Here is a 57,671-nt window from a genome sequence, read left to right as displayed (position 1 = left end):
TCTGATGAGAAGAATCCTGCTTTAGCAATGTTCTTAACAACCTTAGTCATCCAAGCATCACGGTCTTCATAATCTGAAAGCATTTGTTCTTTGACTGCAATATATTCTTTCAAATCAATGAGGGTCATGAACCAGTCTTTGTTAATCAACTCGTTGTAAAGACGTTCTAAGCGTTCTGCTTTACCAAGCGCTACCAACTCATCGCTAACGATGAAGTCAACAGCTTCTTTGATAACTTCGTCACCATTATAGTAATCAGCTGAAACATAGCCTGCCTTGTCATAAAGATCAATAATTGTATCTGAATCTTTACCAAATGTGTAGATATTTTCCATACCAGCAAGTTCTGCAATTTCAACATTGGCACCGTCCATTGTACCAAGTGTCAGAGCACCATTAAGCATGAATTTCATGTTACCAGTACCTGAAGCTTCTTTTGAAGCAAGAGAGATTTGTTCAGAGATATCTGTCGCAGGAATAAGGTGTTCAGCAACAGTTACGTTGTAGTTTTCAACAAGGTGAACATTAAGGTATGGTGATACTTCTGGATCGTTGTTGATCAGTTCAGACAAGCTGAGGATAAGGTGAATAATATCTTGTGCAATGGTATAGGCTGGAGCTGCTTTACCACCGAAGATAACAGTTACTTTGCGTTTTGGCAAGTTTCCACGTTTAATTTCCAAGTATTTATGGATAACATACAAAGCGTTCATTTGTTGACGTTTGTACTCGTGGAAACGTTTGATTTGAGTATCAATGATAGAGTTTTCATCAAGCTCAATACCTTTGTTATCTTTGAGGTAACGTTTAAGAGACAATTTATTATTGTATTTGATCTCAGCCAACTTAGCATGAACGTCTTTGTCATCAGCAAAAGCAAGTAGTTTTTCAAGCTTAGTTGCGTCAGTCAGATACTCATCACCAATCAATTCCTTGATGTAGTCAGCCAAATCTTGGTTAGCAAATTCAAGCCAACGACGGAAAGTAATACCGTTTGTCTTGTTATTGAATTTTTCAGGATAAAGGTCGTAGAATGCTTTCAATTCACTGTTTTTAAGGATTTCTGTGTGAAGTGCAGCAACCCCATTAACTGAAGTTGAGAAATGAATATCCATATGTGCCATATGAACACGACCTGATTCATCAATGATTTGAACAGCTGAGTCAGCATATTTCGCACGAACAAGTTCATCTAATTTTTCAATGATTGTTACCAAATGAGGCACTACTTCGTTGAGGTAGTCAAGAGGCCATTTTTCAAGTGCTTCTGCCAAGATTGTGTGGTTTGTGTAACCAACCATCTTGCTAACGATTGAAACAGCTTCATCAAAGTCAATACCATGTTTTTCTGTCAAAAGACGGATAAGTTCAGGAATAACCATTGATGGGTGAGTATCGTTGATTTGAACATAAGCATAGTCAGCTAAGTCGTGCAAGTCTGAACCACGTTCGATAGCTTCGTCAATCAAAAGTTGAGCAGCATTTGACACCATGAAATATTGTTGGTAAATACGAAGTAATTCACCGTTTTTATCAGAATCATCTGGGTAAAGGAAGAGTGTCAAGTTCTTTTTGATTTCAGTCTTATCAAATGAAATTCCGTCTTTAATCAAGCCGTAATCAAGACCATCAATATCGAAAAGATTCAAGTAATTTTTAGTGTCTTTTTTGTATCCAAGAACATCAATACGATCCAAACGAGATTTCAAGGTAAAATCTTTGAATGGCACATCGTATGAAATGTCTGTTGGAACCAACCAAGAATCATTTTCAATCCAGTAGTTAGCTTCAGCTTCTTGTTGGTTGTTTTTGAAAACTTGTTTGAAAAGTCCGCAGTGGTAGTTAAGACCAACACCTTCACCGTTGATCCCAAGGCTAGAGATAGAATCAATGAAACATGATGCCAAACGTCCAAGTCCACCGTTACCAAGAGATGGTTCTGGTTCAACATCTTCAACTTCTGCAATTGATTTACCAGCAGCAGCCAATTCTTCTTTCACATCTTTGTAAATGCCAAGGTTGATCAAGTTATTTGACAAAAGTTTACCGATCAAAAATTCAGCTGAGATATAGTAAACTTTACGTTTGGCAGTATTTTTAGCTTTAGAGGCAGCAGCTTCCTTAACAAAATCCAACAAAAGATAGTAGATTTCTTCATTGCTGAGATTTGCAAGATTTTTGTTTTGTGTTTCAAGATAAGTTGTAAATGTAGTCATGAGTTTTCCTTTTTATAAAATATCTATTTTAGTTTATGATAATAACAATAATGTCTTGATGTTTTCTTAAGCGACAAAATAATATTATTTATCTTGTGCTTTAAATGTATTTTTACGAGCGTAGAGAGAAGTGATTTCCTTCAAGAAAGCTTTCCTATCAGCTGTCAAATCAGTTGACAACATCCGCCATTGCCAGTTTCCACCAACTGTATTTGGCATATTCATCCGTGTTTCTGCAGGCTTATCTAACAAATCTTGCATGCAGACAATCGTCACATCACTAACGCTAGCAAACAGAGTACGGAGCATTGCTTCTGAAATTGGTTCATTTTCTTGACGGCGAATGTAGGCATTAGCAAATGCTTGTTGTTCTTCAGTCAAGTTTTCGTACCAACCATTGATAACTTCGTTATCATGAGTTCCTGCATAAGCCACTGAATCAGCGATATAATTATGTGGGATATCAATACTCTTTCCTTCGGTATCGTAGAAACCAAATTCTAAGATTTTCATTCCAGGAAAAGCTGTGTCAGCTAAAAGTTGTTCTGCTTTTTCATCAATATAGCCGAGATTTTCAGCAATAATTGGTAGTTCACCAAGTTCTGCTTTCACGGCATCAAATAAGGCTTTTCCAGGACCAGGTTGCCACTTACCATTTTTAGCCGTATCATCTCCACCAGGAATTTCCCAGAAATCAGAGAAGCCTTTAAAGTGGTCAATACGAAGCAAATCATAAATCTTAAATCCTTCACGAATACGGTAAACCCACCATGCAAAATTACTTGCTGCATGAGTCTTCCAATCATATATTGGATTTCCCCAAAGTTGACCATCCTCTGAGAAGCCATCTGGTGGACAACCAGCAATAAATTTAGGCTTCTTAGCTGCATCTAATTTGAAAAGTTCTGGCATAGTCCAAACTTCCACACTATCAGCAGAAACATAGATTGGCATATCACCGATTATTTCAATGCCGTGAGCATTAGCATAATCCTTAAGTGCTAACCATTGGTCAAAGAAGAAATATTGCGTTACTTTATGGTAGGCAATGACATCTTTGAGTTCCTTACGGTAGGCTGCAAGAACTTTGCTATCACGATTGATTAAAGCTTTGTCATCCCAGTCTTGTAAGGCTTTATTATCAAAGTGTTCTTTGAATGCCATAAACTCGGCAAAATCAGTCAACCAGTCTGCTTCTTTTTCAAACTTAGCAAGTGCTTTCTTGCCTTCTGCTGACGCTAGGAAATTAGCAGCAGCTTTTTCCAAAATCGGGCGACGGCGCTCATAAATCAACGCATAATCAACAGCTTCTGGGTTATCTCCAAAGGTCAAGTAGTCAAAATCCGATTTCTTAAGGTAACCAGCTTTAACCAGTAAATCAAAGTCTATCAAATGAGTGTTCCCAGCCACAGCTGAAAAAGATTGGTAGGGAGAATCACCATAACTCGTTGTTGTTAACGGTAAGATTTGCCAGTAACTTTGGTCAGTTTCAACTAGGAAATCAACAAAATCATAGGCAGATTTACCAAATGTTCCTACGCCAAATTGCCCTGGAAGGGAAGTGATGTGCATAAGGACACCGCTCGCGCGTTTTTCCATATCCTGCTCCTCTCGTCTTTCTTAGTTTTAGGATAATGCAAGTATAACGCAAACGTTTGCGTTTGTCAAGGATTTTCCTAAAAAAACTTCGATAATCTACTTATCGAAGTCCTATTGAAAGTTCTATAAACGTTGATATCACTTGATTTGACTGAATTTTGTTAAATTACGGACACTTTCTCTTTCTTTAAAAATGAAGGGCACAATAACAGATTCTCGATGAACCTCCGCTGGGGTTTTTATTTTCTCCAAAAGATGTCGAAGACTTGTCTGACCAAGACTAGAAATATTAACATCAAAAGTTGTCAAGTAAGGGTGAATCAATTTTGAATATATGGAGTTATTAAAGGTAATAATAGAAATATCATCTGGTACAGATAGGTTGTAGAATGATAAAAATTGCATTAACCGAATAGCTACGATATCACCAATTACGATAAGAGCCGTCGGCTTTTCTTTATGGATCGTTTCTATCAATTCCTCTAAGACCTGGGGATCATTACGATCAAAAAGTAAAGCTTCGTGACTCCTGATTCCTAGTTTTGTTGTCCCTCGAACATATCCAAAATAACGTTCCATAGCAACTTCTGATGTTTTATCATCTGTGACAAAAAGAATTTTCTTGTGCCCCTTTTCATAGAGATGAGTTACTGCTGTCTTCCCCATGAGCTGATTATCATTATTGACATAGGTGATATCATTTTCAAAGCCTTCAGGAGCCCCCACTACAACAAAAGGTAGATTATTTGCTAGTAAGTATCTCCGAACAGGATCGTTGGCATCTGAATATAAAATAATAAAGCCATCCACTCTTTTCTGACGGTGCATAAGCTTAACTTGTTCTTCAACTTCTCCCATTGATTCGCCCGTTGCAATAGAAACAGTAAAGTCATTTGCTCTTGCTTCATTCGTAATCGTTGTTAAAATCCTCATAAAGAATGGTTCGCTTAAGCGGTCTGGCGTTACCAACGGAGGGAAAACAAGTCCTATATTATAAGTTAGCCCGCTCGCTAACATCTGTGCTGCTGCGTTGGGAACATAGCCAAGTTCCTGCATTGCCTTGCGAACACGTTCTTTTGTCTTTTGTGAAATTGATGTATTGTTTTTTAGAACACGACTAACTGTAGATGGATTAACACCAGCTTTAGCCGCCACGTCTTTTATTGTAACCATCCCAACCTCCTCTTTTTCTAGTATATATAATCTGTATTTTTCAGCTCTCAAAAAAACGATTCACATAACTTTCTTCTATATAAGTGACGAATTATTATGTCCAAAAATAATAGAGCTGTTAACCTAAAAATGGTTCCTTTATTTTAAGAATACACTTTTAAAAGAGATAATGCAATCGTTTTCCGAAAAAACGTGCATTTTTATGCCACAACACTAAAAAATTTCTGTCCTATGGAATTTTTTTTGAAATTTTTTTAAAAAAATACTTGACAAAAACTGCAAACGGTTGCATAATATACTTGTAAATAATAAAACATTCTCTAGGAGGAGAAAAACAATGAAGAAGAACACTTGGAAAAAAGTCGTCACTAGTGGTGTAGCACTTGCATCAATCGCAACTCTCGCTGCCTGCTCATCTAATGGTTCAAAAGAATCAACTTCATCTGATAAAGTATCACTCAAACTTTGGGTGCCTACTGATGCTAAAGAATCATATGAAGCAACAGTAAAAGCTTTCGAAAAAGCTGAAGGCGTATCTGTTAAGATTGTTGAATCTAACGACTCAAAAGCTCAAGAAAACGTGAAGAAAGACCCAGAAAAGGCTGCAGACGTCTTCTCACTTCCACACGATCAACTTGGTCAATTGGTTGAGTCAGGAGTTATCCAAGAAATCCCTGAAAAATACGCTACAGAAGTAGCTGACAACAACGTTGAAAACGCTGTTGCAGGGGCACAATACAAAGGTAAAACTTATGCCTTCCCATTTGGTGTAGAATCTCAAGTTCTTTTCTACAACAAATCTAAACTTTCTGCAGATGATGTAAAATCATACGAAACAATCACATCAAAAGCAACTTTTGGAGCTTCATTGAAAGAAGTTAATGCTTATGCAACTGCTCCATTGATGCTTTCAGTCGGTAATACACTCTTTGGTGAAGATGGTGAAACTGTTGACGGTACAAACTGGGGTAACGATAAAGGTGTTGCAGTAATGCAATGGTTGGCTGACCAAAAAGACAACAAAGGCTTCGTGAACGTTACTGATGCTGAAGCTGTTTCTAAATTTGGTGATGGTACTGTTGCTGCTATCGAAACTGGTCCATGGAACTACTCTGCTGCTGAAGAAGCTGTTGGTAAAGATAACCTTGGAATCGCTGTTTATCCAACAGTAACTATTGGTGGCGACACTGTTCAACAAAAAGCCTTCATGGGTGTTAAACTTTATGCCGTTAACCAAGCACCTGCTAAAGGTGATGCTAAACGTATTGCTGCTTCATACAAACTTGCAGCTTACCTAACTAACGCTGAAAGTCAAGAAAACCAATTCAAGACTCGTAACATCATTCCATCAAACAAGGAAGTTCAATCATCTGACGCCGTTACTTCTAATGAATTGGCTAAGGCTGTATCTAGCATGACTGGTTCTGCAGACTACACAACTGTTATGCCAAAACTTAACCAAATGGCTACTTTCTGGACTGAATCTGCTTCTCTCCTTAGCGGACCTTATTCAGGTAAGATTGCTCCTGCTGACTTCCTAGCTAAGCTTCAACAATTTGACAAAGACTTGGCAGCTACTAAATAAGTTTTTTAAGCAGAATGTTAGTGATCACGTAAAGGGGATCCCCTTTACGTGATTTGTTAATTATTGGTTTCTTGCTGCTATTTTGTTAGCGGTATCTATCTACTACTTGGGAGGTTCATTATGAATAACTCTGTCTATTTTGATAAAGTTTCTGTAAAAGAAGCTCTAAAAAAAGGTGGACTTGACGTTAAACTATCAGCACTCATTATGGGATTTGCAAATCTCGCCAACAAACAATTCATTAAAGGATTTCTCTTCCTCATTAGTGAAATTCTTTTCCTAATATCATTTGTCTTACAGGTTATTCCAGGATTTGGCGGTTTGATTACCTTAGGGACTCAGGCCCAAGGAAAACAAACTGTTGAGATTGACGGAGTTAAGTTCACCAAGGCCGTTGACGGAGATAACTCTATGCTCCTCTTAATCTTCGGTTTGGCATCAGTAATCTTCTGTCTTGTCTTTGCTTATATCTACTGGTGTAACCTAAAAAGCGCACGTAATATCTATGTTTTAAAATCTGAAGGTAAGAAAATACCAACTTTCATGGAAGATTTCCATACTTTGGCTGACGGTCGTTTCCACATGACTCTCATGTCAATTCCAATGATTGGTGTGCTTCTCTTCACTATCTTGCCTTTGGTTTACATGATCTGTCTAGCCTTTACTAGCTACGATCATAACCACCTACCACCAAAATCACTTTTTGATTGGGTTGGTCTTTCAAACTTCGGAAACGTTCTTAGCGGACGTATGGCTGGTACCTTCTTCCCTGTCCTATCTTGGACTTTGATTTGGGCAGTAGCTGCTACAGCAACTAACTTCTTCTTCGGTATCGTTTTGGCCTTGATTATCAATACCAAAGGTCTGAAGTTGAAAAAAATGTGGCGTACTATCTTCGTCATCACAATCGCCGTTCCTCAGTTCATCTCTCTTCTCATCATGAGAAATCTTTTGACTGATGGTGGCCCACTAAATTCACTCTTAATCAACATTGGTTTAGTTTCAGCTAAAAATCCGTTACCATTTTTGACAGATCCAGTTTGGGCAAAATTCTCTATCATCGTTGTTAATATGTGGGTTGGTATTCCATTCACCATGCTTTTGGCAACTTCTATCATTATGAATTTACCTCAGGAACAATTGGAAGCTGCTGAGATTGATGGTGCAAATAAATTCCAAATTTTCCGCAACATCACTTTCCCACAAATCCTTTTGATTATGATGCCAAACTTAATTCAACAGTTTATCGGTAATATTAACAACTTTAACGTTATCTACTTGTTGACAGGTGGTAACCCAACTAATCCTGATTTCTATCAAGCAGGATCTACTGACCTCTTGGTAACTTGGCTCTATAAACTGACCGTTTCTGCCGCTGACTATAACTTGGCTTCAGTTGTCGGTATCTTAATCTTTGCTATCTCAGCAATCTTTAGCTTGCTGGCCTATACAAGAACCAACTCTTATAAGGAAGGAGCTGCTAAATAATGAAAAACAAACGTCGAATTAATTTAACACTGACATATATCCTATTGATTATTTTATCTATCGTCTGGCTCTTTCCAATTGTTTGGGTTGTCCTGACCAGCTTCCGTAGTGAAACTGGAGCTTATGTTCCTTATATCATTCCAAAATCGTTTACTCTGGACAACTATGTTAAACTCTTTAACAATTCTTCATTCCCATTTGCTCAGTGGTTCTGGAATACTCTTATTGTAGCTACAGCGACAACGATTATTTCAACTTTTATCACCGTTGCAATGGCCTACTCACTTAGTCGTATCAAATTCAAACATCGCAATGGTTTCTTGAAATTGGCACTTGTGCTTAACATGTTCCCTGGCTTCATGTCAATGATCGCCGTTTATTATATTTTGAAAGCCTTTAATTTGACACAAGCCCTCTTCGCCTTGGTACTGGTATACTCTGCAGGTGCTGCACTTGGTTTCTACATTGCTAAAGGATTCTTTGACACCATTCCTTACTCACTTGATGAGTCAGCTATGATTGATGGAGCGACACGTAAAGATATCTTCTTCAAGATTACCTTACCACTGTCAAAACCAATCATTGTCTATACTGCTTTAACAGCCTTTATCGGTCCTTGGATTGACTTTATCTTTGCCAAAGTAATCCTTGGCGATGCTACTAGCAAATATACCGTTGCAATCGGACTTTTTGCCATGTTGGAACAAGATACCATCAATGAATGGTTCCGTTCTTTCGCAGCTGCATCAGTTCTCATCGCTATCCCAATCACACTTCTCTTCATCTACATGCAAAAATACTATGTTGAGGGTGTTACTAGCGGTTCTGTTAAATAGTTATCACATTATGATAAGACCTGAAAAGGTAGTGCTTTTGTGGCACTACCTTTTTGGTTACAGCGATACTAATACTCAATGAAAATCAAAAGTAGCCTAGGAAACGAAGCCGACGATAGAACTTGAGTTCATCAAGGCAAGTTGACAACGGATAATTTTGATTTTCGAAGAGTATAAATACTTGAAAGATCTTCTAATGATAGCCTTTCATTTTTTCTTTCATTAATAGGAAGCTTGTTCCCTTGTTTCGACTCTATAATATCCGTGGTGGGTGACAAAGACCCCTTATTCCAACTTCAAATATTTGAACACGCTTTGCCATACACTTGCTATCGCAAGTTTCATCTCCAACTTTCAACATAATCACTGCCCTAACCATTCGACTTGACCTTCGCTCATTTTATTTTCCTCTCCCCAGACTTGTGGAATTATCACTAAAAACAATGACTTATTTCTATCAAAAAAGAGAGAGACTGTCCACTGTTTCTACAAGTCTCTAGAACGAAAGAAATTTAACTTTCTTTTATAGAAAACTATCATCCTCAGCAAAAGTCATTCGAAAGTAAGAACCTGTATTCACAAGCGAAGTGCTTATAGATAAGAAATAGTTTTTCGCTAATCAAGGCAGTTTTTTGAGAGAATACTGACTGTATTTTGAAAAAAACTAACGATGAGTAGCTCAAAAACTAGCCTTAGATAGAAGTGCTGAACTGTGAATACAGGTTCTAATATGAGATCAATAACTGATTTGATAGCTTACAAAAATGGTACAATCATCACTGAGAGCACCACTTTCACAGTTGAACAAACTATCTACTCAACACATAATCGGTTCGCTGTTCCCTGCTATCATCGTCACTACTTTCCTTGGTGAAGTCAATAATAATTTGCTCATCGGTATCATTATAGGATAAACGGTTGATGGTGAAACCATCCTCAGATTGTTCAGTGAGACTTATTAGCTTATCTGCATTATCAGACTCTAATAAATCAGTTAAACTGTATGCTTTAATCTTATCTACTTCCATTTGCAACAGGATCTTTTTGATTAGCTTCTTATTGATTGCTAATTTACCTGAATAGGATGGTCGTTCAATATCAAAATAATCTCCTTCAAAGCTGTCAACTTCAATGTCTGGATAAGTAATAGTTATAGTATCTGGATTTCCTTGGGCACTCCAGCTATCTTCGTCATCAATACTTGTCCATATGCCTGACAGCTTCTCTTCTAACTCGTGACATAGCTGACTTGTCTTTACGCGAGCCGCATCCTCAATGTTATGCTGCCGTGCTGACGACTGTATTCTACTTACAGAAGTAATGCTACAATAGGCAGTAGCAGGAAATAGAGCCAGCAAAGCAATAACGTAAAGAACTTTTGTAATTCCGCTGGAAAGTCCAATCTTTTTTACCAAATATCTAAAAAATATAATAAATAAGATTGAAAAAAAGGCCAAAACAAACAAAATTGACAAAACAAGCAGAAAAACTTTAACACCCGCCACCAGAGAACTAATCAGTTTCAATAGCCACTTAAGAATATATCCAGCTATCCCTAGGACAAACAGAATGAATAATATTCCCCATAAAGGATTTTCTTCATAAAAGTAAAAACTTCCATCTGAACGTACCCGCCCTTTATACATTTTTTTCATAAATGCTCCTAAAATGATATTGATATCCTATTGTTAATAAACTCCCCTAATTAGCTAGCACATCATAGATATGACTAACTTGAATAAGAACAGGGGCATTGAACAAACACAACTTTTAGCTACTTTGGAGTCTATCAATTGCTCAGTTAAGTCTGACATAGTTATAGAAAAATTCTTCAGATACTAGAAGATTTTCGTCAAATAGCTGTAACAAAAATCTTTTCAAGAATCATGATTGATACTTCTACCTGTAGTTTCTAGGATTAGGTTTTAAATTCTAACTAAAAACGTTCAAGCTTTTCTTGGTAAGTAAATTACCAAAATTCACGGATAAAATCATTTTCGAGACGCTTACTATAAAACATCTCTGACAATTTTTCTTCATCGAAAACACGCAGCAAGTTTTTCAGGTCATAAGCAAGTTCAATATTATCCAAATCATTACGTGAGACCCACTTAACCTCACCCTCTTCAGAAGAACGCAGTTCACCAGAAAAGTCATTGGTGCGGTAGAGAAATACCAAATATCGAATGCCGTCCACTGTATGCCAGTGCTTCATTCCAACTAACTTGGGATTACGAATGGTCAGTCCTGTTTCTTCATAAACTTCTCGCACCACCGCTTGATGCAGACTTTCTTTTTCTTCAATATGACCACCAGGTAATGCTGCTCCTGACCAAGTGTACCTTTTGGGATCACGAATTTGCATAACAATATTTCCTTTTTCATCTTCAATCAAGCACATGTTCGTTAAGATGACTTGAGATGTACGAGGCATGGTTTCTCCTTTTACTTTTACCTTCAGTTCAATTAAGGTCTTACCCTTATTATATATAGTATAACAAAATGTTAATTTAAAAGCTTTCTCTATTTATCCAGATACAAGCCTTTAGCGACACTTTGGTCTATCAAATCCAAAACAAGCTCCCAAAGTTCTGCCGATTCTTCCTTGATAAAGGCTTTCTTTGCCAAAACCTGTGACTTGGTCAAGCTATCGAGGTTTTCATTTTCAGGAGCAATAAGCAGGTGATTCATCAGCGGTGCTAGAGCATCCAGACAACGAGCATAACGTGCTTCAGGTGTGTCCTCCTTGGACTCAAATTCAAGCCAGAGTTCTCGGTAGCTGTCAGCCTGCTCAGGAGGGAGAAGAGCCAACGTTTTCTTGACAGACTCCCACTCACGATCAAAGGAAGTCAACTTACCAACCTCATCATAAACCCATGTATCACCTGCACCGATTTCTCCGATTTCATGCAGCAAAAGCATCGTCATAACCTTTTCAAGGTCTACTTCCTCTGGAAAATGCTGGCGCAAGACAGGTGCCATAAGAGCTAGTTGCCAAGAATGCTCAGCAGAATTCTCAAAACACCCATCTAAGGTCTGATTCCGTCGAGTGACCATCTTGAGTTTCTCAAGTTCATTAAAAAAAGCTAATTGTTGGTAAAGTGGTGACATGATGACCTCCTAAAAATTTTAACTCATCAAAGCTTCGACATTTTCTTTTCCTATGTTTGGAACATTAAACACTACAACAGTATTGATGTTATCGTTGCTTCTCTAAATCTAATCCATCGCCTTCAGTTCAATCACCATATCCCTAATTTGGGCAGCCAGTTCAAAATCAAGCAGTTCGGCGGCTTCTTGCATTTGTTTTTGCAACTTCTTGATGGCTTCTTGGCGCTCTTTCTTGGTCATAGCACTGTAATCAACAACACCTTCTGCTACATCGGTATCATTTGACTTAGTAATCGCAATAAGATCTCGGATTTCTTTTTTAATGGTTTGTGGAACAATACCGTGTTTCTCATTGTAAGCCATTTGCAGGCTCCGCCGACGTGCTGTTTCATCCATAGCCTTCTGCATAGACTCGGTAATCTTATCAGCGTACATGATAACATGCCCGTTACTATTTCGCGCTGCCCGCCCAATAGTCTGGATAAGACCACGTTCGTTACGGAGGAAACCTTCCTTATCCGCATCAAGGATAGCCACCAAGCTGACCTCTGGAACGTCAATTCCTTCGCGCAACAAATTAATTCCGATAAGAACATCAAAGACACCCAAACGCAAATCGCGGATAATCTCGGTACGCTCCAAAGTCTTGATATCCGAATGCATATACTTAACCTTAACCCCCATTTCTTTGAGGTAGTCGGTCAAATCTTCTGCCATTTTTTTGGTCAGGGTTGTGATGAAAGTACGTTCTCCCTTATCCACACGTGCATTGATTTCTCCAAGCAGATCGTCCATTTGCCCCATAGTCGGACGGACTTCCACTTCTGGATCCAAGAGACCTGTCGGGCGAATAATCTGCTCGATAACGGTATCAGTCTGCTCCATCTCGTAGTCACCAGGCGTTGCAGAAACATAGACAATCTGATGCACATGACTTTCAAATTCTTCTCGGCGCAAGGGACGGTTATCCAGAGCACTTGGAAGGCGGAAACCATAATTTACTAGCATTTCCTTACGTGAGCGATCTCCATTGTACATGCCCTTAATCTGCCCCATAGTCATATGGCTTTCATCAATCATGATGAGAAAGTCTTCTGGGAAAAAGTCCAAAAGAGTATATGGTGGCTCTCCCTCTGCTCGTCCATCCATATGACGCGAGTAATTTTCGACACCGCTGGTGTAGCCCATCTCGCGCAGCATCTCCACATCATACTCCGTCCTTTGGCGAATGCGCTGCGCCTCTATCAGTTTACCTTCTGCTTCAAAAAGTTTGACCTGCTTTTCCATCTCTTCAAGAATATTAGAAATAGCTTCCTCCATATGCTCCTCGTTGGTCATAAAGTGGGTGGCTGGGAAAATAGCCAAATGATCCACTTCACCGAGAACACGTCCAGTCAAGCTTTCGATTTCTCGAATACGATCAATCTCATCACCGAAAAATTCCACACGAAAGGCGTGCTCGTCACGACTAGCTGGAAAGATTTCCACCACATCACCACGTACACGGAAACGCCCACGCTGGAAATCAATGTCATTACGCTCAAACTGAATGTCTACCAAGTCATTTAAAAGCTGGTCGCGAGAAATTTCCTGACCAGGGCGCAAGCTAACCACACTGTCAGCATACTCTTTGGGAGAACCTAAACCATAAATACAAGAAACAGATGCGACAACAATAACATCGTTACGCTCTAATAATGATGACGTTGCAGAATGGCGAAGTTTATCAATCTCGTCATTGACCGAACTGTCTTTTTCAATATAGGTATCAGATGAGGGCACATAGGCTTCTGGCTGGTAGTAATCATAGTAAGACACAAAATATTCTACAGCATTGTCTGGAAAAAACTCCTTAAATTCACCATAAAGCTGACCAGCAAGCGTCTTATTATGAGCAATGACCAAGGTCGGTTTATTAACTTTCTGAATGACTTGACTCATGGTGTAGGTCTTACCTGTACCTGTTGCTCCTTTGAGAATCTGTGCCTTTTCGCCTCCTTCGATATTGTCCACCAAAGCTTCAATGGCTTGGGGTTGATCTCCTGAAGGTTGGTATTTAGAAACTAATTTGAAATGATTATTATTTTTTCTATCTATCATGGTTTACCTCGTTTCTACTATTTTATCATATCATCAAAAAAGACTGAGTTTTAAGACTCAATCTTTTACAACTTCTTTTTCTTTGTATAATAGCAGAGCTAGAATAATGCTAGCAACAAGTAAGACCAAACTCGTCAGCAAACTACCTTCCGTTCCAAATCGGCCACCCGAAACCCAGTCTGCTGCGCCAGCTTTATTGACAAAATGGAAGAGTGACTTTCCTGCACCTGCCCCACTAACTGCTACACCAAAGACGTTACCTTGCGTGAAATTCCAAGCCCCGTGAAGACCTGCTACACCCCAGAGGTTATCCGTCTTTAGCATATAAAGTGCCATGAAGACACCCGATAAAATAATTCCCATGATTGAAAAGATCGTAACATGAGAATTTGACAAATGCATGAAACCAAATAAACTGCTCGAAATCCCAATCGCTACCGCTAGATTACTCCGCTTGTTGATTATTGGCAAGAGCCAACCGCGGGTTAATAACTCTTCTGTACCGCCTTGAACAAACCAAAACGGGATAATTGATAAAACATAGATAACTGTTGACCACGAAAAATCCACGCTTTGTAACCTTACCCCACCAAATAGATAGGTCAAGGCAAAAGCAAGGGTGAAAATTTCCATACCTACACCCCAACCCTTGAGGATTTCCAAAAACCAACCTTGCTTAAAAAAACCTAAACTGGTAATTGAGCGTTTTTCATACCATTTAACCCAAGCAAATTGACTTAATGCCACAAAGCTAAACAAACCTAGCTGAAAATAAATTGAGCCAAGTAAAGTACTAGCCATCTCAGGTTTGAGAAATACCACCGGCATAAGTAACAAACCAAACGTTGCTCCTCCTACAAATTGCCCCAAAAGGAAGAATAAGACAACCATACTACAGACGATTAAGATGGTAAACCATGCTGGCAAGGACTCGTAACGGTAAGTATGATTTTCTAACATTCGTTTCTTAAACATTTGTACATTCTCCTTGTAACTTCGTAATAATACAATTATACCACAAATATTTTAGTGATTCAATCATCTCACAATTATCATAATGTTACGTTTTCTTACATGAAAATTCTTAATATTTGCTTAATTTGCTGTTTTTTGTTATAATTTTAACTAATTATTTAAAAAGGAGACTTACATGAAGAACAGACTTAAAGCTCTTATGCTAGTAATGTTATCAGTAATCTTTGTATTTGGCGCCAAAGCATCAGCCGATACAATTGATATCGTTTCGGATACTGCATATGCGCCATTTGAATTTAAAGATTCTGACCAAGTATATAAAGGAATTGACGTTGACATCATCAATGAAGTTGCTAAACGCGCAGGTTGGGACATTAATATGACCTTCCCTGGCTTTGATGCCGCAGTTAACGCTGTCCAATCTGGACAAGCGGATGCCCTCATGGCAGGAACGACTATTACAGAAGATCGTAAAAAAGTAATGACTTTTTCCGATCCTTATTTTGATACTACCATCGTTGTTTATACACGTAGTGATGCTAAAATTTCAAAATATAGTCAACTGAAAGGGAAAACTGTAGGGGTCAAAAATGGTACAGCTGCTCAAACGTTCCTTGAAAAAAATAAAGACAAATACGGTTATACCATTAAAACATTTGACACAAGTGACCTGATGAATAACAGCCTTGACAGCGGTGCGATTGATGCCGCCATGGATGACAAACCTGTTGTTCAATACGCCATTAACCAAGGAAAATCCTATGCCATTAATATGGATGGTGAAGCAGTGGGAAGTTTCGGCTTTGCAGTTAAAAAAGGCAGTGACTATGAATACCTAATCCCACAGTTTAACGAGGCCTTTGCTGCCATGAAAAAAGACGGAACTTATGCAGCTATCATGAGCAAGTGGCTTGGCAGTGACACGACAGCTTCTGAATCAACTGGAGACGCTGACGCTAAAGCCACACCTGTCAAATCAAGCTACAAGATTGTCATGGACTCTTCATTTGCACCATTTGAATATCAAAATGATGCTGGTAAATACGTTGGGATTGACGTTGAACTCATTAAAGCTATCGCCAAACAACAAGGCTTTACAGTGGAATTGAGCAATCCCGGTTTCGATGCTGCTCTAAATGCAGTTCAAGCTGGACAAGCTGATGCCGTTTTGGCTGGTATGTCAATCACTGATGCTCGTAAAAAAATTTTTGATTTTTCGGATTCTTACTACACCTCGAAAATCTTACTTGCTGTTAAAAAAGGAAGTTCTGTAACAAACTATAGTGACCTTAAAGGAGCCACTGTCGGTGCAAAAAATGGCACAGCTTCTTATACTTTCTTAGAAAAGAATGCTGACAAGTACGGCTACACTTTAAAAGCTTTTGACGAAGCCTCTTCCATGTATGATAGCTTGAATTCTGGATCCATTGATGCTCTCATGGACGATGAAGCGGTATTACGCTATGCTATTACCCAAGGTCGTAACTTTGAAACGCCTATTGATGGCGAACCTTCTGGTGAATATGGATTTGCCGTTAAAAAAGGAACAAACCCTGAACTCATCCAAATGTTCAATAATGGTCTTGCCGCCCTTAAAAAATCTGGAAAATACGATAAAATCATCGCTAAATACCTCGGTACAGAAGAAAAAACATCAACAAAAACAGTTGACGAAACGACTATTTTTGGCTTAATTTCAAACAACTACAAACAATTACTTTCAGGTCTGAGAACAACCCTCAGCCTGACCCTGATTTCTTTTGCCATTGCTACTATTATCGGTATCATCTTTGGTATGATGGCCGTCAGTCCAAGTAATGTCCTTCGTACAATCGCAGCTATCTTCGTGGATGTGATACGCGGTATTCCACTTATGATTGTAGCAGCCTTCATTTTCTGGGGAATCCCAAACCTTATTGAATCCATCACAGGTCATCAAAGTCCAATCAATGATTTTATGGCTGCCACAATTGCACTTTCGCTTAATGGCGGAGCTTATATTGCTGAAATCGTTCGTGGTGGTATTGAAGCTGTTCCATCAGGACAAATGGAAGCCAGTCGAAGTTTAGGTATTTCCTACAATACAACCATGCGTAAGGTTATCTTGCCACAGGCTGTAAAATTAATGCTTCCAAGCTTTATCAATCAGTTTGTCATCTCACTCAAAGATACGACTATCGTGTCGGCTATCGGACTTGTCGAACTTTTCCAAACAGGTAAAATCATCATCGCTCGCAACTATCAATCCTTCCGTATGTATGCTATCTTGGCAATCATCTACCTTGTGATGATTACTATTTTGACACGTCTCGCAAAACGATTAGAAAAGAGGCTTAAATAATGGCAGAATTAAAAATTGATGTCCAAGACTTACACAAATCTTATGGACAAAATGAAGTTTTAAAAGGTATTGACGCCAAATTCTACGAAGGTGATGTCGTTTGTATCATCGGTCCTTCAGGTTCTGGTAAATCAACCTTCCTTCGTACTCTCAACTTACTTGAAACAATCACAAGTGGAAAAGTCGTTGTTGACGGTTATGAACTTTCAGATAAAAGTACCAATGTTGACAAAGCACGTGAAAATATCGGAATGGTATTTCAGCACTTCAACCTTTTCCCACACATGACTGTTCTTGAAAATATTACCTTTGCTCCCATTGAACTGGGCAAGGAAAACAAGGAAGAGGCTGAAAAGCACGCCTTAGAATTATTGGAAAAAGTTGGCTTATCTGACAAAGCTACCGCTAAACCTGACAGTTTGTCTGGTGGTCAAAAGCAACGTGTCGCTATCGCACGAAGCTTGGCCATGAATCCTGACATCATGCTCTTTGATGAACCTACATCAGCACTTGACCCTGAAATGGTCGGAGACGTTCTCAACGTTATGAAAGACTTGGCTGAACAGGGCATGACCATGCTGATTGTTACCCACGAAATGGGATTTGCTCGCAAGGTTGCCAACCGCGTCATCTTCACCGATGGCGGACAATTCCTCGAAGATGGCACACCAGAACAAATCTTCGACAACCCACAACACCCACGTCTCAAAGATTTCTTGGATAAGGTCTTGAATGTGTAAAAACATAAAAAGGAATCGCAAACAAGCGGTTCCTTTTATAATGTTATCAGCATCGCTCATTTTCTTAAAAATATGTAGTATCTATTCTGAGAAGTTGCTAGCTACTCAAAAAGATTTAGCTTATCTTCAGTCGAAAATTTTTTCATGAAGACTATAAAGTTCTCATCTTCTTTTCTCAATTTCTAAAAGACAAACTACCAAGGGGCAATCCAGAAAGAAGACCGTTTCATAAGCTTCAAAACATCTAGCTTAAACTAATTGTAATTACCATTTATAACCTATTAAGGAGTCCATTCAACAAATATTTCGGGGGATACCACTTTTACCTTCTTTCCAATTAACAATCCAAGGTAACGAACAGTAATTTCGTTTTATCTGCTAATTTTTTGAAAAAGTTGGTCTGCCACTCTCTGAATATCCAATAACAATCATCTCTTCATTAGTAACTTCTTAAATTTTTATATTGTAGTATTTTCTTTGACTTTTTGAAAACGTTTTGTTAGACTATATACGAATAAATCTCGGAGGTACAAGGAGCCATGAAAAACTAAGAAACTAATTGTTGATATTCCTTATCAAGTTATGTTTTTTAGTGCGCTTTCTTGCTCTGCCTTTAAGGAACAAATGTAAGTCTTTTTAGCTACACCAATATCACTTTTCCTGTGACTTGGTGTCGAACTTACTGCTTAACAGATTCCCGCTCACTTTCAACTCTCTACTTGGTAAGGTAGAGAGTTTTTATTATTTGAAAGGAATTTTTATATGCTAAAAATTGACCACTTAACCATCAGTCATCAAAAAGATTTACAGACGCTCATCAAGGACCTATCACTCGTTGTTAATCATGGTGACAAGCTAGCCATCATCGGTGAAGAAGGTACTGGCAAATCTACTCTCATCAAAGCTATTGTCTCACCTGAACATCTTGCCAATTATGCCATCCTTGATGGTAAGATTCACAATCAGTTCGTCAACACTGCTTACCTGCCCCAAGATTTACCAACAGAGGATTTGGAAAAAACTGTCAGCAACTTTCTTTTTCAAGATTTGGATTACAACCAGTTTGATTTTAATCTTTTTTATAAAATGGCAGAGCTACTGCAGATGAGTAGCCAGCGACTAGACAGTAATCTGCAACTCATGAGAAGTCTATCTGGCGGTGAAAAAATCAAATGTCAGTTACTCAAATTACTGGCAACGGATCCTGATTTACTGATTTTGGATGAGCCATCCAGCGATTTGGATCTAGGCAGTCTAAAATGGTTAGAGAGATTTATCCATGAGACGGATAAGACCGTTATCTTCATCTCCCACGACGAAGCTCTGCTAGAACACACAGCTACCGCTATTCTCCACCTTGAACTACTAAAAAAGCGTCAGGAGCCCCGCGCTAGCTATTTCCAAGGAGATTATAATTCATACAAGACCTGGCGTCAGGTAACCTTCAACAAACAGATGCAAGTAGCACAAAAAGAACGCGAGGAGCATGCCAAGAAAATGGCGCGACATCATCGCATCCATCAGAGTGTGGAGCACACCGTTCGAAATACGCATGACGCTACCGCTGGCCGACTTATTGCTAAGAAAATGAAAAATGTCCTGTCGCAGGAAAAGCGCTACGCCAAGGAAGCTGAGAATTTTCATGAAATCCCTCAAGATATGGAGGCTATCAATCTCTTTTTCTCTCATATCAAGCCTTTGCCAGTTAGCAAAGTCCTACTTCGCTGGGAGCAACATCCTTTGCCAACAGGTCAGGTGATTGCGTTAGAGGTTCGGGGGCAGGATAAGCTGGTTATCACGGGGCAAAATGGTATCGGCAAGACCCGCCTGCTAAAAGAACTTATCGCTGAGTTGGACACAAAGTCAGAGCTTTCTGTCGGCTACATGCCGCAACACTACGAAGACCTGCTGGATGACAGGCAGTCCGCCCTACAATTTCTCACAGCAGTCAGCAGTGAGGAGAAAGCCCGGATGCTGTTGGCTAGCTTACAATTCACTCGCGAAGAAATTACTCACTCTGTCAGCCATCTTTCCGGTGGACAAAAAGCAAAACTCTTTCTGGCTAGGATGGTTTTAGCAGGAAATAATGTCCTTATTTTAGATGAGCCAACACGTCACTTTTCACCGACCAGTCAACCAATTATTCGCCAGTTGTTGGCAGATTTTCCTGGATGTTTAATTTCAGTCTCTCATGATCGGTTATTTATCAAGGAGGTAGCCAAGAAATCGTATGAGCTAGATCACGTTACTCTAAAAGAACTCGCTTATACTCAATGAAAATCAAAAGTAGCCTAGGAAACGAAGCCGACGATAGAACTTGAGTTCATCAAGGCAAGTTGACAACGGATAATTTTGATTTTCGAAGAGTATTAAACAAAAATCGGAGCAGACTCACTGCCCCGATTTTATTCTATTTTAGACTTTTCTTTGGCTAATCGCTCACGCTCAAGCCGTAATTTTCGCTTTGGATTCAACGCGTTAAAGAGTTCTTCTAATTTTTCAGCATTCCAAACATCGGCAGCTGAAACAAAATTTCCATCCTTATCCTTGAATGATATCGGCTTATCTCCCATAAAATACCTCACTTACTTGAATGATTAAAGAAATTGAAGATAACGTACTTATGTTCCACTATCTTATTGATACGTTGTTCAAAAACTTATGATGTGAGAAAAGTAATTCTGATTTAATCACCTTTTAAACGAATAAACTAGAGGTTGAGACAACGAAATCGAACTTCTCCTAAATTCATGACCTCTGTTCACTCTCTACGATTTAGTTGTTGACTTTAGGCGCAACTAAACCTTTGAAGTTAATCCACAAATTCAAAAACGAAGTTACCGATACGAACAAGGTCTCCATCCTTGGCACCGCGCTCACGAAGTGCTTCATCAACTCCCATACCACGTAATTGACGTGCAAATTTCATGACAGACTCATCACGCTCCATATTAGTCATGATAAAGAGTTTTTCAAGTTTTTCACCAGATAGAACCCAAGTCGCATCATCATCACGACTAATTTCAAACGGACGTTCATCAGCCTCAAAGCCATAATAAACCTCTTCTTGTTCCATGTCATCCTCAGTGTAAAGAAGAAATTCATCTGTCTGTTCAAGTAATTCTGCAGTTGCTTCCAGAAGATTTTCCAAACCTTGATGAGTCAGAGATGAAATTGGGAAAATCATTGGCAATTCGTCAAATTCATCATATTCAGCAGCCAATTTTTCTTTGAAGACCTTCAGATTTTCCTCAGCTTCCGGCATATCCATCTTGTTGGCTACGATAATTTGAGGACGCTCTAGGAGACGAAGATTATAAGTTTCTAGCTCCTTATTGATTTGACAATAATCTTCATAAGGATCACGTCCTTCGCTAGCTGACATATCGATAACATGTAAGATCACACGAGTACGCTCAATATGTCGAAGGAATTGCGTTCCTAGTCCTACACCTTGGCTAGCTCCCTCAATCAATCCTGGGAGATCAGCCATGGCAAAGCTATCCCCAGACTTCGTACGTACCATCCCAAGATTGGGCACGATTGTGGTGAAGTGGTAAGCACCAATTTTTGGTTTTGCAGCCGAAACCACGCTGAGAAGGGTTGATTTCCCGACAGATGGAAAGCCAACTAGTCCTACATCTGCCAAAATTTTCAATTCTAATTCCAACTCACGTTCTTCACCGAGTTCGCCATTTTCAGCGATTTCTGGCGCAGGATTACGAGGGGTTGCAAAACGGATATTCCCTCGGCCACCACGACCACCATGAGCCACGATAAATTCCTGACCGTTTTCTACAAGGTCTGTAATGACCTTACCAGTTTCTGCATCACGGACAGTTGTCCCTTGAGGCACGTGCACAATCAAGTCATCTGACCCGCGTCCGTGCATACCCTTAGTCATGCCTTTTTCACCATCTTTTGCCTTAAAACGTCGATTGTAACGAAAGTCCATGAGGGTGCGAAGCCCTTCATCTACTTTAAAGACAACCGAGCCTCCCTTGCCGCCATCGCCACCCCAAGGACCGCCATTTGGCACATATTTTTCTCGGCGAAAGGCCACCATACCATCACCACCACGACCAGCCTTAACGCTAATCTTGGCAGTATCTAAAAACATACTCATACTTTTTTCCTACTTTTTATAAAATGACTCGCACTCATTTGCAAGCATAAAAAAACGCTTAACAGCGTCTTACAGGATGGACGCAATCGCTGTCGCAATCAATCCACCAACGGTTACAAGAACCATCAAAATAACAACAAACAAAGTCAATTTTTCAAATGCTGTTTTTTTACGTGGTCCATTTTCTCCAAAAGCCACAGTCCACACCTCTTTTACTGAATTTTGCTAGTTCTATCTTAACATGATTTTGCTAATAAAGCAAACACTAGCCATTTGAATTCAATTGAAACGTTTTCAGCTTTCTTGTGATTTTTATTGAAATATGCTAGAGTAAGTCAGTAAGAAAAAATAAAGGAGAATTTTATGGTATTACCAAACTTTGAAGAAAATTTAAAAAAAATATGCCAACTTACTCATTGCAAAAGGGGTAAATATCCAAAAAGGACACACCCTTATTATTACGATTGCCGTTGAACATAGCCACTTGGCACGCCTATTGACTAAGACTGCCTATACTTACGGCGCTGCCGAGGTTGTAGTAGATTATGTGGATGACCAGATTACCTTAGAAAAATTGCTCCACGCAGACGAAGATCGAATAACTTCTGTTGCTGATTACATTGTTGCAAAATCTGATCATTTTTTAGCTAAAAAAGCCAGTCGGCTAGTCGTTCGCTCAGCAGACCCAAATGTTTTTGCAAGTGTAAACCCAGATCTTCTGGCCGCAGCCACACGTGCTACTGCTATTGCACTTGACGCTCAACGGACAGCCACTCAGGCCAATCAGATTAGCTGGACTCTAGCAGCTGCCACAAGTCCCGAATGGGCAGCTATGGTATTTCCAGAGCTAAGTACTCCCGAAGAACAAATTGATGCTCTTTGGAATGCCATCTTCAAAATGAACCGTATCTACGAGGAAGATCCAATCAAGGCTTGGGATGAACATCAAAAACGTCTGACATCAAAAGCTGATATCCTTAACAAGTTTCAGTTTGATGCTCTTCACTACATCGCACCTGGAACAGATTTGACGCTTGGTATGCCTAAAAATCATGTTTGGGAGGCAGCAGGTAGTATCAATGCTCAAGGTGAACTCTTCATTGCAAATATGCCAACTGAGGAAGTCTTTTCCGCTCCTGATTATCATCGTGCTGATGACTATGTAACTTCCACCAAACCATTAAGCTATGCTGGTGTGGTGATTGAAGATATGACCTTCACCTTCCAAAACGGTAAAATCATCGAGGTGACAGCCAAAAAAGGAGAAGAAACTATCAAACGCCTTATTGAGGAAAATGATGGTGCCCGTTCACTTGGAGAAGTTGCTCTTGTTCCCCACAAGACAGCTATCTCACTTTCTGGCTTGACATTCTTCAACACACTTTTCGATGAAAACGCTTCTAATCATCTGGCAATCGGGCAAGCCTATGCTTTTAACATTGAAAAAGGAACTGAAATGACTTCAGAAGAGTTAGATGCAGCTGGGCTCAATCGTTCAACTACTCACGTGGATTTTATGATTGGTTCAGACAAAATGGATATTGATGGTATCACAGCAGATGGCAAAACCGTCCCTATCTTCCGAGGCGGAGAATGGGCTATTTAAAAAGCTGACTTATTGAGAATAAAATAGTCAACTTCTTACACTTTTATCATTATGCACACTGACAGCCCGCCCCCACTTATGCTAATCCAATGTTATTGGCTTTATTGGGTGAAATTCTATTCTACCTCAATCAGCGCCACTGATTCTTGAGTTAAGCTTTTACACAATCTCTAAGCTTTTTTAGTCATTCAGTGTGCTGTGAGATTTTATCCACCAGTCTAGGTAAAGACCAACGGAGGTGAGGAATAGAATAAATGAAGTTCGTGTTATTTGCTGCGGGTAGCTTGTACATTTCGAAGGATTGTTTCCTGTAGGAGATGAAGCTTATGATAGTTTGTCACTTCCATTAAATGCTCAAATTATTTGAAGTTCCCTCATTAGGCGAAGTCATAAATGTAAGCTAAATAGCTATAAATAAAGATTGTAAATAAGAACCTGTATTCACAAGTGAAGCGCTAATCATGACTACAGGTTCTAAGTTTTACCTTGGTAAATAAACTCCTCGTATTGAAAATTGAATATAGACTTCTAACACTATTGCAGCTGCTACAGAAACGAAATTTCTTTATCCATTGTAGCAGTAAAAATAAACTAAGCGGTAACAATATATATTTATTTCTGTTTGACCCTGCTTTTTACAAATCAACGTTGAAGACCACCAGACGTTCCAATTCCTCAGAAGTCAGATGACGCCACTGTCCCAAGGACAAGTTTTTCTCCAAAGCCAGCGGCCCCATGCCTAATCTCTGTAAATCTACTACCTTCTTACCACATGCTGCCACCATTCGCTTGATTTGATGAAACTTCCCTTCCTTAATCGTAATTTGCACTATAGTCGTCTGAGTAAGATTGTCAATCTCTTTTATGACCAGTTGCGCCGGCTGACAGGTAAAATCCTCTAAAATAATTCCCTTTTCAAAAGCCTCAACATCCTCGTCAGTCATGATGCCTTCGACCTTAGCCTGATAAAGCTTATCTATATGACGTTTGGGCGATAGCATAGCATGTGCCAAAGGTCCATTATTAGTCAACAAAAGCAGACCATGTGTATCAATATCCAGACGACCAACAGGAAACACTGCCTTGTCCCTGGCTTTTTTATCCAGCAAATCAAGAACCGTTTGATGATGATTGTCTTCAGTCGCCGAAATAACTCCCTTAGGCTTGTTGAGAAGATAATAAACATATTTTTCGTAAGTCAAAGCTTGACCTTGACAAGTGATTTTATCCGTAATTTCATTAATATGACGCTTGGCAGAGCTTTCCACAACATCATTGACTTTAACCATTTTCTTCTTTAAAAGCTGCTTTACCTCTGTACGCGAACCTACTCCAGCTTCTACTAAAAATTTATCTAAACGCATGATGACTCCTTTTTCTCCATTATAGCATGAACCCCTAAGATACAAACAGCAAAAAAACCGCCTCAGTGCGGTTTTTGCTGTTTATCCTAAAAAAGTAGATAACCTAACGGTGACTTCCAACATTGATACGATTAAGAGCGCGGCGAAGAGCAACTTGAGCACGACGGACTTCGTCAATATCATGTGTCGTCTGAGCGGCTTGTATTTTACGTTCGGCACGCAACTTCGCTCGTTCTGCACGGCTGACATCAATATCTCGTTCACGTTCAGCAGAGTCCGCAACAATTGTAACAAAATTATCACGAACTTCTATTATCCCTCCATTTATAGCAACCCAGTCCACATGATTTTCATCATCAATACGACGAATTTTCATTTCATGAACAATAAGTGGCGCAATGATATTGACGTGATCGGGGAGAATTCCCATGTCCCCATCAAGAGTTCTAATAGAAATGTATGTGGCATGATGGTCGTAGCGAACACCATCAGGTGTGACAACTTGAACAGTCATATATTTCATGACATCACCTCATTAGTAGCCCATTTTTTGTGCTTTAGCAACAACATCTTCAATAGGGCCAACATTACGGAAGGCATCTTCAGGAAGATTGTCATATTTTCCTTCAAGAATTTCTTTAAAGCCACGAACAGTTTCTGCAACTGGTACATACGAACCTGGTTGACCAGTAAATTGTTCTGCAACATTAAAGTTTTGTGACAAGAAGAATTGGATACGACGAGCACGACCTACCAGAGTCTTTTCCTCGTCTGACAATTCATCCATACCCAAGATAGCAATGATGTCTTGCAATTCACGGTAACGTTGAAGAACACGTTGAACTTCTGTTGCTACTGCATAATGCTCCTCACCAACAATTTCTGGAGAAAGAGCACGTGAACTTGAAGCCAATGGGTCAACAGCAGGGTAAATCCCCATTTGAGTCAGTTTACGTTCAAGGTTAGTTGTTGAATCCAAGTGAGCGAAAGCTGTTGCTGGCGCTGGGTCAGTGTAGTCATCAGCTGGTACATAAATCGCTTGGATAGAAGTGACAGAACCTTTTTTAGTTGATGTAATACGCTCTTGTAATTGCCCCATTTCAGTCGCAAGAGTAGGTTGATAACCAACGGCTGAAGGCATACGACCAAGAAGGGCTGATACTTCGGAACCCGCTTGAGTGAAACGGAAAATATTATCAATGAAGAGAAGCACATCTTGCCCTTCTACATCACGGAAGTACTCGGCAATGGTCAAACCAGTCAAAGCAACACGCATACGTGCTCCAGGTGGCTCATTCATTTGACCAAAGACCATGGCTGTTTTTTCAATAACGCCAGATTCTTTCATTTCCCAGTAAAGGTCATTTCCTTCACGTGTACGTTCCCCAACACCAGTAAACACTGAAATACCACCGTGTTCTTGTGCAATGTTGTGAATCAATTCTTGAATAAGGACGGTTTTACCAACTCCGGCACCACCGAAAAGTCCAACTTTACCACCCTTTAGATAAGGGGCAAGAAGGTCAATAACTTTAATACCTGTTTCAAGAATTTCTGATGCTGTTGATAATTCATCAAAAGATGGTGCTTTTTTATGGATCGGTTGTCGTTCAGCATCTTCAGCAAATGGTTCTTCCAAATCAATGGTATCGCCAAGTACATTGAAAACGCGTCCCAAAGTTTCTTTACCAACTGGTACACTAATTGCACGGCCAGTATCAAAAACTTCTAACCCACGTGTAAGCCCATCAGTTGATTCCATTGCGATTGTACGCACAAGTCCGTCACCAAGTTCAAGAGCAACTTCGAGAACGATTTTTTGCGCTTTATCGCCATTTTTATAAACAATCAACGCATTATTTATCTCAGGAAGTTTGTCGCCTGCTGCAAATGCAACGTCAACGACTGGTCCAACAACCTGAGCAATTTTGCCTGAGCTCATCTATTTCTCCTTTTTAGATTTCTAGATATATTCCTTTTTATGAGTTGAATGTCTCACTTTTCTTATTCCAACGCATTTGCACCCGCAATAATCTCTGTGATTTCTTGCGTAATGGCTGCTTGGCGTGCACGGTTATATTGAATGGTCAACTCGTTAATAACATTTTTAGCGTTATCTGTAGCAGTCTGCATAGCTGTCATTCCAGCAGCATGCTCTGCCGTTTTAGCATCAACGATAGCCCCGTAAATCATACTTTCTGTATATTGAGGCAAGAGTTGTTCTAAAATAGCTTCACGATTTGGTTCCAATTCAAAATTAGCTGATGCCGGAGCTTCGGACTCTTCAACATCCAAGTCTCCTATTGGCAACATCTGCTGCACACGTACTTGACTCGTTAAACTATTGACATGGTGATTATAACACACATAAAGTTCGTCAAAGAGTTCACTTTTATACATTTCAACAGATTGGGAAATAATTTGTCCAACTTGCTCAAAAGATGGGTGATCCTCAAGCCCTCGGAGTTCGAAAGAAACGTTCATACCACGAGCTTTGAAAAAGTCTGAACCTACACCACCGATAGATATAATAGCGTAGTCATCCTCATTGTGATACTCTTCAATGATGTCCATCATAGCCTTGAGAATTTTAGAATTATAACCACCAACAAGACCCTTATCAGATGTGATAACGATATAACCTGTTTTTTTGACAGGACGCGTCGCCAACATTGGATTGTTGGAACCGTGGACTAAGTCTGAATGCAAGAGATCCGTTGTAATCTGACGTATTTTAGTTGCATAGACTTGAAAATCTTTAGCAGCTTGTTCTGACTTGGTCAGTTTACTAGCAGAAACCATATGCATAGCACCAGTAATATGGCTGGTTTTTTGCGTTGAAACAATTTTGGCTTTAATTTCACTAAGAGAGCCTGCCATAATAAACCCTCCTATCAGTTAAAATTCGCTTGATCTTTAAAGGCTTGGATTGCAGCATCCAACACTGCTTCTTCTGGAAGATCTTTAGTAGTACGAATCGTTTCAAAGATTGATTCATAGTGAACTTCAAAATAATCATACAAAGCTTCTTCAAAGGCCAAAATATCATTAACTGGAACATCATCCAAGAAACCATGTGTCAATGCATAAAGAATGACAACTTGCTTTTCAACAGCAAGTGGTTTATGGAGCGGTTGCTTCAATACTTCGACTGTGCGACGACCGCGATTTAATTTCGCTTGAGTTGCAGCATCAAGGTCAGAACCAAATTGCGTAAAGGCTTCAAGTTCACGGTAAGAAGCCAAGTCAAGACGAAGGGTACCGGCAACTTTCTTCATAGCCTTAATCTGGGCAGACCCACCAACACGCGACACTGACGAACCCGCATCAATGGCTGGACGAATACCAGAATTGAAGAGATTTTCTTGCAAGAAAATTTGTCCATCAGTAATTGAAATCACGTTTGTTGCAATATAGGCTGAGATGTCACCAGCTTGCGTTTCAATAAATGGAAGGGCTGTAATTGAGCCACCACCCAGAGCATCTGAAACCTTAGCTGAACGTTCAAGTAAACGACTGTGAAGATAGAAAACATCCCCCGGATAAGCTTCACGACCTGGTGGACGACGAAGAAGCAAGGATAATTCACGGTAAGCTACAGCTTGTTTTGACAAATCATCGTAAACAATCAAAACATGTTTGCCATTGTACATAAACTCTTCTGCCATTGCAACACCAGCATAAGGTGCGATATACAGCAGTGGTGATGGTTGTGATGCCGAGGCTGTTACAACGATTGTATAATCAAGTGCTCCATATTTACGAAGCGTTTCAACCTGTGTACGAACGGTTGATTCTTTTTGACCAATAGCCACATAGATACAAATCATATCTTGACCTTTTTGATTCAAGATAGCATCAATCGCAACTGATGTTTTACCTGTTTGACGGTCACCGATAATCAATTCACGTTGGCCACGTCCAATTGGAACCAAGGCATCAATAGCCTTTAAACCTGTTTGGAGAGGTTCAGAAACTGATTTACGTTGCATAACACCTGGTGCAGGCGTTTCAACTGGGCGAGTCGCTGTTGTTACAATCTCTCCAAGCCCATCTACTGGCTGACCAAGCGGATTGACAACACGACCGATAAGAGATTCACCAACTGGCACTTCCATGATTTTACCAGTACGTTTAACCTCATCACCTTCACGAATAGCTGAAAAATCCCCAAGGATAATGATACCAACATCGTTTGACTCAAGGTTTTGTGCCATACCGTAAGCACCATTTGAAAACTCAAGCAGTTCCCCACTCATGGCATTATCAAGTCCTCGAGCACGCGCAATACCGTCACCCACATAGGTAACGACACCAGTTTCTGTGACGTCAAAATTTGGCTGGAAGTTTTCAATTTGCTTTTTAATTAAAGCGCTAATTTCTTGTGCATTAATTGCCAAAAGTCACACCACTTTCTATTTTAAATTCATTTTTACTTGTTGCAATTGACGACGAATACTTGCGTCAATCACCTTATTATTAACATTTATGACAAAGCCACCAATGATAGACTGATCAATCTTCTCAATCAAACGTCCCGCTTTGACATCGAATTTACGAGCAACAGTCTCACGAATACGTGTCTTTTGTTCATCGGATAAAGACACTGCTGTTGTTACAACAATATCGTACTCATTTGTGATACGCCCGATTTCTACCAAAGCTCCGCGCAAGATTGCTTGAAGATAGACTTCGCGCTCATTTTGCAAAATTACCTCAAGAAAATTGTTTAGATAAACTGAACTAGACTCTTGAAGTAACCTAACCAATGTCGCTTTTTCTTCTCGTGGAACAGCCAAACTAGCTAAAGTTTTACTTAATTCCGTGTGTTCAAAAACATTGAGTATTGCTAGAATATCGCTTTGAACACTTGGGATACAGTTTTTCTCTGAAGCTACTTCTACGAGACTTTTTGCATATTGCTCAATTAGAGCCTGTTCCTTATTTGTCATCAGGCATCTCCTAGTTTGTCAAGATAACTGTTAATCAAGCCACTTTGCGCTTCCTTATCAAGGTTAGCTGTCATGATTTTTTCAGCTAAAAGGATTGTTAAGTCAGCAACCTCTTCCTTAACACTAGAAAGAGCTTCTGCTTTACTTTGTTCAATATCTTGACTTGCTTTTTCTTTTAAACGAGTCGCTTCATCGCGAGCCTCTGCGACAATCTGTTCACTCTTATGATTTCCTGCCTCTTTGGCTTCTTCTACGATTTGACCAGCTTCCGCTTTAGCTTGTGACAATTCAACTTCACGCTTTTGTGCCAAAGTTTCTGCTTCTTGACGTGCATTCTCTGCACCATCAATATCATTTGCAATCTTTTCTTCACGTGCTGCAAATATTCCTGTAATTTGCTCCCAGGCAAATAGTTTGACAAGAACAAGCAAAAGAAGAAAAGAGCCTGTCACGATAATAATATTACCAAGACTTGTAGCATTAATCAAAGTTGACATAATATGCTTTCTCCTTTCCTTTATTCTTCTTCATGATTCACTTTTTTACCAATGTAGGTTGACGATAACATGACAAATACATATGCCTGAATAGCTGAAATAAAGACTGAGAATCCTGTCCAAAGGACATTCAATATGAACGCCACCGGCCAAGCAATTGGGCTATAATGCGCAAAGCTAGTCAACAAACTCAGAACAATTTCACCAGCAAAAATATTACCATACAGACGTAACGTCAGCGAAATAACATTAGTAAATTCTTCAAGAAGGTTCATCGGCAGCATAACTGGTGTTGGCGACAAATATTCTTTTAGATATTTTTTGATACCATTTTTACGAATACCTTCAAAATGAACAATAATGGCAATTAACAAGGCTAAGCCAAAATTATAAGCCGCATTCGAAGTTGGAGAAGACCATAAGTTATAATCCCCAATTTCAAGTTTTGTTACTAAGCCAATATTATTTGCAATTAGTAAGAAGAAGAATAAGCCAAAGAAGAGGAGACTGTAATTACCAGTATAGCGTCCAAGATTGGGTTTAATAATTCCCTGAACAAACTCATATATCCACTCTAAAACATTCTGCTTACCTTTTGGTTTTAGCTGCATCTTGCGACTTGACCAAAATATAATTAGAAATGTCAAAAGTACAGTTAAGAGGGACATAGCGAGAATGGTTAGGTCGAATTTCACCCCTAAAAATTCCATTGTAGGATTTACAGAAGTTTCCAACTCTACCCCCTCCTTCTTTTTTATAAATTCTTAATCGTTTTATCCGACAAAGAAAGTTGACGCCAGTAGAACGAAGAAAGTACCTTCAATAAAGGCTACCCCCATAATCATAAGTGTTTGTAACTTACTGTACATTTCTGGTTGTCGTGCAGCAGATTTTGCAATATTAGCCACCAAAATCCCTTCACCAAGGCTAACGCCTAGAACGGCAATACCGAGTGCCAAGATCTTTAAATTCAACATAATGAATTCTCCTTTAAAAAATTTTTACCTTGCTATTTTAGTCCTATTTTTCAATAAAGTCAACGAATTTCCCTATTTTGAGTGCGTTTTCTTAAATTTTCTTTAACCTTTATAGACCATGATGTTAGATTTTATAACATTGTTTTCTGAAAATCATCCAAAACACAAAAAGAGCAGGTAAGGTGTCTCTTAACCTGCCCTCTTTACAATCTCTTAGACGTTATTTCTTTAGACGCCAGATTTCTTCAGCGTATTCTGTGATGGTATCATCAGAAGTGAATTTGTCTGAATTGGCAATATTTCGCAGAGACATGCGAGACCATGTTTCACGGTCACGGTAAAGCGCATCGATGCGTTCTTGTGCTTCAACGTAGGCTGGGAAGTCTTCGAGCAAGAAATACTCATCATTGTGAGTGATAAGAGCTTCGTAAATTTCCATGCCTTCATTTTGGATGTTTGGAATAGTACCATCAACAAAACTATCCACCACACGCTTGATGACTGGGTTGTTTTCATAAACACCACGTGAATAATAATCATGAGCAGCATAATGACGATAAACATCATCTTTATCCATACCGAAAATAACAATGTTATCATCACCAACTTCATCCTTGATTTCAATATTAGCGCCGTCCAAGGTTGCCAAAGTAATAGCACCTGTCATCATAAACTTCATGTTAGATGTTCCTGATGCTTCTTTGGATGCTAATGAGATCTGCTCAGATACATTAGCTGCTGGAATAATGATTTCAGCAAGGCTGACACGATAATTTTCCAAGAAGACAACTTTTAGTTTGCCTTGAATGCTTTCATCATTGTTTACAAGATTTGCCAATTCATTGATAATCTTGATAACAGATTTGGCAAAGTGGTACCCAGGTGCTGCTTTAGCTCCAAAGATGAAGACGCGAGGCACCACATCTTTATCAGGATTGTCCTTCAAATCGTTATAGAGCTTGATGATGTGCATCACATTGAGCAATTGACGTTTATAGGCATGAAGACGTTTGACTTGCACGTCAAAGATAGCTTCTGTTGATACTTCAACACCTGTTGATTCCTTGATGAAGGCTGCAAGACGTGCTTTAGCATCTTGCTTGACTTGGTAAAAGCTATTAAGTACCGCACTATCATCAACAAAGTCATTCAACTTACGAAGTTCATGGATATTTTTACGCCATTGTGTCCCAATGGTTTGATCAATAGCATATGATAATTCTGGAGCCGCGATTTGTGTCCAACGACGTTGCACGATACCATTTGTTTTGTTATTGAATTTTTCTGGGTAAAGGGTGTAGAAATCGTGGAGTGTATCTTCTTTGAGGAGTTCTGTGTGAAGCTTGGCAACACCATTGACAGAGTGACCACCGATAATGGCAAGATTAGCCATATGAATTTGGTTGTCTTTCACAATACGAGTATTTTCGATAATCGCTGGATCAATGCCTTTTTGCGCCATTTCAATAACGAATCGGTTGTCAATTTCAAGGACAATTTGGTAAACGCGTGGCAAAACTTTTTTGAATAACTCGGCATCCCATTTTTCAAGAGCTTCTGAAAGAATGGTATGATTCGTGTAGGACATAGTTTTCACAGTTGCATTCCATGCTTCTTCCCAGTTAAGGCCGTACTCATCAACCAATAGGCGCATAAACTCTGCTGGTGCCACCGCAGGGTGAGTATCGTTGATATGGACAGATACTTTTTCATGGATATTTTCAAGTGACAGACCTTGTTTGAGGTAAGATTTGATAATGGTTTGCAGACCAGCACTTGTCATAAAGTATTCTTGAACAAGTCGAAGCTGCTTACCTTCATAATTAGAATCATCTGGGTAGAGGGTCGAAGTGATGTCACGAACGCTACGAAGTGCTTCAATCGTTGGATAATCCAATTCATACTCTTCTGGGATTTCAACGTCCCAAAGGCGAAGATTGTTAATTACTCCATTTTCAAAACCAATTTGTGGCACATCGTAAGGTACGGCACGGAGTACTTGCGCGCCTTCATAAACTGGTACTAATTTCCCTTCTTCAGCTTTGAGATAAACATTTCCAAATAATTTGACATCTACGATGTCATGGTCTTTACGCACCTCCCAGACATTCCCAATAGAACCGAACCATGAATCAGGTAATTCAACCTGATAACCATCTACGATTCGTTGCTTAAAAAGTCCGTATTTATAGCGGAGCCCATTCCCAAAGCCTGGATAACCAGTTGTTGCAAGCGAGTCCATAAAGGCAGCAGCCAGCCGTCCAAGCCCACCATTACCTAGAGCCATGTCATGCTCTGCTGTTTTAACCGCTTCAAAGTCAACATTTAGGTCTGCAAACCCTTCCTTAACCAGATCCAAAATCCCTAAATTCAAAAGATTCGTTTCCAACATACGTCCTGGTAAGAATTCAATCGAGAAATAGTAAGCAATTTTTTGTTGCTTGTCAGATAAATTGTGATTACGGTCAATCCATGTCTTGGTGTAGTACTTACGAACTAATTTTGCTAAAGTTGTAAAAAGTTCCGATGGTGTTGCAGCAGGCACTTTTACCAGCTGCTCTTGGTGAAGTGTATCTTTGAAATCACGTATAAATTGTTCTTTTGTAAGTTGCATAAAAGTCCTTTCTTTTATTCATATTCAATATAGCTGCACTGGATAGACACATTTTATTTTGATAAATGCTTAGCCTTCAACGTAGAGCCGAACTCCTTTTCGTACAAGAATCAAGACAGACAATCATAATAGCTTCTCACACTGCTTTAAATCAAAGCTATAAAATAGCGCTACTACTAACTGAGACAAATTGAAAATCTAGTTTTATAATCAATTAGTTTATCTTTGATTACTTCAACGTAAGAGGAAACTCCGTTTCCTTATCTCCAACTTCAAACACTCCACTGGATTGTTTGAACTCACTTTGCCGTACTTTACGAAAGTGACTTGCTTCGCATGTCTTATTTCCAACCTAGAACAGCCTAGAGGCTGTTCTAGCAACCTGCGGCTCGTTGCCCAGTACTAAAACAAACTAAAAAACTATAGGTCTCACTGAATACGAGGCTAAAAATTTAATTGATACTCAATGAAAATCAAAAGTAGCCTAGGAAACGAAGCCGACGATAGAACTTGAGTTCATCAAGGCAAGTTGACAACGGATAATTTTGATTTTCGAAGAGTATGAGCGATTAAACATCAAGATGTGTCTTCTATCTTGGTTCTCGAGAAATGTCAAACAAAGAAACTCTGCGAGAAAGAAGCTAGCGTCATTAATCACGATACCGCTAACTGCACCCACGGCACAACAAGTTCTTCCCGATTAAAGGTCACACTTGTTCTTCTAGTCACAAAGTTCCTTGTCACAATTAATTTTTCATCATTTTAGACCTTTATAGAGATGTTCATAAGCGAGACTAGCCGTATCCCATGAAAAATCTTTTGTCATGGCATTATGTTGTAACTCTCGCCAATCTTCTTTATGATGATAGTAAACATCTAATGCAAAGGCTAGAGTCGTCGTTAACCAGTAGCCTGAGAAATTATTAAAGGTGAAACCTGTTCCCGTTTTATCAAAACGATTGTAAGGAATTACTGTATCACGCAGGCCACCCACTTCATGTACCAACGGCAACGTTCCGTAGCGCATAGCCATCATTTGTGATAAGCCACATGGTTCAAAGGCTGAAGGCATAAGGAAGAGGTCACAGGCTGCATAAATTTGCTGAGCTAATTCAAGGTCAAAAGTAATGTTAGCAGATAATTTTTCAGGATAATTACGTCCAAACCAAGCAAAAGCATTTTCATAATCTGCATAACCTGTTCCCAGAACGACAACTTGCAGGTCATTTTGTAAAATGTTATTCAATTCATTGACCACAAGATCAAAACCTTTTTGGTCCGTTAGGCGAGACACAATACCAATCAAAGGCACATCATCACGCACAGGCAGACCAACGCGCTCTTGAAGCGCAGCTTTATCTTTGGCCTTGCCCGAAAGGTCGTCAGCAGAGAAGTGTGCTAACAAATAAGGATCTGTTTCAGGATTGAGAAGCTCTGTATCAATTCCATTGACAATCCCTGATAACTTGCCTGACTCCATACGCATAATCTGGTCAAGACCTTTACCAAACTGAGGCGTCTTGATTTCTTCGGCATAAGAAGGCGATACAGTCGTTACACGATCTGCATAAAGTACCGCTGCTTTCATCCAGTTAAGACAGTCATTCCAGCGCAAAGTTCCATCAGCATAACGCTCAAAACCTACACCGAACAAATCCCAAAGCATTCCCGGATCGAATTGACCTTGAAATTCAATATTATGAATAGTAAAGACCGTTTTAATATCCTTGTAAGCATTTATCCAGTGATATTTTTCTTTTAACAAGAAAGGAATCATTCCAGTGTGATAATCATGTACATGAAGAATATCAGGAATAAAGTCAATTTTCTCCATCAATTCAAGCGCAGCTATTTGGAAGAAGGCAAAGCGCTCGCCATCATCCCAATCTCCATAAACATGCCCACGGAAAAAATAATCATGATTGTCGATAAAATAAAAGGTCACTCCATCACGTACGATACGTTTGACACCGACGTAAACGCGACGCCAACCAAGATAAGTGTAGAAATACAGGACATCTTCAATTTTCCCACTAAATTTAGCATCTACAACATCATAATAGGGTAAGACAACTGCTACTTCATTTCCGTTTTTAACAAGTGACTTAGGCAATGCTCCAATAACATCACCTAAGCCGCCTGTTTTGGCAAAAGGGGCTCCTTCTGCCGCAACAAACATTATTTTCATCCAACAATATCCTCAACAATTTCACTAGCCTTGGCGATAACAACTGGTTTTTCCTGAGTTCCACGAATAGTGACACCCGCAGCGATAGTAACACCTTTATCAACGATGGCGTTCTCAACAATTGCACCTTCTCCAATTTTTACTTTAGGGAAAATCACACTGTTTACAACTCGTGAATTCTTGTCAATCTGGCAGTTACGTGAAACAATAGAATGTTCAACATTACCTTTTACGATACTACCTGAAGCAAACTGAGCGTTTTTAACAGTAGAAGCAACATCAAAATAAGTGGATTCTTCATTTTTAACTTTTGTATAAACCTTTTGATTTGAATAAAGTAATGAATAGAATTTTTGTGTATCTAGCATATCCATGTTAGCATCGTAGTACGATTTTACCGACGAGATATTAGCAAGATAGCCTGTATATTCAAAAGCTAGAGCGTTGGAGGTAATAGTCAAATCACGTAGTAAGAAGCGTAATTTGCGTGGTTCTGCTACCTCAGCCTCTTTCTCCATCTGCTCAATCAACCAAGGGGTATTAACAACATAAATACCAGCTGACATCTTTTCAAAATCTTCTCCAGTGAGACCATCTCTACGACCAGTTACTGTATCACTAGCATCTATTTCTAAAATATCATTTGCTGATGAGATACCAGATTTTGGTATTTTTTTATAAACAACTGTGATGTTACGCTTATTGGCATTATGAAGGTGAATAACTTGCGCTAAATCAATGTTACAAAGAATATCACAAGACATGTAGATGGTTTGGTCTGAACCAGAACGTTTGAGATAGGTTAAAATTTGATCGTAATAATCTTTATCAGCAGTTTCTTCACCGATACTTGCATTGTAAAAGCCAAGGAAATAGTGGCTAAGCAAAGTATTCAGCCCCCATTCACGTCCTGAACGAATATGGTCAAAAATGGAACGGACATTTTGCCCACGGAAAATACCGTAAACACTACGCACACCTGCATTTGCCAGATTAGAAAGTTGGAAGTCAATCAGACGATATTTACCATCAAATGGCAAACTAGCTAATGGTCGTTCAGCTGTTAATCCTTCCATTTCATGAAAGCCAATTGTGCTTCCAAGAATCGCAGAATATTTATCAATCTTCATTTGGTACCCCCACTACTTCATTATAACCAATAACTTGAACTTCATCCGTTCCGTCAATAACAACGCCTTCAGCAATCTTAGCACCTTCACCAACAATGGCACGGGTTATTTTTGCACCTTCACCGATAATGGCGCCACTCATGATAAAGGAATCTTTAATTTCAGCACCTTCTTTTACCTGAACATTAGTTGATAGGATGGAATGTTCAACTTTTCCAGATACAAAACAGCCATCCACAACCAATGAATCTTTGACATCGGCAGTTTCAGTAATAAAGTTTGGTGGCGCAATCAAATTCTTGGAGTAGATTTTCCATGAGCGATCACGACTATGAAGATCATTGTCTTCACCAATATATTCCATATTGGCTTCCCAAAGTGATTCAATGGTACCTACATCTTTCCAGTAACCTTGGAAGTTGTAAGTATAAACACGTTCACCCGATTCAAGATAGGCCGGAATGACATTCGAACCAAAGTCCGACATATCAACATTATTCTTTTCTGCATCTACCAACATGGTACGAAGACGTTGCCAATTGAAGATATAAATCCCCATGGATGCCTTAGTTGATTTTGGCTCAGCTGGTTTTTCTTCAAACTCGACAATTCGGTCATTTGAATCGGTGTTCATAATACCAAAGCGACTGGCTTCTTTGAGAGGAACATCAATAACGGCAACTGTCAAGCTAGCATAATTATCTTTATGGGTTTGGAGCATATCATCATAATCCATCTTATAAATATGATCTCCTGACAAAATCAAAACATATTCTGGATTGATACTATCAATGTAATCAATATTTTGATAGATGGCATGGCTAGTACCTTGGAACCAACGATTTCCTTCAGTCGCTGAATAAGGCTGAAGAATGGTAGCTCCCGCGTTAATACCATCAAGTCCCCATGATGATCCGTTTCCAATGTGGCTGTTTAAAGCTAGGGGTTGGTACTGTGTAATAACACCTACATTGTTAATGCCTGAATTTGCACAATTTGAAAGTGCAAAATCAATGATACGATAGCGTCCTCCAAATTGAACCGCAGGTTTTGCAATGCTTTGTGTCAATTTTCCAAGACGAGTTCCTTGTCCTCCGGCGAGGATCAGAGCTAACATTTCATTCTTCATGTAGTTTTCCTTTCTTAGGTTTATTTTTTCAAACGACGTTTAATTTTCCAGATACTTGCTCCAAGTGCTGGAAGGGTAAAAGTGAGCGTGTTTTGATAGTGTTTCCAAAGTCCAGTCTGCGTCCGAACATTTGGATTACCTTCTTTCCAAACGCCACCAAAAGCCTCTAACTCCGTATTAAGAACTTCTTCATAGATGCCTGCAACCGGTACACCGATAGTAAAATCTCTACGTTCGACCGGCGTCATGTTAAAGATACAAATCAACATATCTCCCTTGTCATTCTTACGAATGAAAGATAGAACAGATTCCGCAGTATTATCGGCATCAATAATCTCAAGTCCTTCATAGGAATCATCAATCTGCCATAGAGCTTTATGCTCCTTATAAAATTGATTGAGATGGCTGGTGAAATCTTGCATTTTTAAGTTGAGTTTATCTTCTTCATCAAGATTTCCCCATTCTAACTCATGATCATACTTCCATTCCAAAAACTGACCAAATTCCGACCCCATAAAGAGTAATTTTTTACCCGGATGACAAATCTGGTAAGTGTAAAGGGTACGTAATCCCGCAAACTGGTTATAGCGGTCTCCCCACATTTTGTGCATCATGCTTTTTTTGCCGTGAACAACTTCATCATGTGAAAATGGTAAGATAAAATTTTCATTAAATGCATACATGAAGCTAAAAGTGACCAAGTTAAAGTCATATTGACGATAAATAGGATCTTCTGCAAAGAATCTGAGGATATCGTTCATCCAGCCCATGTTCCATTTATAGTCAAAACCACAGCCATCCTCACTAAGCGGTTTGGTAATTGGTGTTGCAGCTGTTGATTCCTCAGCAATCATCATAACGTCTGGGTGATGATACTTGACAATCCCATTAAGACGGCGAAGGAAATTATAGCCTTCAATATTACGATTTCCCCCAAATTGATTTGGCGACCATGGTCCATCATCGTAGTCTAGATAAAGCATATTGCTGACAGCATCAACACGGATACCATCAATATGGTAAAACTCAATCCAAAACAAGGCACTTGAAATCAAGAAAGACTGCACTTGATTTTTACCAAGGTCAAAGTTCAATGCTCCCCAACGGTAATTATGGGCGCGATGATGATCTTGATATTCATAAGTTGGCGTTCCATCAAAATAAGCTAGGGCATCGTCATTTTGTGTAAAATGTCCTGGAACCCAGTCAACAATAACACCAATATTGTTCTGATGACAAGCTTCTACGAAATCTTGAAAATCTTCCGGTGTCCCGTAAGTGTGCTCGAAGGCAAAATACCCCATCAACTGGTAGCCCCAACTCATCCCCAAGGGATGCGCCATCAACGGCATGAACTCCACATGGGTATAATTCATTTTCACTAGGTAAGGAATCAATTCCTCTTTTAACTCTTTAAACTGATAAGGTTTTCCAGTTTCATCCTTTTTCCATGAATTGGCATGGACTTCGTAAATATTAACCGGCCGTTGTTTGAAACCGAAGCGTTTACGGCGTCCCATCCAAAGACCATCTTTCCACTTTTTATCCTCAAGGATCTTGACAACAGCCGCAGTCCCTGGGCGTTCCTCCAAGTAGAGCGCTACTGGTTCCATTTTTTCAACAACTTGACCACCTTTTCGTGTCACTAAATACTTGTAAAGTTGTCCTTCCTTGGGTAAGTCCGTAAAAACTTCCCAAACTCCCGCTTCATTTTTAGTCATTTGAAGCGGTTCATTGCGCCACTCTGTAAAGTCACCAATCAGCTGAACAAGTTCTGCATTTGGTGCCCAAACTCTAAAAACATAGCCATCTTTATCCTCTTGGTGATCACAATGCACCCCAAAATACTGTTGAATATGGAAATTTTCCCCTATTCCAAAAGTGTAGAGCGCTTCTTTATTATCCATCAAATCCCCCCTCTAAACCACTATCCTGATTGCCCTTATCAGTAAAATTTCACACAATATGTGTTCTAATCACCCATACTATAACAATACAGATAAAATAAATCTCACTAGCTATGTCTAAGTAACAAAAGATAAACCGAACAAATATTATTGAAAATTTAGCTCCTTAGAGCACCCCATAGTGTGTTAAAAAATAAAAAATGACAAAATAATATTGAAAGAAAATCAAAATTATCATGTCACTTTTACACTATTTCGATTTTCAATTAATATATGTCTCGAAAAAACAAAAATAACCCGAGAAACCTCAGGTTATTCCGTGATATCAAGGATCGCCGCTGTCAAATTATCAAGCATTAATTCATTTTTTCGAAAACTCTCATCATTTGTTATTATTATATCATTAAATCGTTTAGTTTGCAAGCGTTTTCCAGAAGCATTGAAAATGACTTTGTATTTCCTTTCGTCTTCAACAATGAAGCTAATAAAACCAGTCCCAGTAACAGCACTATTAACATAAACATGCTCACGCACATCTTTAAATGTCTGGTATGAAAAATATGGAGTTTGAGTTTTCATTTGAATAACTTTTTTAACAAACTCAATCGTTGATTTATGGTAGGTCACATGACGCCAATTTACTTGATTGACATTATCAGGTGCGTTGTAAGAATTCATTGCACGTTCCTTGTCTGCATCAGTCAGTTGTCCATCTTGACCCGTTGGATAAAGTTTTGTTCTTAAAAATTCCTGTCCCAACTGCATAAAGCTCATCCCTTGCATTAAAAGATTCATTGCTGTTGCCAACTCAACTCGACGAACATGTTCCTCAACACTATCAGTAGGATGTAACTCTAAAAGAAGATCATTAAGATTGTAATTATCATGAGCTTCAACATAATTCAACACTTGATTTGGAGCCAAATAATTAACAAGTTCATCACTTCCAAGAATAGCCTTAGCAACCTTATCCTCCGAGGAGGCACCCGATACAAAACCTCGCTTAAAGTCACCATAAACTTCCGCACCTTTAACCGCATTACGTTGATCATCGTTAAAGAAACCAATGTTTGGCATTTGCTGTGCGTTATCTTTTTTAGCTTTATCCTCTGGCATCAGACCAATACCCATGTCCCAACCCTCACCGTAAAGAAGGATGTTAGGGTCAATCTTGTCTAACTCTTGCCGAATGGCATTCATCGTTTCAACATCATGAAGCCCCATTAAGTCAAAACGAAAACCATCCAAATTGTAATTTTGAGCCCAGTAAAGAATAGAATCAATCATGTATTTTCGATACATTTCTTTCTCACTAGCCATCTCATTGCCACAACCAGAGCCATTTTGGAAAGAACCATCAGAATTCATACGATAATAATAATCTGGAACCGCTAATTGAAAAGCCGAATCTTGTGAAGAATAGGTGTGATTGTAAACCACATCCATAATCACCCCAAGCCCTGCATCATGATAGGCTTGAACAAGTTGTTTTAATTCTAAAATACGAGTTGCAGGCTCATGAGGTTTACTTGTAAAACTCGCCTCAGGAACATTATAGTTTTCTGGATCATAGCCCCAATTATAAGCATAATTTCCATCAGCATCAAAGGTTTGATGATGATCAAAAATGGGTTGTAACTGAATGTGAGTGACTCCTAAGTCTTTTACATAATCAAAACCAGTCTTATCCCCAAACTGATTACGCGTTCCTGTTTCAATGGCACCAAGAAATTTTCCGCGATTTTTAGGATTGACTCCAGATGTTTCCGATTGTGAAAAGTCACGAATATGCATCTCATAAATGACTGCTTGATTTGGGTTAGATAACCGCCAAGCAGCTTCTTTTCCATGCTTGATACTAAAACCTTCTGGAATAAGATGTTCAGGAGCAATGACAATTGAGCGGCGCCCATTCGCTGTTGTTGCAATAGAATAGGGATCTCTGGTATCCCTAAAGGTTCGTTTACGATAATATATGCGGTAACAGTAAGCCTGATAATTCATATTTCCCTGTATGGTTTCAAACCAGACCCCATGTGTATTCTTACTGTGGTCTGAATGATTCACTTCGTTTCCCCGTACCATAGGAAAAACCCGCTCCACACTGGCTTTTTCATCTGTTGAGTTGTAAAGTACTAACTCTACTTTTTCTGCAGTTGGTGCCCAGAGTCTAAATTCTGTAAACCTTTCAGAATACTTAGCTCCCAACCAACCATCAAAGCCCCATTTTTGATCAAAAACTTTACTATTAGTTCCCATATCAAATGCATGAGGTTGTCTCCGACCGTAGGAATGGCTTGCAACTGCTGCTTGACGAGAATAGTAAACTGTACTATCACCATCAACTAACCAAACTTCTGTTTTAGAACCACCATTTTCACGATTGATGCGGTAGTCAACAGTCTTATAACTCCAATCTCGATTCTTAACAATTACGTAGATATGACTCAAAAAATAAGGTGCTGGCTCAGTTAAAGTCGCTACTGCTCCAAAGCTATCATAACGCGAAAAGCGGGCATCTCTCCCCAAGTGACCGTCACGCCATTGCCATAAACTTCGGTCGAAATAACTACCTTGACGGCTATGGTAGTGCACGATTACAGTGTTTTCCATATTATTCTACTCCTCTATTTCAGGTTTGAGTTCTTCAACTTCGTGGGCAAATTTCTGAGCGATAGCTTCTAGTGCCAATTCTTCCTGACTCCATACCAGAGCATCGTCTGAAATTTCATCCGTATTGGCGAAGAAAGTGATGTGATTTTTCAAATTCTTGAGAGTAATCGGAGCATCTCCACCATATTCGCCATCCAAATTAATCATCATGCGCTTATCAGATTTTGGTTCAATTTCAATATAGCTAGTTTTAATGTACTCAACACGTCTGTCGTTGATGTGTTTGCCTCCGTCTAGGACCAAGCGAATCAAATGCAAAATCTCAATCAGATTAGCTGTCTTGACCAAAATCAAGGTAAATTTCCCATCATCTAGCTTAGCATCCGGTGCAATTTGTTCAAATCCGCCCACAGAATTAGTGAGGGCAGTAAAAATCATCGAAACGTCACCCTCAAAAACACCATTATCATGCGTAATTCTAACAGGAACCTTACTGACTTGCGGTAATAACTCAACTCCCTTGACCAAATAAGCCAAGTAACCAAACATGGTTTTCAACTGACTTGGGACACTGTAGGTCAACTCAGTGAAGGAACCAGCCGCAGCAATGTTGATAAAATAAGTATCTTCGTAAGCTTGACCAATGTCCATTTTAATCAGTTGATTTTTACCAATCAACTTGGCCGCTTCAACGGGATTGCCACGCGGAACTTTCAATGCCCGTGCATAATCATTAGTCGTTCCAGTCGGAATAATAGCCATTTTAGGCCGCTTCTTCAGCGGTGCTATCCCATTAACAACTTCATTAATCGTTCCATCCCCTCCAGCTGCAATAACCAAGTCAAAGCCTGCAAGGGCAGCGCGTTCAGCTTCTTTTTTGGCAGAATCTTTTTCTGGAGTGGTCTGAAAAGCAGATGTTTCATAGCCAAAACCTTCCAAAACATTCAAAACTTCTGCAACATTTTTCTTCATGATTTCTTGTCCAGATGTCGGATTGTAAATCAAGCGCGCACGTTTTTGTTTCTTAACCATAAGATTTCCTCTTATAAACTTTCTAACCAAGCTTCATCACGAATATCAACACCAAGTGTTTGAGCCTTTTCAAGTTTAGAGCCCGCATCACTTCCTGCAATTACCAAATCTGTCTTTTTAGACACAGAATTTGTCACTTTAGCACCTAAATTTTGCAACTTTTCTTTAGCCTCATTTCGAGTTAAACGTTCTAGTTTTCCAGTAAGAACTACCGTTAAGCCTGATAATAGGGCATCAGCCTGTGGCCTTTGACCTTTGAAGGATAAATTCAGACCAACCTGACTTAGCTCCTCTAAAAGCTTTTCTGCCTCTTCCTTATCAAAATAGCTGCGCAGAGATTTGGCAACCGTATCCCCTAAACCATCTATAGCAGAAATGGTTTCCACATCTGCTTGAGCCAAACTCTTAAGATCACCGAATGTTTCAAGCAACTGGCGACTAACCTTGGCACCAATGTGACGAATCCCCAGACCAAATAAAAGTTTTTCTGCTGAATTCTCTTTAGATTGTTGAATGGCTTGATAAAATTTCTCCGCCGATTTTTCCTTTATCCCGTCAAGTAATAGAAAATCCGCAACTGATAATTGATATAAATCTGCAACATCATGAACCAAATTAGCTTTGAATAATTTTTCAATAACTGATGGTCCTAAGCCAGCAATGTTCATGGCATCACGACTGACAAAATGTGACAATCGCTCCAAAATTTGAGCTGGGCAAAGCGGATTGATGCAACGTAAGGCTACTTCATCATCGTAATGAATCAAAGTGCTATCACAGGATGGACAAGTTTTAGGAATAGGCATAATTTCTTGCTTATCCCGCTTGCTTTCAACCACATGTAACACAGCAGGAATGATATCACCAGCTTTATAGACAATCACAGTGTCACCAATGCGAATATCCTTATCAGCAATATAATCCACATTATGCAACGTAGCCCGACTAACAGTCGTTCCTGCTAGCTGAACTGGACTCAAGTTTGCTGTTGGTGTCACTACTCCTGTTCGACCGACAGTCCAATCAACAGAAAGAATCTTTGTTTCCTTTTCCTCTGCTGGAAACTTATAAGCAATGGCCCAGCGAGGTGCTTTTACGGTAAATCCTAGTTCTTCCTGCATAGCTAAGCTATTAACCTTGATAACAACACCATCTATGTCATATGGTAGTTGATCACGTTCTTCAGCAATCTCCTGAATAAATCGCCAGATGTCATCTATTGATTGGGTTACAATACGGCGAGGATTCACAGAAAAACCAAATTCAGCAAGTTCTCTTAAGACATCATCTTGTGTACGACGTGTTGTTGGACTTGCTTCTTGATAAAGAAACGTTGCTAGTCCTCTTTTGGCAACGACCGAAGTATCTAACTGTCGCAACGTTCCTGCAGCAGCATTTCTTGGATTGGCAAATTCAGCCTGCCCATTATCACGACGCTCCTGATTGATTTTATCAAAAGAGAGTCGTGGCAAGTAGGCTTCTCCACGAACCGTTATTGTCAAAGGTTCAGATAATCGCTGCGGGATATCTTTAATCCGTTTTAGATTCTCAGTAATGTTTTCACCAATATTGCCATCACCTCGAGTCGCGCCAACCTGAAGATCTCCATTAACATAAACTAAAGAAACCGAGAGCCCATCAATCTTTAGTTCGGCCATATAGGTTGCCTCTGGAAAAGTACGCTTCACTCGATTATCAAAGTCTTCTAATTCTCCACGTGAAAAAGCATCCTGCAAACTGTAAAGCAGAGTTTCATGTTGGTATTTTTCAAATCCATCTAAAATAACACCTCCGACAGCCTGAGTTGGACTATCTGGGAGAATAAACTCTGGATGTTCATTCTCTAGCTCAACCAACTCTCGATAAAGCCTGTCGTACTCAGCATCTGTCACTGTAGGACTGTCTTGGGTGTAGTATTCGGTTCTGTATTGATTCAGTAAATGAACCAGTTCTTTGATACGTTTTTCCATATGTTTCATTTTACCACATTTCCAACTCTCTGACAGTTCAGAAACGCTCTAAAATACATTTTTTAAAAAATCATCTCTGCTCATATCCGTTAAAAAACTCCCTTGCAAATTCGTACTCAGTAGTAACCTAAGACCAAGTATTCGAAAGCAGGAAGCAATTGAACATTAGAGCGACGTTCACAACTTAGTTAACCTTATTATGTCAGTATTTCTTGTGCTTCATCGCCTAGTTCGTTTTTGATTTTCTTTGGTAAACAGTTTTCTCATTCTTAAAAGGTGCAAAAGAAAAAGCTGGATGACAAATCAAACCTATGAGAAATAGTGATTTGTCATCCAGCTTCTTTTTAATTATAGACTATTTTTGTAACCAAGCGTCAGCCATATTTCCCAAAAGTTGGCCAACATAGTAGGCAAATAAGGCCGCCGTTAGACCAACTATTAGAGTACGCAGAAGTTCTTTTCCCTTATTTCTGTTTGTTATGTGTGCTTTAACCAATCCCAAAAGTGCTAAGGCAAAAGAAACCAAGACACAGGCAATGGTGAACGTATTATCTTGAAAAGCACTGAAAATATTGAACAAGAGATAAGATAATAAGGGAATCAGACCAAAAAAATTGAATGAAATAAAGGTCGCAGCAGCATTTTTAACCGCCTTTCTCTTGTCCACATGCTCCTCAGTTGTTGAACTGAGGTAATCACCAACTGCCATGGAAAAACCATCAGCCAGTAAGTTAGAAAATCCTAAAACGATAATGGGGGCTACGCCAAGATTTCCACCAACCGACCCTGCCACTACGGCAAAAGTTGTCACAATGCCATCCATTCCGCCATAAACTATGGACTTTGCATAATCGTTGACTGCCATTTGAAACCAACTTTCTATCTTTTTAGTTTAACCTTTTAGGTAGCCTTTTAGAACCTGTATTCACAAGCGAAGTGCTTATAGATAAGAAATCGTTTTTCGCTAATCAAGGCAGTTTTTTTTTGAGGAAATACTGACTGTATTTTGAAAAAAACTAACGATGAGTAGCTCAAAAACTAGCCTTAGATAAAAGTACTGAACTGTGAATATAGGTTTTTAATTCAAAATAAAGATTTGCAAACTCTACTGAACTACAGCAAGAGAAGATAAACTAAAAGAGTATAAAATTGAGATAGCTATCCTTCTTATAACTATTGTATCATTTATTTAGAATGATTACAATTAAGTGATTCAAAGATGACGGCAAGCAGTTATCGTGATATAATAGGAAGGCTAAAAAGAGAGTTAACGAGGAATATAATGAATACTGAAGATTTTAATTTTCATTTGCCAGAGGAACTCATTGCACAGACACCTCTGGAAAAACGTGATAGTTCGAAATTATTAGTCATTGACAAAGACAATCACAGCATGATAGACACCCATTTTGACCACATTATTGATCAACTGAATCCGGGTGATGCTTTAGTTATGAACAACACGCGTGTCCTTCCTGCCCGTCTTTACGGTGAAAAACCTGATACTCATGGACATGTTGAATTGCTTTTACTTAAAAATACCGAAGGCGATCAATGGGAAGTTTTAGCAAAACCTGCCAAACGTCTTCGTATCGGTGCTCAAATTTCTTTTGGAGATGGTCGACTAACAGCAACGGTAAAAAAAGAATTAGACCACGGAGGTCGAATTGTCGAATTTGCCTATGACGGTATCTTCCTAGAAGTTCTTGAAAGCCTTGGCGAAATGCCATTGCCACCTTATATTCACGAAAAACTTGAAGATCGAGAGCGTTACCAGACCGTCTATGCCAAGGAAAATGGCTCTGCTGCGGCTCCTACAGCTGGTTTACATTTTACAGAAGAATTATTAGAAAAAATTGAAGCTAAAGGGGTGAAATTAGTTTACCTCACTCTTCATGTTGGTTTAGGCACTTTCCGCCCTGTTTCAGTTGATAATGTTGATGAACATGAGATGCACTCTGAGTTTTATAACTTATCCGAAGACGCAGCCCAAACTCTGCGTGAAGTCAAAGCAGCAGGTAAACGTGTGGTGGCTGTAGGAACAACTTCCATTCGAACACTTGAAACTATCGGTTCAAAGTTTGATGGTCACATCAAAGCTGACAGCGGTTGGACCAACATTTTCATCAAGCCAGGATATCGCTTTAAAGTTGTCGATGCTTTCTCAACAAACTTCCACCTCCCTAAATCTACCTTAGTGATGTTAGTTTCTGCTTTCGCTGGCCGTGAATTTGTTCTTGATGCTTATAAACACGCAGTCGATGAACATTATCGCTTTTTCAGTTTTGGTGACGCTATGTTTGTCAAATAACGGAAAGCCTCTCCTTATCAGACCGATAAGGAGACGTTGTTTTACTGATATTCTGTGAAAAGTATATTGATAATTTAACAAGGCAACTTCGCTTTCGTTAAGTGTTACGATGACACAAGAGAACTACAATAACGTAGTCTGATACATTGAACACTTGCAATTAGCATTTTATGTTAAAATAAAGTCAACATTCAAAGAGAAAGGGTACAGATGAAAGGAAAGATTTTAAGAATTTACCTTACCATTTTTATGTTAAGTATTTTAGGTTTTACTGCCTATCGGCACGAAGAAAAACAAGCCCAATCTGAAAAAATTTATCATGCCTATCAAGATCTCTATGAATCATTAACCGCTGAAAATGAGGAGTATCACTCCTTACCACTTTTAGAGAAGTGGCAGCTCCGTCCTGCTTTATTAAAGCAATTTAAAGAATTGGTACAAAAAGGATGGTCTAAGACAGTCATTAAAGAAATCTATATCAAGAAATTGAGTTTTTTAGATGAGCGTTCAAATCCTAATTTAAAATCCTTTCAAAGTCAATTTTTAGAAGCTCAAAAAGTTGGCAGTCCTCTCTTTAGAGCTATGTGGCATAGTCAAGTTAAACTTGATTCCACCCAAAACGCGAAAAAAAGTCTCGCTTTCCTCACTCATTTCATCAATTTACCTAAAGAACTTAGTGGTAATACCAATGAGACCAGAGCCCTTCTAAGGCATTTTGATGCAAACCTCTCACCAACCGATGCTTTCTGGACCGAACTAGCCTCTCTGGTACAGATAGCCTTTCCAGACGACACCTTCTCACAAACGGACACTTTTTCCAAACAAATCCATCAACTTCGCTACGTTATCTCTGCCCAGCAAGCCAACTGGGTTCGTCAACACTACCGTACCAAAACAGACAGCGATGCAGATGCCTTAGCCAAATATTTAACAAAACTACCTGAGCAAGATTACAGTCTGACCGAGTCTTCCCGCTATCATAATAAGGTTGCCATTGAAACCAACACTTCGGGTAGAAAAGTCCCCAAGTATAGTGACAATGTCAAGCAAAGCAATTTCAAGGTGCTTATCCACTTTCACTCTGAGTTTATCCTATCAGAATCTGGACAATTTCTTAATGAGATTGATACACAAACTCGGACAAAAAATAGTATCGTCAATAGCGCTAGCTTTAACTATGCCAATCAAAATGACAATCGCCATCGTCAACTAGACATCACTCCCATCAACGACAACGAACCAAAATTCGCCTTAAAGGCAATGATAGATGGCAATTCTCTCTTTGTTGAACCAAGTAAAAAACAACAGCGAGACAAGCACAACAAAATTTTCAGTCGTAAAGGAAAATCTTCTAAACAATTAACCAAAGAAGCAGCTCAAAAATTTCAAAACCTCATCAAAAGCTACCAAATCGCCTTCTCCAAAACAACAAAAATGCAGTAATCATGAGGTTACTGCATTCTCTTTTAGTACTAGGCAACGAGCTGCAGGTTGCTAGAACAGCCTCTAGGCTGTTCTAGGTTGGAAATAAGACATGCGAAGCAAGTCACTTTCGTAAAGTACGGTAAAGTGAGTTCAAACAATCCAGTGGAGTGTTTGAAGTTGGAAATAAGGAAACGGAGTTTCCTCTTATGTCGAAGTAATAAAAGATAAACTAATTGACCATACTACTTTAGGCTAGACCATTTTCATTAACCCGATGCCACTCATTGATAACATAGGTCAGAGCTGCTAGTTGCATATAGCCATAGCCATTGATTTCATCTGATTCCTCGGTAGATCCTCCAAGATAACGAGTGTAAATAGCAATCAAGTAAGGACTTTCTTCAAAAACCATAGCATCAACATTAAGCGCCTCACGCACATAGCCCGGCTTTTGAACGATGCGAATATCTGAAAGGTAGGTTTCATAATATTGTCCAGTAAAGGATTGATCCATGAAGTTGATAATATCAGCATATTTCTCTTGATGATTGTAAAGATACTCCAAAACCTGAATGTAGTAATCCGTTGTCGTCTTATTGTCCTCTTGACGAATAGTCTTGACATCTCCTTTTGATTGTCCATATTTACCAAACATAGTGTAAGCGGCATCCATACCACCAAGTCTTTCAGCCAAAGCATATGCAGGAGTATTCTCCGAATAAACTAAGGAATACTCTTGCATATCTGGGATTGACATTGCGCCATTAAATTGTCCCACATAGGCATCATGTTCTGGTCTATATTCATAATCTGTCTGAGTAATGTCAAACCGCTCAGTCAAAGACAGCTTTCCCTCATCGACAGCATCTACAACAAGCATATTCAGTGGCAATTTATAGGTACTTCTCGCTGTCATAGGCTGAGTATCATTCATCGAAAATTGATGACCTGTCTTAGGATTCTTATAAGTAAAAGCTACTTGAGACACGTCAATTCCACACTCTGTTAAATAATTTTGGACCACCTCAACTAGACTCAAATGTGCATAATCATAATATAATCCTAGCGAGCTCATTCGTTCCAAATCCGCCTCCATGACGGCTTGTTTATCCACGTCGCTCTTTTTTAACTCTGGTTTATCCGCTACTTCTTGTTTTGACATGCCTTCCGTTGAAGCTTTCAAAAACGATTGCTTCGTCGAAACGTCAGCTTTTGCTTGTTTTTTCAACTCCTGACTATTTTTGATAAATAGCAGAGCAGCCAATAAAAGTGCCAAAACAGAGAAGCATACCCCTATACATAAGTGTTCTTTCTTTTTCAAATCATTTCTCCCTGCTATCTATTTTATAACATTATTAGAAAAATTCAAGAAAAAATAGTATAGATAATAAATGATTAATAGCAAAAATCTATAATTCCTCATAATATGGATACATTGAAATATTAAAAGTTTGATTGATTAACATCCTAATTCTAAAATATTGTTATCATCCATAGCTATAAATTACGTTCTTTCTCATTGTTTTCTAAACAATTATTTTTATCTTAGCAAACTTTTTACACACAAAAAATTAGTCCTAGTGCTCTAGTCCTAATCTATCGTTCCATTAGCTGCTTCTAATCAAGTAAAATCAAAAAGAGCAGGAAGTCCTGCTCAATATCTTATTTTGCTGCGGCATAGAGTTCTGCAACTTTATCCCAGTTGATAATTTCAAAGAATGCTTTGATGTAGTTAGGGCGTACATTGCGATAGTTGAGATAATAGGCATGTTCCCAAACATCAAGAGCCAATATTGGTTTTAAACCTTGTGAAATTGGCGTGTCTTGGTTAGCTGTTGAAAGTACTTCAAGTTTGCCTTCTTTATTAACAACAAGCCAAGCCCAACCAGAACCGAAGCGAGTTGTCGCTGCTGCTGTGAAAGTATCTTTGAAGGCAGCAAATGAACCAAAAGCTTCGTTGATAGCTGCTTCAACTTCTGCTGTGACTTCTTTCTTTTCAGGTGAAAGGAGTTCCCAGAAGAGAGCGTGATTAAGATGTCCGCCACCGTTGTTGATAAGAGCTTGACGAATGTCAGCAGGAATTTGTTCAACATTTGCCAAAAGAGCTTCAAGGTCTTCACCGATTTCTGGATGCTTTTCAAGAGCAGCGTTAGCATTTGCCACGTAAGTTGCGTGGTGTTTATCATGATGCAATGTCATCGTTTCTGCATCGATATATGGTTCAAGCGCATCATATGCGTATGGAAGGTCTGGTAAAGTGATTGCCATGAGAGGTTCCTCGTTTCTTTTATTTTTCTTTATTCTACCGTAAAATAGCAGAGCTTTCAAAGAATTTGACTGAAAATAAAAGTGAGCTTAGCTTCTTTCATGTGCAATCTTAAGCAGGGCAATATCAAAAAGATAATCCTTATCAAACTTACCTTGTTTAATGGCATAGTCCGTCTCAATCAAGGTCACGACAGCCTTTTTCAAAAAAGGTAACGATAAGGTTCTTGAATCTCGCAAGGCAAACTTAACCTGATAAGGATTAACCCGCCTGCCTAGATAATCAGACAGATCCGTTACAATTTGCTGCTCAGATTTGCCTTGACTAGCCAAGTTTTTCACTTGCAAAAAGGTACGAAATTGCCCCAGCATAATAGCAATAAGTTTAATTTCATCCTCGCCTTGCAGACGCAGATCGCGCACCAATTCACGCGCACCATCAATCTTTCCTGACAGTACAAACTGGGTCAGGTCAAAAATATTATCTTGCAATGTCTTGGGAATAGCTTCGCTGATATCCTGAGAGGTAATATGACCGTCTTTCTTATAAGACTTAAGAAAGGCAATATTGGTCAGGGTATCACTGAAATCAAAATTAGACTTAATCAGCAATTCCTCAAAGGCACACGTTTCAAAAACCAATCCCTCTTGATGGGCATATTTTTGAAAATACGTTTTCAACTCCGCTTCTTTTAGCTGCCCCGCTTCAAAAACCTTGGCATCACGCTTAAGAAGTTTGACCAGACGACGTTTGCCATCTAATTTCCCAGGAGCACAGATGATAAGCCTAGTTGTCTCCACAGGATTTTCCAGATAAGCTTCAAAACGCTTGAGCTCTTTCTCGTCCAAAAAAGATTTTTTATCCGTTGTAATGTCAAGCAAATTATCAAAAATCACAACCTTACTATCAGAAAAGAAAGGGAGGCTTTCCAAATCCATCTCAGCCTCCTGATAGGAAGTCTCCGCCATATCAAAGTAAGAATACGTTAAGTCATCCTTGTCAAACCCTATTTTTTTTAAAAGACGTTCTTTCAACTGAGCATACTGCCCCATATCTTCACCAGCTAGCACTGTTAATGGTGAAAGATTATTTTTGTTAATTTTATCAATTTCTTCAATAGTAATCATACTGCTATTATAACATACCTCTTACAGCAGTTTATAAGAAAAGGAGAAAAAGGCCATGAGTCAAAGTTTCTTTGTATATTTCCCTTAGGTGATAAGTGGACAGTAGCGACTTCCGTCAAAATTCCATACCTAAGTCAAATCTTCCAAATGCCTGAAACCAAGCAGATTCAGGTATTTTTATCGTATAAAAAACCTTAGTTTAGCGCTCACTTTACTCGTAAAAACTAATCGTTACTTTTTCTAGTAGAGACTCCTAGCTAATTTACTGCTAATACTCTTCGAAAATCAAAATTATCCGTTGTCAACTTGCCTTGATGAACTCAAGTTCTATCGTCGGCTTCGTTTCCTAGGCTACTTTTGATTTTCATTGAGTATAAAACAATTTGTCCACATTCTAAGGACTTTTGTCTTCATCACACCATACGCATGAAAAAATGCATGTATCCATTTTCTAGCTACATGCACTTTTTAGTTTTTCATAAAATTGACATTCTGACAAAGGTAATTCCTCATTTACAATGCTATTTATTCTCATTAAGCTTATCGCATATCCTGACAGCTTGACCTTGAAAAGTTGAAATTTAAAAGAGTAATAATAAAATACCTGAGTTTACAGTTGATGTACCAAAAATTTAAATAAATGTTGACTGCTGCGACTTTCCAAAATCAATTCTGGATGCCATTGAATACCCAAAATTGGTGTTCCATGTTTACTTTCGTATGCCTCAATAGTGCCATCTCGCGGATCACGTGCTGTCGCTACTAAGCTAGGTGCTAGTTCTTTCACACTTTGACGATGGATGGAATTGATTCGACTACCAGACTCCACCAAGCGGCTTACCCGACTATTAGGCTTGACTTCTACCTCATGAGCAGTGCCTCGGAATTTGCTCTGCCAATGATTGTCAATATTTTGATTGAGCGTACCGCCTAAGGCAACATTAAGCAACTGCATGCCCCGGCAGACAGCAAAGATAGGTTTTCCTTGTGCTAGTGCTTCCCTAACCAGAGCTAGTTCAAACTCATCACGTTCAAGGCAATAATCATCACAATCAACTTCCTTTTCCTCACCATAAAAGCGGGGGTCAACATTTTGACCACCTGATAGGATAAGCTTATCAACCATATTCACATAGACTTTTGCTAAATCAGGAGTTCCAACAGGGATAACGATAGGAACACCTCCAGCTTCCTTAACTCCTTCTGAAAGCTGGCGTGAAACTGCATCAAAATGAATGCCTGACATAGCTGGCATTTCCTTCACATTTCCTGTAATTCCAACAATAATAGGCTTCATCACTGCTTCTCACTTTCTCTTATTTTTATCCCAATTCAGAATATGTCTATTGTAAACTTTTTTTAGCATTTTTTCCAATAGCAATTTTTTATCACGGAGATAAAATGGCTCTATCACCTTAGGTGATATTGCAGAGGTTCAAAATGTTATCGTCGATTATGACTTCAACGATTGGAAAAAACAACCCCCGCTTATAACAATTCACTTAATTACTGAGTTCACTTTACTACTTCAGCATAGTCCGTAGCTTTCTGAAACGTGATGAACTGCTCTAACAGCCACAAGAGCTACTGGGTAACCCCATACTAAAAACAGTCGATAGCTACCATTTCAGTCCGCTACTATAACGTTTTTTCCATAATTCTTGTAACTGCTGACAAATCTTTTCAAGCTGCTTTAATTGATTAACTTGATGAATGCCATAACCAATCTGATAAGGGGAGACCACAAAACGAGGAGCAACGTGGCAGTAAACGCTGTCTTCAAACTGGTAAAAGAAAAGATTATAGGACTTACACCGACCACCCAGAAAAATAGTCAAAATGTAATCTGAAATGAATTGAACCCCATCAGCTAGTTGGTCTAATTGTGATAAACTGGACACCTTGATGTTAAATTCAGTGAAATCAATCATAGGCTTAGTAGATACAGTGATTTCAGGTTGCTCATTTGTCTCTTGAGTAACTAGTAAGCCCTGAAAATCTTGAATCCTAATTTTTTCCTGACCATCAATATTATCCAATCCAACAATTTGTAGGTGGGGGTGCCTAAGGCTACCTCCAGATAAAGGACCAAAATTACGGTACATAATGACACTGCGAAAACGCCCGCTGGACTGTAAGCTCTGCCATTTTTCAAATGCAAACGAAAAGAGCTGATGATTTTTTTCTAAAGAATAGTTGGAAATATCACCGAGATGATTATCAGACTCAATAATAAGAGTCTGATAGGTTGCCTCCAAGGTCGGGTATTTATTCTCTACCCAAATCATATCTTGACGTTGATCCAAAATTTTGCCTAGATTATCTTGAATACAGAACGGGCAGGTGTCCTTGTTGCTAGGCTTTTGCTCTGCTATATTAGGGTTGAATATTAGTTGTCTATCTGTCATGCTCCTATTATACGACCACATCACAAAATGTCAATAAAGAAAACGCTTGACTAGTGTCAAACGTTCTCCGAAAATTTTTAAATTTGGTAGGCTATTAATAGATATGTTCTTAGTTTATTGCAGCAAGGACAGCTTCAGCTTGTTTTGTAAGCTGTTCAAGAACTTCCTCAGTTGCCACAAACTTGCCATCTGCCCATGCAGAATCATTTACTTTTGATGTTGTGATTTCATCAACAAAAGTTGTACGGATAAACGGTAACAAATTACGGTAGATTTCGGCTGCTTGTTCGTGCCCACCATTAGCAACAAGAGAAACCGTTGTTACTTTTTCGTTAATAGCTGACACACCAGTTGTATCTGAAAGGTCAACCGCACGACTCAGCCAGTCAAGCAAGTTTTTCACTGAACCTGGGATTGAAAAGTTATAAACTGGTGAGAAAATCCAGATTGCATCTGCTGCCGCTACGGCATCACGTACAGCTTGAACTTCTGGCAATACCGGAGTTTCAAGATCTTGGCTGAACATCGGAACATTTTTCCAGTCAAGGTAAGAAACGGTTGCTTTACCCTCAAGAGCTTTCTCAGCGTTTTGCGCTAATTGGTGATTAAATGATCCTTCACGAAGTGATCCAACGATAAATAAGATATTTTTCATGTCTTTTTCCTCTTTTTGAAATAAATTTTTTAAAGTGTCTAAGATTGTCATCTCGGCTCCTTTTAACTACTAATTAGTAGTTTTTATTACTATGTAGTAATTATAACCCTAAGAAAATCTTTTGTAAAGTTTTTTGCTCACAAAAGATTAATTTTTTACCTAGGAATTTTTAAATTTTTTAAGAAGCTCAATCAATTGTTCTTGTTCTTCTTCTGTTAAAACAGAAAAAGTCTCTTCAACAGCTACAATATGAGCTGGCAAGGCCTTCTGAATTAAGTCACGCCCAGCCTCAGTCAAAGTCACCAGATAGGCACGTTTATCTGTAGGACAGGTCGTGCGAGTTACCCAACCGTTTTTTTCCATATTTTTAATAACAACTGTCATATTACCAGAAGTTGCCAACATGCTATCAATGAGCTCTCCAATTTTCATCGCACCCCCCTTGGCAAATAACACATCTAGCACACCGAATTGTGTAGGTGTCAATCCAAACTCCCTAAAAGACTCCGAAACCTTTGCATCAATAGTTCGAAAAGCCTTGCGCATGACTACCATAGACTTAACTGCTGCATTTTTGAATTGAGTCATAATATTTCCTTTCTTTCGAACTCGTTGATTTAATTTTAACACTAGTTAGTAGTTTTGACAAATTTTAGGGAATAAAACACAACGCTTTGAGGGAGTTATTGAAAAAACATTTATTATATCACGAATAAATAAATGAAGTGCTATCGAAGCTAGACTACCCCAATCTGTATTGCCTATCGTGTCATTCCAAATAATAGTTGCACCCTCCTGCATATAGCGCTTATAGATGACATTATCACTAAATGTATTCCCGTTTTCTATATCACTGTCTGTTGCCCTAGCACTTATTAAAGCTATCGAAGGAACAACTACTGTGTTACTTCCACTTTGGTGGTATAAACAAAAGAAAAGAGAGAACAATCTCGTTCTCCCTTTCACGTCATCTCAAACACTTACGATTAAGCGTTTTTAGATCTGCGATAGTATACCACTGCTGCTACAATTGCTGCTACAAGAACAATAACTCCTAAAACAGTCGCTACAAGTCCACCTTTTTCACCTGTCGATGGAAGACCTGGTTTTTTAGGTTTGCTAGTAGTTGTTGTTTCTGGTTGGTTTGGTTTCTCACCTGTAGTAGTTGTAGTCGTTGTAGTTGGCTCTTCTGAAGTAGTCGTTGTAGTTG

45 protein-coding genes and 1 pseudogene (1 of these 46 running past the window's edge) are annotated in these 57,671 nt (G+C 39.1%); 9 read left to right on the top strand and 37 right to left on the bottom strand.

Annotated elements, in window-relative coordinates; genetic code table 11:
* The 3 genes from glgP to A3I7_RS0101690 form a co-directional block, all read right to left on the bottom strand.
* On the bottom strand, positions 1-2,216 hold the 5' portion of the coding sequence (gene glgP, locus A3I7_RS0101700; protein WP_018375055.1) for a glycogen/starch/alpha-glucan family phosphorylase. The gene continues 46 nt to the left of window position 1, outside the view; 2,216 of the gene's 2,262 nt are visible here — the first part of the coding sequence; it begins with the start codon at positions 2,214-2,216; its stop codon lies off the left edge, out of view.
* A gap of 84 nt (positions 2,217-2,300) precedes the next feature.
* Positions 2,301-3,815: a 4-alpha-glucanotransferase gene (malQ, locus tag A3I7_RS0101695; RefSeq protein WP_018375054.1), complete on the bottom strand. Its 1,515-nt coding sequence runs from the start codon at positions 3,813-3,815 to the stop codon at positions 2,301-2,303.
* Between the two features lie 138 nt (positions 3,816-3,953).
* Positions 3,954-4,988, bottom strand: a complete 1,035-nt coding sequence (locus A3I7_RS0101690; protein ID WP_018375053.1) for a LacI family DNA-binding transcriptional regulator — start codon at positions 4,986-4,988, stop codon at positions 3,954-3,956.
* A 337-nt stretch (positions 4,989-5,325) separates the two neighbouring features.
* On the opposite strand from A3I7_RS0101690, the gene A3I7_RS0101685 reads away from it, so the two are divergent.
* From A3I7_RS0101685 to A3I7_RS0101675, 3 genes are all read left to right on the top strand, one after another.
* Positions 5,326-6,573 carry an extracellular solute-binding protein gene (locus A3I7_RS0101685; RefSeq protein WP_018375052.1) on the top strand — a complete coding sequence of 416 codons (1,248 nt, stop codon included), beginning with the start codon at positions 5,326-5,328 and terminating at the stop codon, positions 6,571-6,573.
* Between the two features lie 120 nt (positions 6,574-6,693).
* Positions 6,694-8,061, top strand: a complete 1,368-nt coding sequence (locus A3I7_RS0101680) for a carbohydrate ABC transporter permease (RefSeq protein ID WP_018375051.1) — start codon at positions 6,694-6,696, stop codon at positions 8,059-8,061.
* Positions 8,061-8,897, top strand: a complete 837-nt coding sequence (locus A3I7_RS0101675; RefSeq protein WP_018375050.1) for a sugar ABC transporter permease — start codon at positions 8,061-8,063, stop codon at positions 8,895-8,897. Before A3I7_RS0101680 ends, A3I7_RS0101675 begins: the two co-directional genes overlap by 1 nt.
* Before the next feature lie 809 nt (positions 8,898-9,706).
* On the opposite strand, the gene A3I7_RS0101670 is transcribed toward A3I7_RS0101675, so the two are convergent.
* The 5 genes from A3I7_RS0101670 to A3I7_RS0101650 form a co-directional block, all read right to left on the bottom strand.
* Complete coding sequence (locus A3I7_RS0101670; protein ID WP_018375049.1) at positions 9,707-10,552, bottom strand: hypothetical protein; 846 nt, start codon at positions 10,550-10,552, stop codon at positions 9,707-9,709.
* A 314-nt stretch (positions 10,553-10,866) separates the two neighbouring features.
* On the bottom strand, positions 10,867-11,331 hold the full coding sequence (locus A3I7_RS0101665; RefSeq protein WP_018375048.1) for an 8-oxo-dGTP diphosphatase: 465 nt from the start codon (positions 11,329-11,331) through the stop codon (positions 10,867-10,869).
* Positions 11,332-11,420: 89 nt separating this feature from the next.
* Entirely contained in the window at positions 11,421-12,008 is a 588-nt protein-coding gene (locus A3I7_RS0101660; protein ID WP_018375047.1) for an HD domain-containing protein, read from the bottom strand.
* 108 nt (positions 12,009-12,116) lie between these two features.
* On the bottom strand, positions 12,117-14,108 hold the full coding sequence (gene uvrB / locus A3I7_RS0101655; RefSeq protein ID WP_018375046.1) for an excinuclease ABC subunit UvrB: 1,992 nt from the start codon (positions 14,106-14,108) through the stop codon (positions 12,117-12,119).
* Positions 14,109-14,165: 57 nt separating this feature from the next.
* Positions 14,166-15,083 (bottom strand): CPBP family intramembrane glutamic endopeptidase, encoded by a 918-nt coding sequence (locus A3I7_RS0101650; protein ID WP_018375045.1) that lies wholly within the window; start codon positions 15,081-15,083, stop codon positions 14,166-14,168.
* Positions 15,084-15,258: 175 nt separating this feature from the next.
* On the opposite strand from A3I7_RS0101650, the gene A3I7_RS0101645 reads away from it, so the two are divergent.
* From A3I7_RS0101645 to A3I7_RS0101635, 3 genes are all read left to right on the top strand, one after another.
* Positions 15,259-17,424 carry an ABC transporter substrate-binding protein/permease gene (locus A3I7_RS0101645; protein ID WP_018375044.1) on the top strand — a complete coding sequence of 722 codons (2,166 nt, stop codon included), beginning with the start codon at positions 15,259-15,261 and terminating at the stop codon, positions 17,422-17,424.
* Positions 17,424-18,164, top strand: coding sequence for an amino acid ABC transporter ATP-binding protein (locus tag A3I7_RS0101640; RefSeq protein ID WP_018375043.1), 741 nt, complete (start codon positions 17,424-17,426; stop codon positions 18,162-18,164). The genes A3I7_RS0101645 and A3I7_RS0101640 overlap by 1 nt, the downstream gene beginning before the upstream one ends.
* Positions 18,165-18,926: 762 nt before the next feature.
* A complete protein-coding gene (locus A3I7_RS0101635) occupies positions 18,927-20,441 on the top strand; it encodes an ATP-binding cassette domain-containing protein (RefSeq protein WP_018375042.1) in 1,515 nt (504 codons plus the stop codon).
* Positions 20,442-20,569: 128 nt separating this feature from the next.
* On the opposite strand, the gene A3I7_RS13930 is transcribed toward A3I7_RS0101635, so the two are convergent.
* From A3I7_RS13930 to A3I7_RS13485, 3 genes are all read right to left on the bottom strand, one after another.
* The gene (locus A3I7_RS13930; RefSeq protein WP_018375041.1) at positions 20,570-20,737 is read right to left on the bottom strand and encodes a hypothetical protein; all 168 of its coding nucleotides are present in this window, start codon (positions 20,735-20,737) and stop codon (positions 20,570-20,572) included.
* Between the two features lie 239 nt (positions 20,738-20,976).
* Positions 20,977-22,290 (bottom strand): GTPase ObgE, encoded by a 1,314-nt coding sequence (gene obgE / locus A3I7_RS0101625; RefSeq protein ID WP_018375040.1) that lies wholly within the window; start codon positions 22,288-22,290, stop codon positions 20,977-20,979.
* Positions 22,291-22,359: 69 nt separating this feature from the next.
* Complete coding sequence (locus tag A3I7_RS13485; RefSeq protein ID WP_018375039.1) at positions 22,360-22,488, bottom strand: DUF4044 domain-containing protein; 129 nt, start codon at positions 22,486-22,488, stop codon at positions 22,360-22,362.
* 165 nt (positions 22,489-22,653) lie between these two features.
* On the opposite strand from A3I7_RS13485, the pseudogene A3I7_RS13010 reads away from it, so the two are divergent.
* Positions 22,654-23,896 (top strand): annotated as a pseudogene (locus A3I7_RS13010) (aminopeptidase).
* Between the two features lie 635 nt (positions 23,897-24,531).
* Here A3I7_RS13010 and A3I7_RS0101610 read toward each other — a convergent pair.
* The 18 genes from A3I7_RS0101610 to A3I7_RS0101525 all read right to left on the bottom strand — a co-directional run bounded on the left by A3I7_RS0101610 (position 24,532) and on the right by A3I7_RS0101525 (position 47,134).
* Positions 24,532-25,260, bottom strand: coding sequence for a pseudouridine synthase (locus A3I7_RS0101610; RefSeq protein ID WP_018375037.1), 729 nt, complete (start codon positions 25,258-25,260; stop codon positions 24,532-24,534).
* Between the two features lie 103 nt (positions 25,261-25,363).
* Positions 25,364-25,783, bottom strand: a complete 420-nt coding sequence (locus A3I7_RS0101605; RefSeq protein WP_018375036.1) for a F0F1 ATP synthase subunit epsilon — start codon at positions 25,781-25,783, stop codon at positions 25,364-25,366.
* Between the two features lie 12 nt (positions 25,784-25,795).
* Positions 25,796-27,202, bottom strand: a complete 1,407-nt coding sequence (atpD, locus tag A3I7_RS0101600; RefSeq protein ID WP_018375035.1) for a F0F1 ATP synthase subunit beta — start codon at positions 27,200-27,202, stop codon at positions 25,796-25,798.
* A gap of 62 nt (positions 27,203-27,264) precedes the next feature.
* Positions 27,265-28,140 carry a F0F1 ATP synthase subunit gamma gene (locus A3I7_RS0101595; protein ID WP_018375034.1) on the bottom strand — a complete coding sequence of 292 codons (876 nt, stop codon included), beginning with the start codon at positions 28,138-28,140 and terminating at the stop codon, positions 27,265-27,267.
* Positions 28,141-28,154: 14 nt separating this feature from the next.
* Positions 28,155-29,660, bottom strand: a complete 1,506-nt coding sequence (atpA, locus tag A3I7_RS0101590) for a F0F1 ATP synthase subunit alpha (RefSeq protein WP_018375033.1) — start codon at positions 29,658-29,660, stop codon at positions 28,155-28,157.
* A 15-nt stretch (positions 29,661-29,675) separates the two neighbouring features.
* Complete coding sequence (locus A3I7_RS0101585; RefSeq protein ID WP_018375032.1) at positions 29,676-30,212, bottom strand: F0F1 ATP synthase subunit delta; 537 nt, start codon at positions 30,210-30,212, stop codon at positions 29,676-29,678.
* On the bottom strand, positions 30,212-30,709 hold the full coding sequence (gene atpF, locus A3I7_RS0101580; RefSeq protein ID WP_018375031.1) for a F0F1 ATP synthase subunit B: 498 nt from the start codon (positions 30,707-30,709) through the stop codon (positions 30,212-30,214). The genes A3I7_RS0101585 and atpF overlap by 1 nt, the downstream gene beginning before the upstream one ends.
* Before the next feature lie 20 nt (positions 30,710-30,729).
* Positions 30,730-31,443 (bottom strand): F0F1 ATP synthase subunit A, encoded by a 714-nt coding sequence (gene atpB / locus A3I7_RS0101575; RefSeq protein ID WP_026217079.1) that lies wholly within the window; start codon positions 31,441-31,443, stop codon positions 30,730-30,732.
* A gap of 39 nt (positions 31,444-31,482) precedes the next feature.
* Entirely contained in the window at positions 31,483-31,686 is a 204-nt protein-coding gene (locus A3I7_RS0101570; protein WP_003064078.1) for a F0F1 ATP synthase subunit C, read from the bottom strand.
* Between the two features lie 220 nt (positions 31,687-31,906).
* Positions 31,907-34,300: a glycogen/starch/alpha-glucan phosphorylase gene (locus A3I7_RS0101565; RefSeq protein WP_018375029.1), complete on the bottom strand. Its 2,394-nt coding sequence runs from the start codon at positions 34,298-34,300 to the stop codon at positions 31,907-31,909.
* A gap of 757 nt (positions 34,301-35,057) precedes the next feature.
* Positions 35,058-36,488, bottom strand: coding sequence for a glycogen synthase GlgA (glgA, locus tag A3I7_RS0101560; protein WP_018375028.1), 1,431 nt, complete (start codon positions 36,486-36,488; stop codon positions 35,058-35,060).
* Positions 36,485-37,618, bottom strand: a complete 1,134-nt coding sequence (gene glgD / locus A3I7_RS0101555; protein ID WP_018375027.1) for a glucose-1-phosphate adenylyltransferase subunit GlgD — start codon at positions 37,616-37,618, stop codon at positions 36,485-36,487. Before glgD ends, glgA begins: the two co-directional genes overlap by 4 nt.
* Positions 37,608-38,747, bottom strand: a complete 1,140-nt coding sequence (locus A3I7_RS0101550) for a glucose-1-phosphate adenylyltransferase (protein ID WP_018375026.1) — start codon at positions 38,745-38,747, stop codon at positions 37,608-37,610. Before A3I7_RS0101550 ends, glgD begins: the two co-directional genes overlap by 11 nt.
* Before the next feature lie 20 nt (positions 38,748-38,767).
* Entirely contained in the window at positions 38,768-40,654 is a 1,887-nt protein-coding gene (gene glgB / locus A3I7_RS0101545) for a 1,4-alpha-glucan branching protein GlgB (RefSeq protein ID WP_018375025.1), read from the bottom strand.
* Between the two features lie 312 nt (positions 40,655-40,966).
* Positions 40,967-43,267 carry a type I pullulanase gene (gene pulA, locus A3I7_RS0101540; protein ID WP_018375024.1) on the bottom strand — a complete coding sequence of 767 codons (2,301 nt, stop codon included), beginning with the start codon at positions 43,265-43,267 and terminating at the stop codon, positions 40,967-40,969.
* 6 nt (positions 43,268-43,273) lie between these two features.
* On the bottom strand, positions 43,274-44,299 hold the full coding sequence (locus A3I7_RS0101535; protein WP_018375023.1) for a diacylglycerol kinase: 1,026 nt from the start codon (positions 44,297-44,299) through the stop codon (positions 43,274-43,276).
* Between the two features lie 11 nt (positions 44,300-44,310).
* Positions 44,311-46,269 (bottom strand): NAD-dependent DNA ligase LigA, encoded by a 1,959-nt coding sequence (ligA, locus tag A3I7_RS0101530; protein ID WP_026217077.1) that lies wholly within the window; start codon positions 46,267-46,269, stop codon positions 44,311-44,313.
* Between the two features lie 355 nt (positions 46,270-46,624).
* Positions 46,625-47,134 (bottom strand): VIT1/CCC1 transporter family protein, encoded by a 510-nt coding sequence (locus tag A3I7_RS0101525; RefSeq protein ID WP_018375021.1) that lies wholly within the window; start codon positions 47,132-47,134, stop codon positions 46,625-46,627.
* A 417-nt stretch (positions 47,135-47,551) separates the two neighbouring features.
* On the opposite strand from A3I7_RS0101525, the gene queA reads away from it, so the two are divergent.
* Positions 47,552-48,580 carry a tRNA preQ1(34) S-adenosylmethionine ribosyltransferase-isomerase QueA gene (gene queA / locus A3I7_RS0101520; RefSeq protein ID WP_018375020.1) on the top strand — a complete coding sequence of 343 codons (1,029 nt, stop codon included), beginning with the start codon at positions 47,552-47,554 and terminating at the stop codon, positions 48,578-48,580.
* 210 nt (positions 48,581-48,790) lie between these two features.
* On the top strand, positions 48,791-50,023 hold the full coding sequence (locus A3I7_RS0101515; protein WP_018375019.1) for a DUF3114 domain-containing protein: 1,233 nt from the start codon (positions 48,791-48,793) through the stop codon (positions 50,021-50,023).
* Positions 50,024-50,252: 229 nt separating this feature from the next.
* On the opposite strand, the gene A3I7_RS0101510 is transcribed toward A3I7_RS0101515, so the two are convergent.
* The 8 genes from A3I7_RS0101510 to A3I7_RS12280 form a co-directional block, all read right to left on the bottom strand.
* A complete protein-coding gene (locus tag A3I7_RS0101510) occupies positions 50,253-51,326 on the bottom strand; it encodes a serine hydrolase (RefSeq protein ID WP_018375018.1) in 1,074 nt (357 codons plus the stop codon).
* A 341-nt stretch (positions 51,327-51,667) separates the two neighbouring features.
* Positions 51,668-52,273: a superoxide dismutase SodA gene (gene sodA / locus A3I7_RS0101505; protein WP_018375017.1), complete on the bottom strand. Its 606-nt coding sequence runs from the start codon at positions 52,271-52,273 to the stop codon at positions 51,668-51,670.
* 87 nt (positions 52,274-52,360) lie between these two features.
* A complete protein-coding gene (gene holA / locus A3I7_RS0101500; protein ID WP_018375016.1) occupies positions 52,361-53,398 on the bottom strand; it encodes a DNA polymerase III subunit delta in 1,038 nt (345 codons plus the stop codon).
* A 610-nt stretch (positions 53,399-54,008) separates the two neighbouring features.
* The gene (locus A3I7_RS0101495) at positions 54,009-54,695 is read right to left on the bottom strand and encodes a gamma-glutamyl-gamma-aminobutyrate hydrolase family protein (protein WP_018375015.1); all 687 of its coding nucleotides are present in this window, start codon (positions 54,693-54,695) and stop codon (positions 54,009-54,011) included.
* Between the two features lie 322 nt (positions 54,696-55,017).
* Entirely contained in the window at positions 55,018-55,806 is a 789-nt protein-coding gene (locus A3I7_RS0101490; protein WP_018375014.1) for a DUF4931 domain-containing protein, read from the bottom strand.
* 109 nt (positions 55,807-55,915) lie between these two features.
* Positions 55,916-56,461, bottom strand: a complete 546-nt coding sequence (locus A3I7_RS0101485) for an NADPH-dependent FMN reductase (RefSeq protein ID WP_026217075.1) — start codon at positions 56,459-56,461, stop codon at positions 55,916-55,918.
* A gap of 159 nt (positions 56,462-56,620) precedes the next feature.
* Positions 56,621-57,049, bottom strand: a complete 429-nt coding sequence (locus tag A3I7_RS0101480; RefSeq protein ID WP_018375012.1) for a MarR family winged helix-turn-helix transcriptional regulator — start codon at positions 57,047-57,049, stop codon at positions 56,621-56,623.
* A 398-nt stretch (positions 57,050-57,447) separates the two neighbouring features.
* Positions 57,448-57,671 (bottom strand): LPXTG cell wall anchor domain-containing protein (locus A3I7_RS12280; protein WP_033418448.1); only part of this gene is annotated, 224 nt, incomplete at its 5' end.

The organism is Streptococcus orisratti DSM 15617 (genome assembly GCF_000380105.1).
Taxonomy (GTDB): domain Bacteria; phylum Bacillota; class Bacilli; order Lactobacillales; family Streptococcaceae; genus Streptococcus; species Streptococcus orisratti.
This window is presented reverse-complemented; position numbering and strand designations above follow the sequence as displayed.

Bases quoted from the DNA above. Each gene is read 5' to 3' on its own strand.
- ligA (WP_026217077.1), bottom strand. From the start codon at position 46,269: ATGGAAAAACGTATCAAAGAACTGGTTCATTTACTGAATCAATACAGA.
- A3I7_RS0101550 (WP_018375026.1), bottom strand. From the start codon at position 38,747: ATGAAGAATGAAATGTTAGCTCTGATCCTCGCCGGAGGACAAGGAACT.
- A3I7_RS0101680 (WP_018375051.1), top strand. From the start codon at position 6,694: ATGAATAACTCTGTCTATTTTGATAAAGTTTCTGTAAAAGAAGCTCTA.
- A3I7_RS0101515 (WP_018375019.1), top strand. From the start codon at position 48,791: ATGAAAGGAAAGATTTTAAGAATTTACCTTACCATTTTTATGTTAAGT.
- pulA (WP_018375024.1), bottom strand. From the start codon at position 43,267: ATGGAAAACACTGTAATCGTGCACTACCATAGCCGTCAAGGTAGTTAT.
- A3I7_RS0101570 (WP_003064078.1), bottom strand. From the start codon at position 31,686: ATGTTGAATTTAAAGATCTTGGCACTCGGTATTGCCGTTCTAGGCGTT.
- A3I7_RS0101690 (WP_018375053.1), bottom strand. From the start codon at position 4,988: ATGGTTACAATAAAAGACGTGGCGGCTAAAGCTGGTGTTAATCCATCT.
- A3I7_RS0101665 (WP_018375048.1), bottom strand. From the start codon at position 11,331: ATGCCTCGTACATCTCAAGTCATCTTAACGAACATGTGCTTGATTGAA.
- A3I7_RS0101650 (WP_018375045.1), bottom strand. From the start codon at position 15,083: ATGTTTAAGAAACGAATGTTAGAAAATCATACTTACCGTTACGAGTCC.
- A3I7_RS0101610 (WP_018375037.1), bottom strand. From the start codon at position 25,260: ATGCGTTTAGATAAATTTTTAGTAGAAGCTGGAGTAGGTTCGCGTACA.
- queA (WP_018375020.1), top strand. From the start codon at position 47,552: ATGAATACTGAAGATTTTAATTTTCATTTGCCAGAGGAACTCATTGCA.
- A3I7_RS0101595 (WP_018375034.1), bottom strand. From the start codon at position 28,140: ATGGCAGGCTCTCTTAGTGAAATTAAAGCCAAAATTGTTTCAACGCAA.
- A3I7_RS0101645 (WP_018375044.1), top strand. From the start codon at position 15,259: ATGAAGAACAGACTTAAAGCTCTTATGCTAGTAATGTTATCAGTAATC.
- A3I7_RS0101485 (WP_026217075.1), bottom strand. From the start codon at position 56,461: ATGAAAAATATCTTATTTATCGTTGGATCACTTCGTGAAGGATCATTT.
- A3I7_RS13930 (WP_018375041.1), bottom strand. From the start codon at position 20,737: ATGGGAGATAAGCCGATATCATTCAAGGATAAGGATGGAAATTTTGTT.
- A3I7_RS0101670 (WP_018375049.1), bottom strand. From the start codon at position 10,552: ATGAAAAAAATGTATAAAGGGCGGGTACGTTCAGATGGAAGTTTTTAC.
- glgD (WP_018375027.1), bottom strand. From the start codon at position 37,618: ATGAAGATTGATAAATATTCTGCGATTCTTGGAAGCACAATTGGCTTT.
- holA (WP_018375016.1), bottom strand. From the start codon at position 53,398: ATGATTACTATTGAAGAAATTGATAAAATTAACAAAAATAATCTTTCA.
- A3I7_RS0101495 (WP_018375015.1), bottom strand. From the start codon at position 54,695: ATGAAGCCTATTATTGTTGGAATTACAGGAAATGTGAAGGAAATGCCA.
- A3I7_RS0101525 (WP_018375021.1), bottom strand. From the start codon at position 47,134: ATGGCAGTCAACGATTATGCAAAGTCCATAGTTTATGGCGGAATGGAT.
- A3I7_RS0101605 (WP_018375036.1), bottom strand. From the start codon at position 25,783: ATGAAATATATGACTGTTCAAGTTGTCACACCTGATGGTGTTCGCTAC.
- obgE (WP_018375040.1), bottom strand. From the start codon at position 22,290: ATGAGTATGTTTTTAGATACTGCCAAGATTAGCGTTAAGGCTGGTCGT.
- A3I7_RS0101685 (WP_018375052.1), top strand. From the start codon at position 5,326: ATGAAGAAGAACACTTGGAAAAAAGTCGTCACTAGTGGTGTAGCACTT.
- A3I7_RS0101660 (WP_018375047.1), bottom strand. From the start codon at position 12,008: ATGTCACCACTTTACCAACAATTAGCTTTTTTTAATGAACTTGAGAAA.
- A3I7_RS0101675 (WP_018375050.1), top strand. From the start codon at position 8,061: ATGAAAAACAAACGTCGAATTAATTTAACACTGACATATATCCTATTG.
- A3I7_RS0101535 (WP_018375023.1), bottom strand. From the start codon at position 44,299: ATGGTTAAGAAACAAAAACGTGCGCGCTTGATTTACAATCCGACATCT.
- sodA (WP_018375017.1), bottom strand. From the start codon at position 52,273: ATGGCAATCACTTTACCAGACCTTCCATACGCATATGATGCGCTTGAA.
- uvrB (WP_018375046.1), bottom strand. From the start codon at position 14,108: ATGATAGATAGAAAAAATAATAATCATTTCAAATTAGTTTCTAAATAC.
- glgA (WP_018375028.1), bottom strand. From the start codon at position 36,488: ATGAAAATAATGTTTGTTGCGGCAGAAGGAGCCCCTTTTGCCAAAACA.
- A3I7_RS0101635 (WP_018375042.1), top strand. From the start codon at position 18,927: ATGCTAAAAATTGACCACTTAACCATCAGTCATCAAAAAGATTTACAG.
- A3I7_RS0101585 (WP_018375032.1), bottom strand. From the start codon at position 30,212: ATGACAAATAAGGAACAGGCTCTAATTGAGCAATATGCAAAAAGTCTC.
- A3I7_RS0101480 (WP_018375012.1), bottom strand. From the start codon at position 57,049: ATGACTCAATTCAAAAATGCAGCAGTTAAGTCTATGGTAGTCATGCGC.
- atpF (WP_018375031.1), bottom strand. From the start codon at position 30,709: ATGTCAACTTTGATTAATGCTACAAGTCTTGGTAATATTATTATCGTG.
- A3I7_RS0101490 (WP_018375014.1), bottom strand. From the start codon at position 55,806: ATGACAGATAGACAACTAATATTCAACCCTAATATAGCAGAGCAAAAG.
- atpD (WP_018375035.1), bottom strand. From the start codon at position 27,202: ATGAGCTCAGGCAAAATTGCTCAGGTTGTTGGACCAGTCGTTGACGTT.
- A3I7_RS0101565 (WP_018375029.1), bottom strand. From the start codon at position 34,300: ATGCAACTTACAAAAGAACAATTTATACGTGATTTCAAAGATACACTT.
- malQ (WP_018375054.1), bottom strand. From the start codon at position 3,815: ATGGAAAAACGCGCGAGCGGTGTCCTTATGCACATCACTTCCCTTCCA.
- A3I7_RS0101640 (WP_018375043.1), top strand. From the start codon at position 17,424: ATGGCAGAATTAAAAATTGATGTCCAAGACTTACACAAATCTTATGGA.
- glgB (WP_018375025.1), bottom strand. From the start codon at position 40,654: ATGGATAATAAAGAAGCGCTCTACACTTTTGGAATAGGGGAAAATTTC.